Below are 57,671 nucleotides of genomic sequence, written 5' to 3' on the forward strand. Positions count from 1 at the left end.
CATGTATTAGGCACGCCGCCAGCGTTCATCCTGAGCCAGGATCAAACTCTCATATAATGAGTTATTTGAATAGCTCGTTTGTTGTTCTTCACTAAGGCCGAAACCTTAGATCCGAGATTTACTAGCGAATTGACTTCGCTCATGTTTAATTCTTTTCATTTAAGAAAAGCCCTATCACATTTACGAAACTTTGTTCAGTTTTCAAAGGACTACCTTGTCGATCGATACAATCAACTTATTTAGTATATCATATCTCTCTTATCGCTGTCAACAAGAAGTTTTTGTTATTTCATTTCTTGTGAACGTCCAAGACGTTCGCGACAACTTATATATCATACCAAGTCCGCTTGCTGATGTCAAACACTTTTTTTCAACATCCTTTGGCGATCCCGGTGTTATCTAAAAGACAACTTTGATATCATACCAAGTGAGCGTATCCCCGTCAACCTTTTTTAAAATATATATTTCAATCAATTCGGAGGCATCGATATGGACACACCAAAACAATGGGATGACTTCGCTGCCACTTATGCTGCCGTACAGCGTGAATCAACGCTGCCAATCGAAACAGACGTCGCCGCTGCCCTTGACCAACAGTTTCCATTGGCACAGCTTACGGTTGCAGATATCGCTGCCGGCAGCGGCCGCTACAGTCTGCCATTAGCCCAGCACGCAAAGCACGTCTTATTAGTTGACTGGTCAAAACAAATGCTAGCCGCTGCAAAAGCGTGGCTTGACCCTCACCAACTTGATAACGTTGCTTACCAACAGCAAGACTGGCTCCAGCTGCCGGCCAAACCGCTGGCTGATCTGGTTTTTGTGAGCCAATTGCCGACATTAAAAGCCTCAGAACTACTATTACTAGAACGATTGGCGACGCATGCGGTGGCGATCAATAGCCAAAGCCAACAACACGATCACCTGCAAGCAATCGCCGCTGCCAAAATGGGCTGGCCGCTGCCATTAAGCTACCAAGCTGATCCGAAGAGAACGGTCGCATACCAACGCTTGCTGACCGCTCACCACCGGCATTGGCAACGCCAAGTCTTCACCTACCACCGTCAGCAATTGACCACGACCACCGAACTCTTACAAAGCTTTGCGCGCCCTTTTGGCTTGAAACAAGCCACCCAGCTGGCGCAAGCACTTGGCGCTGAAACGGCGCAAGCGCCAATTCCCACCACGATCACCTATCGCTTCGAACTATTGACTTGGCCTGTTTTCCAAGCATAAAAACAACCTGCCGCCTCACCCACAAAATGTGGTTGAAACGGCAGGCTGTTTTTTGCAATTGATCAAGCTTGACGCAAATTTTCGATATTGATCCGCGTGTCGACCCAAGAATCATCATAAAACCCAGTTTCATGAGAAACTAACAAGACCGCGCCAGGATATGCGATCAATGCCGCGCGCAACGCATTTTTAGTATCGTCATCTAAATGGTTGGTCGGTTCATCCATCACTAGGATATTGGCTGGTTGCAACATCAAATCCGCCAGCTTGACCTTACTTTGCTCGCCCCCGGAAAGCAGCTGCAAGGGCTTGTCCGCTTCTTCGCGCGTCAAACCAGTACGTGCCAGCACTTGGCGCAAGGGCCGTTGGCTAAGGGCCGGGTATTCCCCTAGCAAAAATTGCAACGGGCTTTGTTTTGGGGTTTGCCAGCGCAACTCTTGCTCGAAATAACCAAACACGACATTTTCGGCGACTTGCACACCCCCGGATATTGCCGGAAGCCGGCCCAAAATCGTCTTTAACAGGGTCGATTTACCGATCCCGTTGAACCCTTCCAAAGCGATCACTTCATCTTGAGCAACCGAAAAATTGATTGGCGCCAGCAAAGGCTGTTCATAGCCCACCACCAGATCATTGACTGAAACCAAGATCTGCCGCTGCACGGGTTGGTAAGGAAACTCCAAATGCGCCTTTGCCCGGGTACCTGGCGGTGTCAGGCGCTCAACATGGGCCAATTGCTTTTCACGCGAACGCGCTGCAGTCGAGCGCGACCCCGCTTTAAACTTACGAATGAAGGCCTCGGTTTTTTGGATCTGTGCTTGCTGCTTGTGGTACGCCTTTAAATAAGTCTCATGATCTTTTTCTTTTTGACGCAAGGCTTGCTTGAGACTGCCGGTGTACTTAGTGATCTGGGCAAATTCGATATCCAACACCGCATTGGTCACGTCTTGGAGAAAATCAAAATCATGCGAGATCACGATAAACGCCCCGTCAAAATCTTTCAACCATTCTGTCAGCCACTGGATATGCCCGACATCAAGATAATTAGTTGGTTCATCTAATAGGAGCATATCCGGTTTTTCTAACAGCAGCTTGGCCAAAATGATCTTCGACCGCTGGCCGCCAGACAACGCATCGACCGGGTGGTCCAAGCCGATCGCATCCAGTCCCAAACCAGTTGCCACTGTTTCGATAGTCGTTTCCAGATCGTAAAAGTCAGCGGCTTCAAGCGCCTCTTGCAACTCACCCGCTTTGGCAAGCAGCTCATCATCCAGGGTCGTCGCATAGTCAGCATAGATCTGATTCATCTTGGCTTCTTTAGCATATAAAGGTGCAAATGCCGTCTTTAAAAAATCTAAGATCGTCTGACCGGGCAACAAATTGGCATATTGATCCAAGTAACCGACCCGGACATGTTTTTGCCAAATGATCGTCCCTTCATCAGGTTCTTGCGCGCCGGTCAAAATTTTGATCAGCGTACTCTTCCCCACACCATTTTGCCCAATGATCCCGAGATGATCTTCTTTGTTCACTTGAAAACTTGCATCTTGATAAAGCTGCTTATCGATAAAACGCTGCGACAGATGCGTGACAGTTAGAACACTCATAAGCCGCCTCCTCTCATATTTTCTGAAAATTCGCCTTATTAAGGCTAGCACAGTCGTGCAATTGGCGCAAATCACGCCAGACCCATACTTTCCATTCACTTACCCGCTATGTTATGCTATGGGCAAAATCGAATCGCAGAAGGTGTCCTTTTGAAGAAAGAAAAAAATAGCTTCATGAAGTCGACGATCGAACTGATCGTATTGTTCGTCGTTGTGATCTTAGGTACGCAACTCCTCATGAAGTATGTCTTGAGCAAAGACATTGTTCAAGGTACGTCGATGCAGCCGACGCTTGAAGACGGCGACCGCCTCTATTCCGTCAGAAACAAAGCCGTTCATCGTAACAACATCGTCGTGATCGACGCGCCTGACAAACCTGGTCAGCTTTATATCAAGCGTGTGATCGGCATGCCTGGTGATACCGTCGCCGTCAAAAGCGGCAAGTTATATATCAACGGCAAGGTCCAAGCCCAGCCTTATCTCAAAACCAAGTTCATGGACGACGAGCTCAAAGCCTTTGCGACCCAACAAGGCGTCGCCATTGGCTCTGTCCAATTTACCAAAGACTTCAATATTGCCACCCTGGCATCGACTCAGTCCAAAACTGTTCCCAAGGGTGAATACTTCGTGATGGGGGATAACCGCTTGGTCTCTCATGACGGCCGCGACTTCGGCTTCATTGCCAAAGGCAAGATCCAATCCGTGGTGGTTTGGCGCTACTGGCCACTATCAAAAATGAAAACATACTAAAAAACAATGGCCTGCACATCAACTCGTGCAGGCCATTGTTTTATCTCATATTGATGCCGCACCGCCGTAGCGATCTCAGCTCACGCTGCCAGCGAGCGTTGGTAATGCCGGCGGACATTATCATAAAAACCCGCATCAACTAACTGCAGATAAGGATCGATCATGAAATCAAACAGGTGCCAAGTGATGAGCTTTAAGAGGGTCCACCCTAATAACGACAGCTGCAAGACAAAATAATCCAACTTGAACCCGCGCATCAACCGCCAAGACGCGACTAACGCTTGAAAGGCACCATAATGCCCTGACGCTGCCGCCCGCTTGCCGTCATAGTAAGCATAAAAACACATCGCCATGCCAAAATAGACCAAGATCCCCGGGATCACAAACGCGGTAAAGCCGATCACTAATAAGAAACGCAAGCCGATCGCCACCAGTAAGATGCCGAAAAAATATGTGCCATTAAACAAGCGCAATACCGCCTTGCCTGGTTGGACTGTTTGGATCTCACCGCGATAAAGGTCTAACGCGGTAAAGGCGACCCCTTGCGTGAACCATAGCATGATCAAGCTTTCCAATAAGCTTGATGAGGTGTCAGCATGATTGGCATAATACGTCACAAAACCTTGAGGGTCACTACCCATCCGCGCAATACCAAAATTACTAGCCACTGTCACCACGCTCCATGCCGCGATCAGTGTAAACACGACTGTGATCGCCCATGGCAGCAAGTTGGCGATCATCATTTGTCCCCAAACCCCGCGTTGACGCAATTGCGCCTTCGCTTGGCGTTTGATCTGCGCTCGGGTCAATAATTCACTGTCCATGCCTACCTCCTTATTTAATGTGACGAACTCGTTTGATCAGATTCTGACACCGCCACGCCCACGGCCCGTTTTTCCTTCAGCATGATCTGCCAGATTCGCCAAAGCGCCCATAACTGTTGCGGTACGGCACCGATCACCCCAAGGGATTGCGTTGCCGAATCACTGCGCACAACATGGTGATACCCCGGCTGGCCATAATAATAAAAACGACTGGTCGCCATAATATAAGCGGTATTGAACAGCTCATCTTCCATGATCGTCACATCTTCATCAAACTGCAAATGAAGCGCCGTGATCACACTGCGCCGATAAAATTTATTCCATAAGTAACCGCGCACTTTACCCACCGGCTTGAGCATTCCTCGTAACAATTGCCCCCGGGACAACTCTCGATTGCGACACAAGGAACCGGCTACCGGTTGCGGCGTGGGTGAATCTGTATAAAACGGGCTGACTAACAGATCATATGGGCCAGCTTCTAAGGCGGCCACAAAATTGCTGATATAGTCTGGTGCGACCCAGTCATCCCCGTCCATAAACGCCACATACAACCCCTTAGCCTTGGCTAAGCCGGCGTTGCGGGCTGCTGAGACACCGCGATTTTGGGCGCAATAAATCGGCTGAATGCGTGGATCTTGCGCCGCAAATTCAGCGATCACTGCTGCAGAATGATCAGTCGACGCGTCGTCGATCAAAAGGATCTGCAGATTCGTATATACCTGATCGATCAGGCTTAAAACGCTCCGCTTGAGGTACCGTTCAACGTTGTAAACCGGTACGATCACGGACACTAATGGTGTCGTCAATTGCTCACCTACATCCTTATTGTCATTAAACTCAAGCCTGGGCTTTCACCGCACCTGAATATCTTCCAGTATAACTGGCCGCTTAAGCTTAGACAAACACCGAGCCACGCGACCGATGATTATCATTCCAAATTTAATTGAAGGTTAAGGTTTGGCCACGACCAACTCGGTACCAGGATCAAACCAGGCGCGCCGCGTGGCATCGATCGGCGCATCAGTGATCAACGTATCGATCGCTGCCAGTTCAAAGCCGCGATATGTCGCCGTTGTTTTAAATTTTTGGCCTTCAGACACGACCACGATGCGCTTGGCCGCGCCAGCCACCGCCGCTTTGATCTGCGCATCACTTTCATAAACAAAATACAACCCTTGCGGCGCGATCGCCGTTGCACCGATAAAAGCCGCGTCAAAGGCCACATTTGCCAAAGTCATCAAGGTGGCTGGGGTAAAGAAAAAACGGGCGTGGTGATTCAACTTCCCGCCTAATAAACGCAGATCGACATTGCTTTTGACCGCCAATGCAATGGCATTATCCAATGAATGGGTGTAAATCGTGACTGGGATCTCAATGCTTTGCGATAACTTCAACAGCGTCGTCGAATCATCGATAAAATAGACGCCGCCAGGTTGGAGCATGGCCAATGCTGTCGCAGCCATGGCCGTTTTTTCCGCAGAAAACAACTTCTGCCGTTCAGAATAACTAGGAATCGTATGGCCAAAGGTCAAACTAACGATCCCGCCGCGCGTGCGCCGTCCGGCACCGTTAGCGTCTAACGCCACAATATCTCTTCTAGCAGTGTCGCGCGAAACGCCAACAGCTTTCATGATATCTTCAATGCTCAACTCTTGTTTGGCATCGAGTAATTTCTTGATCTGTTCAAACCGCTTCTCACGATACATCGCCACGCTAGCCACCCCATTTACTTTGATACTGTCATTATACCCGAAACCAGCAACAGAAGCAGAATCAAATGATCTAGTTGTAAAAACGCGATTAACCGGTGCAACTAAAAAATGACGTTATTTTTATATTTGTGGTGACCAGAACCCTTTAACCACGCATTTTATACCGCCTATTCCCAAATCGATGACAAACATTTGTTCTTTTGTAACAAAATATTTCGCCTTGCTAATGTAACAAACAAGTGACAATATGACGAAAACGCCGGCTTTTGTCATTCATCTGGTATCGGCCTGACACACCCATCGCCTATACTGCAAATTGTTCTAGGGGAAATGTACGAAAACAATTTAGGAGTGAAGCTTATCTTAAGCCAACGTTTACATCTATTGACCGCAGCGGTCGTGACCGCCTGTGGGACCTTATTCGCCATCAACACCACCACCAAAACAGTTGATGCCATCGATACAACGACGCAAACGCAACACCTTGTTGCTGACAAAAACAACCAACAAGCGGCGGACAACGCCACAGCGCAAACGATCGTTAAGACGAATCAAATGATCCATCCGAAGACCAACATTAAATTTGTCGTTGGGGTCAACCCAATCGCAGAAGCTGAAGAACGTGCTGAAGCGGCTAAAGCGGCGGCTGAAAAAGCGGCGGCTGAAAAAGCCGCCGCCCAAAAGGCAGCCGCGCAACAAGCAGCGGCGCAACAAGCCGCACAAAAGGCTGCACAGCAAAAAGCGGCGCAACAACAAGCAGCGCAGCAACAAGCCAGCCAACCAGCGGCGCAACCCGCAACGGCTTCGCAAACCACCACTAATAAAGGCACCTTCAAGTTAAGTTTCTACGATCCTGCTGTTTTAGGCTCAAACATGGGCTATGGCGGTGTGGCTGCCAACTTATCTGTTTTTCCTAAGGGGACACAACTGAAGATCACCCTTTCAGACGGCACCGTTTGGTATCGGGTGGTCAATGATACTGGCGGCTTTGCTGCCGGCAACCCGAACCAATTGGATGTTGCGATGCCTAATAACCAGATCCCAGCTGCAGGTATCTTATACGCCACAGTTGAAGTCGTCGGTTAAGCGATCAACCATCTAAGCACTGTTCCGGTAAGCATTGAGGAAGCCCTCGCTGCTCACCGGAACTTTTTTTGCTCATGACCAACTAAGCAGCGTGACCGGCAAATCAGCCGTGACCACTTCCTCCGCCTATTGATCAATCTCATGGCAGGGGCTGGCTAGTTGAGACAAAAATGTGATTATCATGACAATTAGGGTTGACCAAACTGAGAAAATACCTTATTATTATCATAATCATTTTAGTACGTTGAAGGGATAAGTAATCTCACGCACGGATTAAGAGAGCCGACGGTTGGTGTGAGTCGGTGTCGCTGCCGAGGTGAAAATGGTCTCTGAGTGCTGTCTAGACGAGCTATTAGTAAGTTTAGACCGGGTACGCCCGTTATTGCGTCACCGTATCGCGTTGATTAAACGCTGTACGCAGTAAGTGTTCACCGGTGACGATGAACAAAACACGGGTGGTACCACGCACAAGCGTCCCGCGGTCCTTATGGATCGCGGGATTTTTTTGTCGGCATACACAGTCAAAGGAGGCGGCCGAACATGGCTCACGTTTCGATCATTAGCGGCTTGACCCGCACGGCGCAGCGACCTGCTGCCGCGGCATTAAAAATATTGATCCTGAATCTGATGCCTAATCGCGCTGTCACGGAACGCCAATTTGCAGAACTTTTTGCCCGCTTAGAGGTCCCTGTGGCTTTGACCTTTTGCTTGCCGGACAGCCACCGGCTGCACAATAACGAAGCCGATATCCGTGCCGCTTATACGAGCTTCAGTGATATTGCCGCGCAATCTTTTGACGGCTTGATCATCACTGGCGCGCCGCTGGACCGCTTGGCTTTCCACCAAATCGACTTTTGGCCAGAATTGCATAAGATCTTGGCGTGGCGGCATACGCATGTTGCAGGCAGTCTTTTCATTTGCTGGGCAGCTTATGCCGCTGGGGCGATCGATGGCGCCTTTACCGGCAGGCAGCTCACCCGCAAGGTCTCCGGCGTTTACACCACCTCAGGCTTGACCATGCCGCAATCGCGGTTCTTTACGATCCCCCAAAACGCCGTTCGTCGCGGCCAGATCATTGCCGGCGATGATCAACTCGGCGCCACTTTGATCGAAGACGCTTCCAGCAACAGCTGGTATCTCGCAGGCCACCTGGAATATCAAACCGGGACCTTGCGTGCTGAATATTATCGCGACTATCACAAAGATCAAACGACCCCGTTACCCGCACATTATTTTGATGAAGATTATCAACCACACAATACCTGGCAAGCAGATGCAACTTATGTCTACAGTGCCTGGCTTGACTCGTTACAACCCACATGGAGGCGCGCACATGGCTAAACTTGCAACACAACTGATCCAAGGGGCCAACGGTACCGAAGATGACCGTACTGGTACCGTTGTTCCCGCATTATATCTCTCGACTGCCTTTCGTCACCCGGGTTTAGGTGAATCCACCGGCTTTGATTACTCACGCTTGACGACACCAACGCGCGCTTTGCTCGAGACCCAACTGGCCACCATTGAAAAAGGCAGCGCGGCTTTTGCCGTCAGCTCTGGTATGGCCGCCATCGATTTGGTCTTTTCCGCCTTCACCAAAACTGGCGACCACTTCATTGCCTCAGATGATCTTTATGGCGGGTCGTTTCGCTACTTCGATGAGCGCCAAGCCAAATATCAGATCAACTACGATACTTGGGATGGCGTCGACGTAGATGGGCTGCTATTGAAGCTGCAGCCGACCACCCGGCTCATTTGGCTGGAAACCCCGTCTAACCCGACGATGAAAGTCATCGATATCGAAGCCGTCGCAACTGCGGTGCACGCGGTGCGCCCCGACATTTTAGTGGCGGTAGATAATACCTTTTTGACGCCGGTTTATCAGCAGCCATTGACGCTAGGCGCAGACGTTGTCGTCCACTCAGCGACCAAATACCTCGGCGGCCACAACGACATCCTTGCTGGGGCAGTGGTGGTCAACAATGCTGATTTAGCCGAAAGTTTGAGCCAGCAGCTGACCACTACCGGCCAAAACCTAGATCCTTTCGATGCTTGGCTGTTGATCCGCTCGTTGAAGACCCTCAACATTCGGATGCATGCGCACACGGCCAACGCCCGCTACGTTGCGCAACAGCTCAAACAAACAGCTGGCGTCGACCAAGTCTTATACGCCGGGATCGGCGGCATGATCAGCTTTTATCTGAACACACAGTATGCTGTTGATACCTTTTTAAAAAACCTGCAGATCTGTTCGTTTGCAGAAAGTCTAGGCTCTGTGGAAACACTGATCACCGTTCCTGATGTGCAAACCCACCATGACATGCCAGAAGCCCAACGCCGCGCGTTGGGGATCACCCCTAATCTGATCCGCGTTTCTGTCGGCTTAGAAGACCAAGCCGATATTGCCGAAGACATTATTCAAGCCATCACCCACTCAAAGGAGTAACCACCATGCACGATTGGACTAAGATCATCAAAGCGACTACTGTTGCCGACCCCGCTACCGGCGCCGTTAATACCCCAGTGCACCTCAGCTCGACTTTCAATCAAGCCAGCTTTGATCACTTTGGCAAATTCGATTATACCCGCAGCGGCAATCCGACGCGGCAAGCCGGTGAAAAAGCCGTGGCGGCCTTAGAAGACGGCGAGTTTGGTTTTTTATATAGCACGGGGATGGCGGCGATTTCCAGCGTCTTAGAAATTTTTAGCCAAGGGGATCATTTGGTCGTCACCAAATTCGTTTATGGCGGCACGTTTCGGATCCTAGAAGACGTTTTATCTCGCTTTGGGATCTCGCATACCTTTGTCGACCCAACCGACTTAGATGCACTTGAAGCCGCGATCCGCCCGAATACCAAGGCGATCTATATCGAAACGCCTTCCAATCCGGTTTTGGCTGTCACTGACATTGCAGCGGTTGTCGCCATCGCCAAGCGCCACCAGCTCTTAACGATCGCTGATAATACCTTCATGTCACCGGTTTTACAAAAACCCTTGCGCCTCGGGGTGGATATCGTCGTCCATTCCGCTACGAAATTTCTCTCGGGTCATTCTGATATTCTTGCCGGAGCAGCGATCACCAATGATCCTGGCTTAGCCAGTCGGATCTACTTCATCCAAAATGCTTTTGGCGCCACATTAGGCGTCACTGACACCTTCTTGCTGCTGCGCGGCATCAAAACCTTAGGCGTGCGGATGGCGCAATCCAGCAAAGCCGCGCTGCAGCTGGCGGCTTGGTTAGAGCAGCAGCCGCAAGTCACCCGGGTTTGTTATCCTGGCTTAGCCAGTGATCCCGGCTACACCGTGCAGCAAAAACAAGCGACCAGCGGCGGCGCCGTGTTCAGCTTCGATGTTGGCAGTGCCGCCAATGCGAAGATCTTAGCCGAAAACCTTTCGATCCCAGAATTTTCCGTGTCATTAGGCGGGGTCGAATCGATCCTTTCCTATCCGGCAAAAATGAGCCATGCGGAAATGAGCGCTGAAGAACAGCTCGCTTGTGGGATCACGCCTGGGCTGTTGCGCTTTTCAGTGGGGTTGGAAGATCCTGCTGATCTGCAAGCCGACCTTGCCCAGGGACTGGCACGCCTCAACCACTAAATCGCAAAATGAGAAAGGAGACCGCTTATGACAACGATCAATGTCGGTTTGTTAGGACTTGGCACGGTTGGTCGCGGCGTCGCCACGATCTTAGCTCGGCAAACACCCCAACTGGCTTCACTACACTTGAAGATCACCCGCGCTGCCGTGCGGACTTTAACGCCTAAACGCCAAGCACAATTTCCCGCCATCGCATTGACAACCGACGCTTTGGCCGTCGTCAATGATCCTGATATTCAGATCATTGTCGAAGTCATGGGCGGCATCGACTTGCCTTTTGCCCTGTTAAAACAAGCCTTGAAAAATGGCAAGCAGGTGATCACCGCCAATAAAGACCTGATCGCAACGCATGGGCAGGCCCTGACGGCCTTAGCCGCAAAACACCACGTCGGGTTGAATTATGAAGCGGCGGTAATGGGCGGCATCCCGATCTTGCGGACCTTGAATACCAACTTTGCCGGTGATGCGATCACCGGTTTGGCTGGGATCGCCAACGGCACGAGCAACTTCATCTTGACGCAAATGGCCGCTGGCTGCAGCTATGCTGAAGCCTTAGCGCAAGCACAAGCCAAGGGATTTGCCGAATCGGATCCGACCAATGACGTGGAAGGCTTAGACGCGGCATACAAGTTATTGATCTTGACGCGGTTGGCCTTTGATCTGAACGCGAAGCTGGCCAATATTCATCGTCAAGGGATCACCACGCTGCGCCGAGCTGATTTTGCCGCGGCTGATTTCTTCGGCTTCACGATCAAGCCGCTGGTCAGCGCCAGGCGGCTTGATAATCAACTCGATTTGACCGTTGCCCCGACGTTAGTGCCAAAGTCGCATCCTTTAAGCGGTGTCGTCAATGAATTTAATGCCATCGTGCTGGCCAGCACGAATACGCATGAGCTCATGTTGACCGGACCCGGCGCCGGCAGTTTGCCGACTGCCAATGCTGTGATCGCCGACTTGCAAGCCACCGCCTTAGCGCTTCAAGACGGCCATACGCCTGAATTAGCGGGATTAGCGCCACAACCGAGTACCGCTTTGGACCAACCCACCCGCCAGCTGATCGCTTTGAGCACGAATGGCTTGGTCACCGGCTTAGACGTGGCCACGCAACTTGGGATCCATGGACAGATCTATGCCAGTGGTGACCAGCTGCACCTCTTGACGCAAGCCGTCGATCGCCAAACCATCGCCCAATGGCGGGACGCGTTAAATCACTTTGTTGGCATCAGCCTCCAGCATATCTTGCCGATCTTTTCCCCAGATCTGCAAGGCACCGTGACAAAATTTCAAACAGATGAGAAAAAAATTAGTTTTACCGCTTGACTTTTTGTTTAATCTCATTTACATTAGTCACAACATCAATTGAGACAAGACATTGAGTAACAAGAGTAGCTGGTCGCACATGTCAGTGAGCCGCAGTCAGTGTGAAGCGGTCATGCAGCGCCAGTGAAAGTAGGTTACGAGTCGTCACTGCGACCGTTTGGGAGTGGTGACTGGGATTGCGCCCATTACAGCAATGGAGTATCGCCGCGAACCGGTCGCGGCCGTACTTTTAGAGGTCGTGATGGTGACATCGCGGCGAAGCAAGGTGGTAACGCGCAATAAGCGCCCTTGGCAGAAGCAATTCTGCTAAGGGCGCTTTTCTTGTGGGCTCGGCCAAACCCACAAGCACCACATCTCAATGAAATCCCGAAATTTTTGGAGGTCATCATGATGCAACATTTATCCGATCACAAACTCACACGTAAAGAATATATCATTTTAGGATCCATGTTATTCGGCTTATTCTTTGGCGCCGGCAACTTGATCTTCCCGATCCATCTCGGCCAGATCGCTGGCGGCAACTGGATCCCCGCTACTTTAGGCTTTCTTTTATCTGCCGTGTTGCTGCCGCTATTGGCGATCTTGGCTATTTCTATGACAGAAAGCGACAGCATGTATCATCTCGCTCGCCCGGTTGGGCACACGTTTGCGCTTTTCTTCTTGATTTGCACCCACGCCAGTTTAGGCCTGTTGATCGCAACGCCGCGGACGGCCACCGTTTCGTTTGAAATGGCGATCCAACCGTTCATTTCTAAAGGCCAAACCCAACTCGCCTTATTGCTCTTTTCAGCCGCTTATTTCTTGATCACCTATCTGCTTTCTCGTCATCCCCAAAAGATCACTGATTATGTCGGCAAACTGCTCAATCCAGCATTGCTACTATTGTTAGCGGCCGCTTTCTTTGCCGCCTTCTTGATCAAAGGTGACGGCGCAACGCTAGCCGCCAGCACACATGCCACAGCTGCTACGGCTAATTTATCCAATGGCTTTTTACAAGGCTATAACACGATGGACGCCTTGGCCGGTTTAGGTTTTGGGGTCACGATCGTTGCAGCTTTAGGATTTTTCGGGGTCAATAACGCCACGACCCGCTCCAAAGATGTGGCCAAAGTCGGCGCCATGTCGATGGGGCTAGAAGCGATCGTTTATATCTTTTTGATCGCTTTAGGGGTGATCTCCTTGCACTTCACGAAGATCACGGCTAACGGCGGTCCAGCCTTCAATGCGATCATGACCCACTATACCGGCATGATCGGCACCGCATTGCTCGGAGCAATGACCTTATTAGCTTGCTTGACCAGCTGCATCGGGTTAGTGAGTTCCTTATCTCAAGACCTCGGGACACGCTTCCCGAAGATCGGCTTCGGAAAATTCCTGCCGATCACTTGCTTTGGGTCATTTTTGATCTCAAATTTCGGTTTGAACCAGATCATTGCGCTTTCTTCACCGATCCTGATGCTGTTGTATCCGCTGGCGATCGCTTTGATCATCTTAGGGATCTTGCATCCATTCATTGGGAAGCAAAAAACGATTTACCGCACGACCATCGGCTTGACGATGATCCCGGCGATCTTGGATGCGATCCACGCCATGCCGCCATTTATCGCCAACATGAGCTTTTTCAAGGCGATCAATGACTTCGGGATGCACTATATTCCAATGTTTTCGATCTCAATGGACTTCTTACCATTTATGCTAGTTGGTTTGCTTGGCGGGATGTTGATCGCCAAGCTCACCGGCCAATCGTTCAAAGACGCCTCGGCGCCTGCCGCCGAACTCGACTAAAACGGCGATCCCAAAAGCCAAGCAGCTTGCTTGTCTCGCCATCATGTCACCTTGCGCCTAGCTTCAGCTGGTAGCTGAAGCTAGGCGCTTTTTATCGGCATAAACCGCCTGAAACTAAAAACCGCTTTGCCTCACGCGCCAAAAAAGGGATTGTGAGGCAAAGCGGTTTATTTGTTGGGCCAAGCCGTTTCACGATGATGTGCCAGTCAATAACCGCCTGGGCCGGCAGTCGTGACGGCGGTCCCATCATCAGAATACGTGGTGGTCCCAGTAGCGGTACCATTATCATCATAAAGGGAGTAAACCGGGTTGTTCCCGTTGCTCCAGTCAAAACCAGCCTTAGTGTTCAAGTCATTTTGCTTGGTATCATAGTTAGCTAAGGTTTTGGTTTTCAGGCCCATTTCGGTGCGGACCTTATCGGAAACTTTTTGCAGTTCGTCTGTCGTGGCCACTTGATACGACCCGCCGTTGATCATGACCCCCATCCCTTTAAGCGTCGTTTGATCGATATTTTTGATACAGTCCCGATAATTCTCTGCGATCGCGACCATATCGCCAAACTTCAAACTCGTGCGCATGCTGGACGACAGTGAATTCATCACGGCTTGATAATTGCTCAATGAACTAGCAGACAAGGCTTTTTTCACGATCTGGGTGATCACCTCACGTTGCCGCTTTTGTCGGCCGTAATCACCTTCTGGATCTTCGTAGCGCATCCGCGCATAAGCCAGCGCACGGGCGCCGTCTAAATGGGCTTTGCCTTTAGTGAAGGTTTCATTGCTGACATGCGGATCGCGCCAAGTAAACGCAATATTGACGTCAACGCCGCCAACGGCATCCACGATCTTCTTCAACCCCGCCATGTTGACGGTGACATAATAGTTGATCGGCACATTCAACAACTTGGACACCGTCTTCATCGCGGCTTCGTTGCCGCCAGCGTTATAGGCGGCATTGATTTTTTGCGGTCCGGCACCGTTGCCGTCAACGATTTCAGCAAGGGTATCGCGCGGGATCGAAACCATTGTGGTACGCTTATGTTTAGGGTTGATCGTCACCAAGATCATGGTGTCTGAATTGCCCTTGTACTCACGGCCAAAATCCCCGGTATCCGTACCTAACAGTAAAATACTGATCGGCTGATCACCAGAAATATCAGATGCGGCCGCAGCTTTTGCCGATACCGGATCATACGTCTTATCGACGGCAGTTTTCGTTTGGCTATATAAGCGGACGGCGTAGCCAGCGATCAGCACCAGCAGCGTCAACAGGATCATCACGAGATAATGACCCATGCTGCGCCGCGATTTTTTAGGTTTTCTTGATCGGCGGCTTTCTTGTTCTTCCATATATTCGCTCCTATATCTAGACGTTCTCTCGTTGTATTTTACTCGGAAAACCCGATAAGCGCACGAAAATCACTAAAAAAAGTCCGTGTTATGATATTGTTAATAAAAAGTTGAGAAATGGAGTATGCCGATGTCATCATTACCTTTAAGAGAATCTGTCCCTACAGAATTGACTTGGGATCTCACCACGATCTTCCCCACAGATGAAGCGTGGCAACAAGCTTACACCGCCGCTGCTGCCTTAGGCAAACAAGCGGCCGCTCACCAAGGACAACTGGCCCAAGACCCCCAGCACTTGCTTGCCGGGATCCAAGCAGTTTTGACCGCTTATCAAGCCACAGAAAAAGTCTATGTCTATGCCAGTCTTAAAAACGATGAAGACACTGCCAATGCCACTTACCAAGGCTTCAAAGCCCAAGCCAACAGTTTGATCACCACGATCTCAAGCCAAGTCGCATTTTTAGAACCAGAGATCTTAAGTATTCCGCAAGCGACTTTGACCAGCTGGATCACCCAGACCCCAGCGCTGGAAAAATTCCGCCACTACTTGGACGCGATCACCGCCAATGCTGATCATGTCCTGCCAGCTGAACAAGAGGCCCTGTTGTCAGCGGCAGGAGACGCCTTGAATGCCAGCAGCGAAACCTTCAGCGTGTTGAACAATGCCGAGATCCAATTTGGCGTGATCGAAGACGACAACGGCAACACCGTCCAGCTCAGCCATGGGTTATATGGCGAATTGATCAAAAGTGTGCACCGCCCCGTGCGGCAAGCCGCATTTGAGACGCTGTATGCCGCGTATGCCAGCTTGAAGAATACCTTTGCCCAAACCCTAGCCGGCGAAGTCAAACGGCATAACTTCTTAGCTGCCGCACATCATTATGACAGTGCCCGCGCCGCCGCCATGGCAGCCAACCACATCCCAGAAAACGTCTATGATACCTTGACCGCTACCGTCAATGCCCATTTGGATTCTTTGCACCGCTACTTGGACTTGCGCAAACAAGTGCTCAAAGTTGATGACTTGCACATGTACGATCTCTACACCCCTTTAAACGGCCAGCCGCCGTTGAGCTACACCATTGCGGCCGCCAAAAAAACTGCCTTGCAGGCGCTGGCGCCTTTGGGTCCGGATTATCGCCAGCGGGTGAGCGAGATCTTTGACAATCGTTATTTAGATGTGGTTGAAAACCAACACAAACGTTCTGGCGCCTATTCTGGCGGTGCGTATGATACCAACCCCTTTATCCTGCTGAACTGGCAAGATTCTGTCGACGCGTTATACACCCTTGTCCACGAAACCGGTCACTCCGTTCACTCTTGGTATACGCGCCACAATCAGCCTTATGTCTATGGCGATTACTCGATTTTTGTCGCCGAGATCGCTTCGACCACTAACGAGAACCTGCTGACTGATTACTTCTTAAAAACCCAAACCGATCCCAAAGTGCGGGCTTACATCTTGAATTACTACTTGGATGGGTTCAAAGGTACGGTTTTCCGCCAGACGCAATTTGCCGAATTTGAACATTGGCTCCATACTCAAGACGCTGCCGGCCAACCGTTGACCGCCGAACGCTTGAGTACTGAATATGCGGCGATCAATGCCCGCTATTATGGCCCCGCCGTGATCCAAGATCCGCAGATCGCATTGGAATGGACTCGGATCCCGCATTTTTACTATAATTATTATGTTTATCAATATGCCACCGGGTTTGCGGCCGCTTCTACCCTTGCGGCGAAGATCAGCGCTGATCAGCCTGGGGCGGTAGCAGCGTATTTGACCTATCTCAAGTCAGGCAGTTCGCGTTATCCCATCGACACCATGCAGCGAGCTGGCGTCGATATGCGGCAGCCGGACTACCTCGAAGCAGCCTTTAAAGTGTTTGATCAACGTTTAGCCGAACTGGAACAACTACTGAAAGGATGATAGCAATGAAGATCGGGTTTGTTGGTACTGGCGTGATGGGGACTGGGATCATCAACAATTTGCTCAAAGCCCACTATGAGGTCACGGTATTTAATCGCACCAAAGCCCACGCTGATCAGGTATTGGCCAACGGGGCCCATTGGGCTGACTCAGCGCAAGCGGTTGCAGCAGCAACTGATGTCACGTTTACCATGGTCGGGTTTCCCGCAGATGTTGAAGCGACATACTACGGAGATCACGGTATTTTTGCCGGTGCCAGCGCCGGTCAGATCGTGATCGATATGACCACCAGCACGCCCAGTTTGGCGCAAAAAATCGCCCAAACTGCCACTGCACATGATATCCAAGCCCTTGACGCGCCAGTGTCAGGCGGGGATGTCGGGGCAACAAATGGGACGCTCACGATGATGATCGGCGGCGATGAAGCCACGGTCACGCAATTAACCCCGATCTTCAAGACAATGGCCAATGCGATCAATTACTTTGGGGCTGCAGGCATGGGCCAACACGCAAAAATGGCCAATCAGATCATGATCGCAGGGACCATGACCGGGTTAACGGAGATGTTAGTCTATGCCAAAGCCGCCGGATTGGATCTTCAGCAAACCATCACCACGATCAGCGGCGGTGCCGGCGCTAACTGGAGTATGAGCAACTATGGTCCGCGGATCTTAGCAGGTGATTATACGCCAGGCTTTTTCATCAAACACTTCGTCAAAGATCTGCGCATTGCCTTAGCCGAAGCCGACAAGCTCAACATCGACTTGCCAGCCACTCAAGAAGCCAAGCGCCTTTATCAAGTCTTAGTCGATAATGGCCACGGCGATTTAGGCACGCAAGGGTTGATCACGAGTTACACCGGCTGGTAAAAGCTGCGCCAATAGGGCCAAGTGACTGAACGTCACTTGGCCCTATTGTGTGCTTGCAGGTTAATCCAGCCGCCACCGATGCAGCGCTAAAGCAATGAAATAAAAGCAAAATTCGATCGCTGCAATAAAAAAAGTCACCGGCCAATTCGTATAATAGCCTAATGCTAACCCCGCCCATACCCCGATCAATGCGGCAACGACGGAGATCACCAACATTTGCGGCAGGGTTTTACCTAAATACTTGGCCACTGCAGGCGGCAGGGTCAATAAGATAAACACTAACAATGACCCCACGATCTGGGCCCCGATCGACACGCTGATCGCCAAGATCAACAAGAAGTAAATCGAGATCAAATTCCGCCGCACGCCTTGTGCTTGTGCCCCGATCGCATCAAATGAATCAAAGGCCAAATGCCGATAGCCAAAACCCAGCGTCAATAAGACGGCTGCTGCTAGGCCTAATAACTGCCAAACATCGCTGCGCGAGATCCCAATAATACTCCCAAATAAGATCGTCGTGGCATAACTGGCACTCGCTGATGAAAGCGACAAAAACAAGATCCCTAAGCCGACAAACAAACTCGATACCGCACTGATCGATGCTTCCCGCCGAGATTGCTGCACCGATAAGCGGCCGACGGTGATCGAACTCGTGATCGTGAACAACAACATCCCATCCAGCGGCCGGATCCCTAAGAACACCGCAAACGCGGCACCAGCAAACCCCACTTCAGACAGCGTATGCGCCAAAAAGCTCATCCCGCGCGCCGTCACGAACACGCCAACGATCCCAGTGGTCAGTGCAATAAAGGTGCTGGCCAACCAGGCATTTTGCATAAAATCATAGCTGAACACTATTGCACCCCCGTCACTGGTCGCAGTTCTTTTGGCATCCGTGATTCATCCATCTCCGTGGTGCGCCGCAATTCATGGCCTTTTGGCGTCAACAAGAGATATTGCTGGGTGTAATCCTTGGCCAGCTGCAAGTCATGGGTGACAAACAATACCGTGAGCTTCAAGGTCGCGTTCAGCTCTTGGACCAGCGTCATCAGCTCGGTTTTAGTGTTCACATCCAAACTAGCGGTCGCTTCATCTAAAATCAAAAAATTCGGCGCCGTCAATAAAGCCTGGGCCAAGTATGCCTTTTGCTTTTCACCACCAGAAGCCCGGCCAAGCAGCTGATGCTGTCGCGCCGTCAAATGCGTCTGCGCCAACACTGCATCCAATTGCCGCTTTTCTTTAGGGGTATGCCAAGGAAAGCCATGTTGAAGCTGATTAAGCTGCACAAAACTGCGAATCGACAGCGGGTATTCCGGATCGATATTGCGAAATTGCGGGACGTACCCTAAGCGCATGTTGGGCATGAACTTGATTTGTCCTGACTGCGGCCGCAACTGGCCCATCAACAACCGGATCAATGTCGTTTTACCGACCCCGTTGGCCCCGATCAAGCTGGTCATCGACCCTTCTTTAAGTGCAAAAGAAAGATCGGAATAGAGTTGGCGATCATGAAAGCCAAAGCTTAGATGTTCAACCGACAGTAAGTCTGTCATATGTACCCCCAAAAGAAAATAGTAATGATTACGAATAAATAGTTTACACGTCACGGCGCTGCTTGGCTAGTATTAGCCATCAAAAAAACGGTATTTTCTAAGAAAATACCGTTTTAGGTTAATTCTTGCCTAATTCACTAAGATCGTTGGCCTTACTGAAATCGATATAGATCGTCTTCGGGTTGTCCTTCACGATCAAAATATACCCATGCCCTAAAAATGGCTTGTCCCCAGCGTAAGTCAGCGGAAATTCTTGTGCCGGCGCAAGGTCGCCTTGAATCAACAAGGCATAGAGTTCATCGTCATCATAATCATCAGAAAAGGCGATCGCCACCGGCGCGGTGACTAATTGATCAGCTTGGTTCATCAACTTGATCACGTCAAAGATCTGGTCCGTCACCGCTTTGGGGAAAACTGCACTGACCTTTTCGCTCACGTGCCGTCGCTTCGTCACTTCGTACATCACTGCCTCCTGTTGTTTCGCATTAAGTCTCTTAGTAGCCTACACCATTTTTGAGGCGCTGGCTATTAAGAGTTAATCTTGCGCGGCCACTGCCGCATTAGCGTTTGGATGGCGGCGCTGGAATCCGGCAATAGCTGCGTATGCTCCTGCCAACCGATCAGCACAATCCGTCCAAACTGGCATTAATTCGGCATAGACTGCAGCATCATCACTGGGTTGCTGCGTGTGCGTTTGCCCCACCATGTCCACGACCGCATCCAATGACGGACACAGCCCTAACGCCTGCATCCCCAACACTGCCGCGCCTAACGCAGAGCTTTCAAAGCTGTCTGGGATCGTCACTGGGGCAGCAAAAACATCGGCCAACAACTGCCGCCACAAACCGCTGCGGGCAAACCCACCAGTCGCTTGGATCGCTTTTGGCTGGCCGGCTAAGGCGGCGACTAATTGCATCACCGCAAATAAATTAAACGTGATCCCTTCTAATACCGCTTTTAACATGGTGGCGCGGTCGTGTTGCCGCGTCAACCCAATAAAGCTGCCGCGCGCATCCGCATCCCATAACGGCGCTCTTTCACCACCTAGATAAGGCAGGAACAATAAGCCGTCTGCTCCAGCTGGTACCTTGGCGGCCAAAGCCGTCAATTGATCATAATCACGGTCCGCAAAAAACGCATCCCGCGCCCAGCGCCAAACGACCCCGCCGTTATTGACCGGCCCGCCGATCACCCAGCGGCCTGGCGCCAAATAATACGTAAACAGCCGGCCATTAGGATCACACACGGGATGATCCACCACCGTGCGCACCGCACCAGAGGTCCCGATCGTCACCGCCACGGTTCCAGGTGTGATCGCTGCGACGCCAAGATTGCTCAAGACCCCATCAGAAGCCCCGATGACTACCGGGGTGTCTGCGGCGATGCCGATGAGCTGAGCAATTTCTGGGCGCATTTGCTTCAGTTGGTGATCCGTATCGACTAACTGCGGCAATTGTGCGGCGGTGACGCCAGCCAATGCCAATGCCGTCGGGTCCCAATCCATGGTAAAAATATTCATCAAGCCAGTCGCATTCGCCAATGAATAATCTTGGACGTAGCGGCCGAACATCCGGAATAAGACATAATCTTTGATTCCGATCACGTGAGCAGCTTGGGCCATCACGGCCGGTTGCGCTTGTTGCAGCCACATCAGCTTGACCAGCGGGCTCATCGGGTGCACCGGCACCCCAGTACGGGCAAACAAGGCGGCGCCGCGACCGTCCGCCCGCAATTGCTGGGCAAACGCCGCCCCGCGATTATCGGCCCATGTCAGCACTTGCGTTAATGGCTGGTCATCTGCATCCATCACGATCACACTGTGCATCGCCGCAGAGAAGCTGATGCCGGCAATCGAATGTCCCGCCACTTGTGCAACGACTTGCTTTAAGCCAGTGATCACTGCCGTAAAAATTTCCTCAGGTGATTCTTCAGCCATATCAGGCTCGGATTGGCACAGTGGATACGAGTTGTTGGCAGACGCTTGCGCGTGCCCGTGCAAATCAAAAGCAACCACTTTGGTACTGGTCGTGCCAATATCCACCCCGATCATGACTGTCATCGTTTATCCCTCCGAAACTAATTTTTTATCGACGGCGTGCCCGCCGAATTGATTGCGCAATGCCGCAACGACTTTGCCGGTCATCGTATCGTCTTCTTCTGAGCGATACCGCATCATCAAAGCGCTAGAGATCACCGGAGTCGGCACGTGCAAACGCAATGCTTCTTCAACCGTCCAAGCCCCTTCGCCGCTGGAATGCATCACGCCTTTAAGCTCATCCAATTTTGGATCATCACTAAATGCCGATTGGGCTAATGCCATCAGCCACCCGCGGATCACAGACCCATGATCCCACAACTTGGCTACTGCTTCATTATCGTAGTCAAAATCGCTCTTGGCAAGTACTTCAAAGCCTTCACCGATCGCTTGCATCATGCCATATTCGATCCCGTTGTGCACCATCTTCAAATAATGGCCGCTGCCTGCGGGACCGGTATATAAATAGCCATCCGTTTGGGCGATCGCTTGAAAAATCGGCTCGATCACTGCAAAGGTCTTCTGATCGCCACCGATCATGAAATTGCCATCATGGCGCGCGCCAGCCATGCCGCCAGAAGTCCCAGCATCAAAGAAATGGATGCCGTTGGCGGCTAATTGTTGGGCATGCGCCATCGAGTCGCGATAAAACGAATTGCCGCCATCGATCACGATGTCACCGGCACTTAACGATTCTGCCAAAGCATCGATACAGCTTTGCGTCGGGTAACCTGCAGGGACCATCAACCAAACGATCTTAGGCGTTGGCAAAGCGGCGATCATGTCATCCACTGTCGCATAGGCCACCGCCCCAGTTTGGGCCACGATCGCCCGCGCATCCGCATTGAGATCATATGCTGCCACCGCAATTTCATGGTCGCGCAGGTTGCGCACCAAGTTCATTCCCATTTTACCTAAGCCGATCATCCCGATATTCATCGTCAAAAAGCCTCCTTGTTTGCCCTAAGTATATGAAAATGTTTTACACATATCAAGTAAAACTGATGAAAATTGTTTTCTTTTGGTGTCACCAGTTTCACGCATTCGTTGGCAATCATGCTATACTGTAGGCCGGAGGATCTATCATGCACAACTTCGCCTTGCAATTTAAAGCTAATCAGCAACGGCTGAGCACCAAAGAGCGCGCTTTAGGCCAGTTTTTATTACAACATCAACAAGCCGCCAGCACTTGGTCGATCTCAACTTTGAGCGCCAAGACTGATATTTCCACGGCGACGATCTCACGCTTTGCTAAAAATCTGGGCTATCCAAATTTTCAAAGCCTGCGTTTAGCCCTGGCAATGCCTCAAGGCAAGCATCAGCTTTTTGAAGAGATCGGGGAACATGACTCGCTGTTGACCATGGCAGATAAGGTTTTTTCTGCAAACGTGGATGCGCTTCAAGCGACTGCCAGCAATCTCACCGAAACCCAGCTGCAAGAAGCCGTCACCTTATTGACCACTGCCAATCAAGTCGGCTTGTACGGCTTAGGGGCCAGCAATTTGGTCGCCTTAGACGGGTACCATAAGTTTTTACGGACCCCGATCAACGCCACTTATGCCAGTGATTTTCACATGCAGCTAATGGCGATCACCCGCTTGACCCCAGCAGATTGCGCCATCGTGATCTCCCATACCGGGACCGATCGCGACGCGCTAGCCTTAGCGCAGGTGGCCGCAGACCATCATGTCCCATTGATCGTGATTTCCGGGGCGGCAAAATCGCCGATCGCCAAGCTCGCGACGGTTTTGCTGGTGGCGGTCGCAGAAGAAACTCAATATCGCGTTGAAGCCTTGCACGCCTTAATTGCCCAATTATCGTTAATGGACACGTTATTTATTTTGTGCGCCGTGCATCTGGATCAAGGCGCCGCCGCGGTACTCGAACAGATCCGCAAGACGATCCATAAAACGCGCAAATAACCGGCATCGTTGCCAAACCAAACGCCGCGTCCGGATCCCTGTTGAATCAACAGGCGATCCGGACGCGGCGTTTATGGTACAGCTTTAGAAAGTGGCAGTGTCTGGATCGGTGTAAGTCCCAGCCGTCCCATGCAAGGCATCGATCACTTCCATATCATGGTGGCTCAGCTCAAAATCAAAGAGCTGTGCGTTTTCTTGGATCCGCTGTGCATGTACTGATTTTGGTAATGGCAAGAAGTCGTTTTGCAAAGACCAGCGCAAAACCAGCTGCGCGACTGACTTATGGTAGCGTGCCGCCATTTTTTTCAGTTCTGGCACGGCAAAGATCTTACCGGTGCCTAGCGGGCTATAAGCCTCATTCAACATGCCATGTGCTTTGTTGTAAGCAACCAGTTCAGGTTGCATTTCGGAAGGATTCAAGAAGATCTGGTTGACCATTGGCGCCACCGTTGCCGTTTTGGCTAATTCTTCCAAATGATGCTGGCGGAAATTCGACACGCCGATCGCCCGTGCTTTACCAGCCTTTAGGATCTCTTCCATTGCCCGCCAAGTCTCGGCATTGACGGCTTGCCAATTGTCACGGAACTTGATCGGGTTTGGCCAGTGGATCAAATAAAGATCCACATAATCCAGCCCCAGCTTCGTCAAACTGGTATCGATCGCCGCTTTGGCGGCATCATAACCATGATCTTCATTCCATAACTTCGTCGTGACAAACAGGTCTTCACGCCGCACGCCAGAAGCTTTGATCCCGGCGCCAACGCTTTCTTCGTTCCCATAAGCAGCCGCTGTGTCGATATGCCGATACCCCGCAGCGATCGCCGCTTCAACGCTTTGCTTGGCCACCTCGCCATCAGGGGTTTGCCAAGTGCCGAAACCAACGATCGGGATCTCAACACCATTCGTCAACGTGTAGGTATCCGTTAATTTTGTTAAATGTGCCAAATCATGATCCTCCTTCTGTCTGAAAACAAAGCTTTCACTTATGGTATCTAATTTATACGTTAACACACTGCAACGCAATAACGCACTTATAAGTGCCTAATCCGCAGCCGGCTTAAGCATCCAAAAACGCTGGCAGCGTCAAGCCGCCAGCGCTTTTCATGTGCCAAAATCGGCTATTCAGCCATGAGTGCTGCCAGTTGCGCTTGTCCTTGAGCGACACTGGCACGAAAAGCGCGCCCTAGCATCAAGGTCTTATCGACAATGATACTTTGCGCATCGATCACCTGATACGGGTGGTCTGGGGCTTTTTCTTGAGCTAAGGACAATTCGGTACATCCAAGCACGATCACGTTGACGTTAAAGCGCTCATGCATCTGTTTAAGGATCTCATGATATAACTCACCGTCGACTCGGTTGTTTTCCTTGATGTCTTGATAGATCAGCGTCATGACCATTTCTTGGATCTGGGCATCGCCTAAGACGACTTGGCACCCATGCGATTCAATTTCCCGCGCGTAGATCCCATCTGCCAAGGTGCCTTTGGTCGCGATCAAGCCGATCCGCGATTCATGCGGATATTGTTGGGCCATTTCTTTGATCGCCACGCGCGGCATATGCAGCAACGGTACCGATGTGGCCGCTTGCAGCTGATCATAGAAATAATGCGCCGTGTTGCACACCATCACCATAAAATCAGGCTTTAACAGGCTTTGTTGGCGAATATCATCCAATAGATCCGGGTAAAAATTCTGCTGGGTATGATCGAGAATATAACTGGTTCGATCAGGGACCGAAGCATGGTTCACGAGCACATAATCCAGATAGTCTTGATCTTTTTTGGCCTGGGAGCGCTCATTGAGCAACCGCACATAACTTTCTGTTGCAGCGGTACCCATCCCCCCGATGACCGTAAAAAAGCGTTGCATGCTTAACCTTCTTCCAATTCATTAGCGATCTCTTGTACAACATGCGTATCTTGAGGCCATGGGGTATCCACACCGCGCACCTTTTGGTATGGATCAGCCCCTTTGCCGGCAACGATCACGACATCCCCTGGGCGACTGGCCGTCATCGCTTGGCGAATCGCTTCTTTGCGGTCAAGGATCGTGTGCACGGTGACCTTGTCATGATCGATCCCGTGGTCGATTTCGGCTGCGATTTCGGCTGGATCTTCAAACCCAGGATCATCCGTGGTGAGATAAGCGACACTGGCGTATTCCGTGAGCACTTTGGCAAAGCCTGGGCGTCGCGAAACGCCTTTATCACCAGGGCTGCCGACTACGACCAAGAGTTTGGGATCATTGTATTCTGCCTTCAAAAAATGCATCAAGGCTTTCATGCTGCCATAATTATGGGCATAATCAACATACACCACCCCATGGCCCTTAACGGCAAATTGCTCCATCCGTCCAGGGATCTGCACATTAGCGATGCCGGGATTGGCTTTAGCCGCATCGACCCCAGCCAACCCGCCGCCGATCACCGCCGCCGTGGCATTACTTTCGTTGAAATCCCCGATCAAACTTAAATTATACGGGCCGCCAACATTTAACGCGGCGGCTTTTTCAGTCACCGGCACTAATGTGAAGCGACTGCGCGTCGTATCTAATGTCTGGCTTTCAAACCGGAAGTCAATGGCAATATCTGACCGTTGCGGCTTGAAATCGGCACTGGCAAACAAGTAGATCGAATCAGGATACGTCGTCGTCGTCGCTGCCGCATAAACTTCATCGAAGTGTTCAGTTTCCGCATTGATCACGACTTTACGGGAGTTGACCAACAGTTGCATCTTGTTATGCAAGTAATTGGCAAAATTGGGATGCTCATTCGGCCCGATATGATCTGGTGTGATATTCAAGAAGAAGCCCACATCATAAGTCAATCCGAAGACGCGGTTGCGCAAATAGGCTTGACTGGAGACTTCCATGACTAAATGCGTCATCCCATTATCAACGGCGACGCGCATATCATGAAAAAGGTCTAAGCTTTCCGGCGTCGTCAGATCTGACTTGAAGCGTTGATCCGGGTTAGGCCCGACGATACGATCCAAGGTCGAAAATAATGCTACCCGCTCAGGATGCGCTTGTTCTAAGATCCCACGGGTGAAATAAGCACTGGTCGTCTTCCCTTTGGTGCCAGTAAATGCGATCACGAAGAGATCATCTTGCGGGAAATCGTAAAATGCGGCACTTAAGATCGCCATGGCCTTCGTGACATTGACCACGATCAGCGCATTCATCCCGTTACCTTCAACATAGGGTTTTTCTGCGACGTAAGTCACCGCCCCGTTGTCTTTGGCCATGGATAAATAGATCGGACGAAAATGACTGCCCTTACAGAAAAACAGGCTGGGGCCAGAGACTTTACGGGAATCATAGGCGATACCAGTCATGTCAGTGTCGATCGAATTTTGAACCGCACTGCTTTTAAGCAAATGATGTTCTTTGAGTAGTAAAATACATGCATTTAGTGATAATGCCATGAAGATTCTCCTTACATGAGCGATTGTGATCAGTCGCATAGGTAATCCGATTATACCATAATCCTTGATTACACGGTGATCGCCACAATAGTGACAGTATAGCGGCCGGCCGGGGCAGGTACGGTCACTGACGCCCCGACTGACTGGCCGATTAAAGCCGCCCCTAACGGTGAATCCGCGGCTAGGTTATCTGGCGCTAAGCCGGCTTCTTTGGGTCCGACTAAACGATAAACCGCTTGGTCCGCCTCAGCGGCAAAAGCGACCGTCACCTGCGTGCCAATGGCCACTTGATCGCCGGTTGGCAAAGGCACCACTTGCGCATAGCGGATCAATTTATCCAAGTAGCGCAGGCGGCTTTCCAGGTGGCGCAAGTCACGTTTGGCTGCACTATAATCTGCACTTTCTGAGCGGTCGCCTAAGGCAGCTGCCGCTTTTAACTGGGCGATCTTGGCTGGACGGTCATGTTGCAAAGTCACCACTTGCGCCTTTAATGCCGCCAAGCCGCTTGCTGTGATCTGATGATATTGCATCCTTTTACCTCCTACGGTTAACTGTAGCGCGTTTTAGCCGCAAATTAAAACCCAAGACCAAAGCCTCGGGTTTTTAGATCATGTCCATTGCGCTAACAAGTCCCCAAAATATTCCCCCACACCGCGCATGATCAAGACAAAGACATTCGCTTTTTTCACCGTCTGGGCGGTTTTGATCGTTACCGTTTGGGCGGTTTGACCATTGAGGTAGCCTAAGGGATCATCTTTAGCCGCAACGGTCAAAGTCCCCACCGCATGCGCTTTGGCGATCGGCGCCAAGACGCGTTTGGTTTGGCCTTGATAGGAATATTGCAGTTGGGCTGCAGTGGTCGCTTTAGGCACATAAAGCGCCAGCGTCTTATCAGCGACCAAAGGGACCGTTCCTTGTTGGCCGTACTTCACCGCCAATTGGGTATGTCCAGGTACCGCTTTGCCTGCAGTGGCCACTGTCATCAGCTTCCAATTGGCAAACGTGGTGCGCATCAATTTTGCCGTTTGGACAAACCGCTTATCATCCCCACTGCCATTAGCGTGCATCACCACAGTAATGATCCGCATACCATGTTGCGTTGCCGTTCCGGCAAAACAATCCCCGGCACGATCCGTCGTTCCGGTTTTCAAGCCGTCAACGGTGAAGTCTGACTGCGCCGTGGCCAAGCCAGGTAACATGGTGTTGTAATTCGCCATTTTGGTGGCATCACTATTACCGGAATCAAACAACATTTCTTTGATACTCGTGGTTGCCAATGTATCTGGGTAATCTGCAATCAAGTGCTGTGCAACAATGGCCACATCTTTAGCAGATAATAAATTCTGATCGGTATCCGTGGTTTGCGGATAGCGATCGACCGCTGCCAGTTCATTGTTATCTAACCCGCTGGCATTGATGATGGTGGCATCGCTGATCCCCCACGCTTTGAGCTGTGCGCGCATTTGATCGATAAATTTGGCTTGATTGCCAGCGACCGCATTGCCTAACAGCATCATGGCCGCATTAGCGGAATAAATCAGACTGGCTTGATATAAGGCCTTGATCGTATACTGGCCATCTTGGCGTAAAGGCACATTGGACAACTGCTTGTCTTGACTCAACGCATAGATATTCGCATCTGGCGTTACCGTTGTCGTCCATTGCAATTTGCCTTGAGCGATCGCCTGACGCACCAAATAAATGCCGATCAGCTTAGTCATTGAAGCGATCGGCAGCGCTTGATCGGCATTTTTGGCATAAAGGATCTTCCCGGTCTTCGCTTCGATCGCCAATGCGGCACTGGCGTCGATATCATCAGTCGTCGCCGCATGGGCCATCACGCTAGGCGCGCCGCCTAGCCAAATACTGACACTGGCGATGGCCACGATCAAGCTGCGCCATAAGTTAGCCATGGATCGTCTCCTCCTCTTTCGTCTGCAGCCCTGGATCAGGGCGCTTCAGTGTGGTCCCAAGCTTCAGCGGCAAATGAATCACGAAACTCGTTAATTCAGGGGTCGAGTCGGCATAAATATAGCCGCCATGTAAGCTCACAAATGACTGCGCGATCGCCAACCCCAAACCAGACCCGCCGGTTTCTTGTGAACGCGACCCTTCCACCCGATAAAAGCGGTCAAACAATTGACTCAACGAATGGTTAGGGATCTGTTCACCGTCATTTGAGACTTTGATCACCGCTTCAGAACCGACTTTTTGCGCGTCTAAGTAGATGTGTTGCGCATTTTGCCCATACTTCAAGGCATTGGTGAGCAGATTATTGAACACCCGCCCAAGTTTTTCGGTGTCTGCTTCCATCATCAAAGGATTCGGCTCCCCAGTGACTTGGATCGTGATCCCTTTTTTCTCGGCTTCCAACTCAAAACTGGCGGCCAACTGCTCGAGCATCGCAATCATGTTGAAGCTAACGGTATTCAGCGGGGTCGTCGTTTGCCGCGCCTTCGTATATTCAAACAAGTCCTCCACCAAGACCTTCATTTGTTTGGCCTTGAGATAAGCCGTATGCGTATACTTGACCAGTTCGTCTTCACTGCGGTATTGCTTATCTTCGATCAACCCGAGATACCCAATGATCGAGGTCAATGGCGTCCGGATATCATGCGAGACATTTGTGATCAATTCGTCTTTACTCTTTTCGATCCGCCGCTCTTCTTCCATCGAGTTGACCGTCGATGCAACCAAAGCATTGATACTGGCCACGACTTTTTGCAGATCAGAATTGACTTCAAAGCGAATACGATGATCCAAATGGCCATCGGCGATATAATGTAATTCCGCGATCACATGCCGCATTTGCATCTGTCGGTAGCGCCTGATCAACCGCCAATAAACGACAATCGCATCCACGATCGCCATCCCGCTAACGACCAAATTACGCCAACTCCAGAGATGCACGTTATCTTGGCCAAACGTCATCACCTGCTTGATCCCCCAAATCGAGTTTTCCAAATGCGGGTCAGCTGCAATGATCTGTTTGCCCAACACGACCACCGCCAAATTGAGCATTAACAGCAAGATCACGGTGATCAAGCCTTCGCCCCACAATTCAGATTTTTCTTTGCGGGTCAGATGGACCTTTTCCATGGTTTATCCCTCAACTTTGTACCCAACACCCCACACAGTTTCGATCACTTTTTCACCATCAGTCGCTTCTTCGATCTTGTCACGCAAATGCGAGACATGCACCATCACGGTCTTGGCCGAAACGATCGATTCTTGCTGCCAGACGCGTTCAAAGATCTCATCCGCTGAAAAAACGCGGTTGGGATGGCTTGCAAGTAAGTATAAGATGCCAAACTCTAAGGCGGTCAATTGGATCTGCTTACCAGTCAAAGTCGTCACTTCATGACTATCCTTTTTGATCGTCAAGGGGCCCACTTCTAAGACATCTGGTTCTGGATTGGTGACCTTGTTTTGGCTGCGGCGCAACAAACTTTTGACTCGCGCCATCACCTCTAGCGGGTTGAATGGTTTGGTCACATAATCATCCGCGCCGGTGATCAGCCCTTGGATCTTATCCATATCGCCAGTTTTGGCCGAAACGATAATGATCGGGATCTGTGAGTCTTTGCGTACTTCTTTGACCACTTCGATCCCCGACATATTCGGCATCATGATATCCAAGATCATCAGCGAAATATCTGGTGTCGTTACCAGCTTGGTGATCGCTTCTTTGCCAGAATAAGCCGTAATGGCTTCATAGCCTTCATTTTTAACGTAAATACTGAGTAATTCAACGATTTCTTTATCATCGTCTACAATTAAGATTTTCATCGCGATTCTCCCATTGTACAGTTATGCATCATCGTTCATTGTATCAAAAGCGTCTGGGCTGTGCTGACCAGAAGGCAAAACATGTAAAAAATTAAAGGTCCCCGTCCTTCAAGGTGCAAAAAAGCCGGGCCCTGATCGGCCCGGCCATGCGGTGCTTAAACTGTGACTTTATTCGACAGAGTAGTTCGGTGCTTCTTTAGTGATCTGCACATCATGTGGGTGGCTTTCTTTTAAGCCGGCCCCAGAGATCTGAATGAACTGAGCGTTATCTGATAACGCTTGGATCGTCGCGGCACCAACATAACCCATACCAGAACGCAACCCGCCGTCCATTTGATAGATCACATCGGCCAAGCTGCCTTTATAGGCTACGCGTCCTTCGATTCCTTCTGGTACCAGCTTCTTGGATTCATTGACCCCGCTTTGGAAGTAACGATCACTGGAGCCATGGCCTTGTGCCATCGCGCCGATCGATCCCATCCCGCGGTAAGTCTTAAAGCGCCGGCCTTGATAGATCTCAAAGCTGCCTGGGGCTTCGTCAGTCCCCGCTAACATGGAACCTAACATCACAGCAGAACCGCCGGCGGCCAAGGCCTTAACGATATCACCGGAGAACTTGATCCCCCCATCGGCGATAATCGTCTTGCCACGCTTACGCGCTTCTGTCGCGGCGTCATAAACCGCCGTTAATTGCGGGACGCCAACACCGGCAACGATCCGCGTCGTGCAGATCGAGCCTGGTCCGATCCCCACTTTGACAACGTCGACACCAGCATCATATAAGGCCGCAGCCCCTTCTGCCGTCGCGACATTACCCGCGATCAAGGTGACCTTCGGGAAGTGTTCGCGGATCTCTTTGATCTTGCGCAAAACGCCAGCAGAGTGGCCGTGCGCCGTATCGATCACCAAGGCATCCACGCCAGCGTCTAACAGCGCTTGGGCCCGTTCAAAGGTATCTGAAGTGACCCCAACCGCCGCTGCAACCAACAACCGGCCATGATCATCTTTAGCCGCATTCGGGAATTCAACAACTTTTTCGATGTCTTTGATCGTGATCAAGCCAGATAAGCGGCCTTGTGCATCGACTAATGGCAGCTTTTCGATCTTGTGCTTTTGCAAGATCGCTTCGGCTTCTTCTAGGCTGGTCCCGCTTGGCGCGGTGATCAGATGATCTTTGGTCATGACAGTACCGATCGCCACCGCATGGTCAGACACATAACGCAGATCACGATTTGTAATGATCCCGGTCAACTTCCGCGAGTCTTTAGAGTCAACGATCGGCACACCGGAGATCCGGTATTTATGCATCAAGTCATTAGCTTCTGAAACCGGATCGTTGGCCGTCAGGAAAAACGGATTGATGATCACTCCGTTTTCAGAACGCTTAACGGTCAAGACTTCATCAGCTTGTGCGGCAATACTCATGTTCTTGTGGATGACCCCTAATCCACCTTGGCGGGCCATGGCGATAGCCATGTTGCTTTCGGTGACGGTATCCATCCCAGCAGAGAGAATTGGAATATTGAGCTTCAAATTATCCGCGAGTTGAACGGAAAGATCGACATCTTGTGGCAGGACGTGACTTTCAGCAGGTATCAATAACACATCATCAAATGTAAAACCGCGGCGCGCAAACTTTGTCTCCCAATTACTCAAGTGGACAGCCCTCTTTCGTTTTTTGTTGTTGACCAGAATAGCATTCGCACGGAAAATCGTCAATTACTTCTTGTTGAGCAAAGAAAAAAGCCCGTCATAGCGGGCTTTTTAAATGAGAATCAACTCATTTTATCCAGCTTTCATGCCGAACATTACGCTAATATTCGTGCATAGAGACGCTTAAAATTCATTTCACGTCGAATGAAAATCTAATAAAAATAATATTTGTTCGGGAATTATCCCATGGCCATGATCCCATCGAGCTGATAGCGCCGCTTGAGATACCAATGGCCCCCATAAGCAATGACGGCTAGGCCTAAGTAAACGGGCCATGGCGACGGGTTGGTCAATGGCGACTTCACCAGCGCCAAACTGCTAGAAGCGATAGACGCCAACATGACCAGTGCCACCCCTGCTAGCATCAAGATCCACGTCTTAGGCCGCTCTTTTTTCGGCTTATGGGTCCATTGGTTGTAATAGGTAAAGATGAACCCTGCCGCGATGGCCATGATCAGCAATGACGCGATCCCACTAGCCCCAGTCATTTGTTTCGGCTGGATATACGCCATGATCCCGTAGATCAACGCAAAAATACTGATGAAAAAGAGGCTCAAATCGATCCCGCTCAGCCAAAATGGCACTTTCTTCTTCGGCTTGGGAGCATTGATCAAGCTTTCCGCTTTGACCGTCACCGGCCCGTACAATTGTGTCGCTGGCTTGCCTTGGCGCTGTGCGGCGATCATTTCCGGCAACAATTCAGCTAGGAGCTTTTGCTCTTGTGCTTGGGTATATTGATGTTCAGTTAAGATCCGCCGCAACTTAAACACATATTCGTCGTTTTTCTTGGTCAACTGTTGTAATAATGCATCAACATCGACGGCTGGTGCTGTTTCTTCCGGTGTGTTCTTTTTATCCGCCACTCCGTTATCCCCCTTGAATGATCTATGCTATAGCGACTGGTATCAAACGTTGAACCGGAACTCGATGATATCCCCATCTTGTACCTGATACTCTTTGCCTTCAGAGCGCAAGCGTCCCGCTTCACGCACCGCTGCCACACTGCCGTATTGATCAAGATCGGCAAAGCTCATGGTTTCTGCACGAATGAAGCCGCGTTCAAAATCAGAGTGGATCACGCCGGCAACTTGAGGGGCCTTCATGCCGCGCTTGAACGTCCAGGCGCGCGTTTCTTTGCCGCCAGCCGTAAAGAACGTTGCCAACCCTAAGAGCTGATAAGACGCCTTGATCAACTTATCCAAGCCTGATTCGCTGACGCCTTCTGCTTCCAAAAAGTCCGCCTTATCCGCGTCATCTAACTCCGCGATTTCTTCTTCAGTCCGGGCAGAAACCGCGATCACTTCGGCATCTTCTTTAGCCGCATAATCTTCGATCACCCGCACGTATTGGCAGCTTTCAGGATCGGCCATATCATCTTCGGCAATATTAGCCACATACAACACTGGTTTGGTAGTCAAGAGGAACAAGCCTTTAACGATTTTTTGTTCGTCTTCTGTAAAGTCAAGCGTCCGCACCGGCTGCCCTTCTTCAAGCGCTGGGCGGATCTTTTTTAGCACGGCAAATTCGGCAAGGGCCTCTTTGTCTTTGGTGCGCGCAATTTTTTCGACTTTAGCATAGCGCTTATTGACACTGTCCAAATCTGCCAGGGCCAATTCTAAGTTGATCGTTTCAATATCATCCAGTGGATCAACTACCCCAGTGACACTGGTGATCTCGTCATCGTCAAAAGCCCGGACCACATGCACGATCGCGTCGACTTGGCGAATGTTTTCGAGGAACTTATTCCCCAGCCCTTCGCCTTTGGATGCGCCTTTGACGATCCCGGCAATGTCGGTGAACTCAAAAGTCGTGTGAATGATCTTCTTGGCGGGGATCAATTCATCGATGCGTGCCAAGCGTGCATCTGGCACTTCGACCATCCCGACGTTTGGATCGATCGTCGCAAATGGGTAGTTCGCCATTTCGGCCCCTGCTTTGGTGATCGCGTTAAAAAGTGTCGATTTGCCGACGTTTGGCAATCCGACGATACCTGCTGTTAAAGCCATTAAATTCACTCTTTTCTATTGATCTTGGTGTTTGGTCAGAACTTTTTTCATTTTCCGATCGAAGTCATGTCGCGGCATCATCACGATATGGCCGCATCCGGTACAGCGGATCTTAATATCCATCCCCACCCGAATGATCTCCCAATCGTTGACGCCGCAAGCATGAGGCTTTTTCATCAAAACATGATCGTGTAAAGCGTACATGAATCGGCCTCCTTAGTCCAGATTGACATCTAACAATGCTAAGATCCGGTTCAAGTCATTGGGATCGGTAAAATCGATCTCGATTTTGCCTTTGCCCTTAGTGGACTGCGCGATGTTGACTTTAGTCCCGAAGCGATCGCCTAGTTGGTTTTCACTGGCCTGCAGATAAGGTGACTTTTGCACCGATTTGGCTTTGGGTTTGGTCCCGCCGGCATTGAGCTGATTGATCAAATGTTCAAGCTGCCGCACCGTCAGATTTTCCGCTACGACCCGCTTGGCGACGGCCGGGATCTTCTTTTTATCCTTCAAGCTCAGCAGCGTGCGCGCTTGGCCCATCGACAGTTGTTTTTCGTTGAGCAGCTGCTTGACAGACGCAGGCAGCGTCAGCAGCCGCAAGTAATTAGCGATATACGGCCGGCTCTTGCCTAAGCGTTGTGACACTTCCGCTTGCGTCAAGTCCAGCTTTTTGATCAACGTATCGTATGCTTGCGCCTCGTCTAGCGGCGTCAGATCTTCGCGCTGCAAATTTTCCAGCACGGCGATTTCCATCATTGCCGGGTCATCGAAACTGCGCACGATTGCTGGGATCGTTTCTTTGCCTGCCAGCTTTGAGGCCCGAAAACGCCGCTCACCGGTGATGATCTCATAGCCATTCACCGATTTGCGCACAATGATCGGCTGAAATACCCCCGTATTGCGAATCGACGCGGCCAAATCAGCCAACCCAGCTTCGTCAAAACTTTTCCGCGGCTGGTAAGGATTTGGGCGGATATCCGCCAAAGGCAAGTCTTCAACGTTGCTCAACGTGGTATCGGGACTTTCAAACTCTTGAAAAATCGCATCGATGCCGCGTCCCAGACCTTTGCTATTCTTATTCACCATGGGCAGCTAACACCTCCTGGGCTAATTGCGTATAGACTTCAGTACCCTTAGATTTAGGATCGTAATCCACGATCGGCAACCCATAACTCGGCGCTTCCGCTAAGCGGGTGATTCGCGGAATAATTGTTTCATAAACCTTGTCGCCAAAATATTTGCGCACTTCGTCGATCACTTGCGCGCCTAAATTGGTCCGGCGATCATACATCGTCAACAACACCCCTTCGATGCTCAACGACGGATTGAAGTGTTTTTGGACTAGGCGCACCGTGTTCAAGAGTTGGCTCAGTCCTTCAAGGGCATAATACTCACTTTGGACCGGGATCAAGATCGAATGTGCCGCGGTAAACGCATTGATCGACAACTGGCCAAGTGACGGGGGACAGTCGATCAAGATATAATCATAGTCTTTCTCGACAGCGGCTAAGCCAAGTTTCAAGCGCATTTCCCGCGCCATTTGACTCGTCAATTCGATTTCTGCACCGGCTAATTGGATCGTTGCCGGCACGATCCAGAGATTTTCGTGTTGGGTTTTCAACAACGCCTCAGCAATCGGATCTTCATTGACCAAAACGTCATAGATATCTTTGGTGACCGCCGGCTTTTGGATCCCCACGCCACTCGTCGCATTTCCTTGCGCATCAGCATCAATGATCAATACCCGCTTCCCGGCATTAGCCAGACACGCGCCTAAATTGATCGTCGTCGTGGTTTTGCCTACGCCGCCTTTTTGGTTTGCAACCGCAATGATGTGTGCCATAGTGCCTCCTATTTTTTCGGTAACTCGATCACGATACGATAAGCATCTGCCGCGTCTTCTTCCGTCATCTTCACCTGCATGCCGGCATCTTTGATCAAATGCACCGACTTCTTCAAGGTATTGATCGCCATGCGCGTGTCATGGCTATGCGGCGTCCGTCTTTTTTTAGCCGGTTTACTCGGCGACGCTTGGGCCTTAGGCGGCTCAGCAGCGGCTTGGGCCAGCTCGGGATGCAAGATCGCTTCGGCGGCTTGTTGCGTCTCTTTGACGGTTAGCCCTGAAGCAAGGATCTCATGGAGCAATAACTGCTGGTGATAATCGTCCACGCGCAATAGTTCGCGGCCGTGGCGCTCACTGATCTCGCCATTCATGATCGCTTGTTGCACCGGTTCTGACAACTTCAACAACCGCAATTTATTCGCGACAAAAGACTGGCTTTTCCCCAATTGCGCTGCCAGCTGTGCTTGCGTCAAATGATTCAGCTCCATCAACGCGGTATACGCTTGCGCCTCTTCAATCGCGGATAAGCCTTCTCGTTGTAAATTCTCGATCAACGCCATGGCGGCAGATTCTTCGTCGCTCATCTTTTGCACGATCGCCGGCGCCTTTGCCATTTGCAGATACTGCATGGCCCGAAAACGCCGTTCACCAGCTACGATCTCATATTGTTGCGGGGCATACTCGCGCAAAATGATCGGTTGCAACAACCCGTGTGCTTTGATCGTTTCGGCAAGTTCTGTGATCGCCGCTTCGGTGAAGACCTTCCGCGGCTGGAACCGATTAGGTACGATGGCAGTCAGCGGGATCTCTTGCACGCTAAGGCCTGGTGTAAGCTCCTTTTTACGGCCAAAAAATGGTAACGCCATTTTACTTCCCCCCTAACGGCAACTTGCTTGGTGTTCCTGGTTTGCGTGGGTATGCCTTAGGTGTCGCCTGACGCTTGGTGATCACGATCAAGCTGCGAGAGTCGCCGGATTCAGGCAGGGTCAGCGTCTTAGCAGCCGTTATTTCACCGCCTAACGTGCGGATCGCCGTTTGGGCCAATTCCAGCTCGGCATCTGCATGTGCCGCTTTCATCGCCACGAAGACGCCGCCGATTTTGACTAACGGCAAGCACAACTCGGCTAAGACGTTCAATGGCGCCACTGCCCGCGCCGTGACGACGTCATAGGCTTGACGATGCGGCGATTTCTTCCCGCCAAAGGTTTCCGCACGATCATGATAAAGTTGGACCCCTTGCAGGCCTAGTTTCGCGGTCAACCGTTGTAAAAAGCCGATCCGCTTATTTAATGAGTCAACGATGCTGACGGTCAACTGCGGTAAGGCGATCTTCACCGGCAGCGACGGGAACCCTGCGCCTGCACCAACATCACAAAGACTCAAGGCTTGTGTCTTCAGTTGCGGTACCGCAGTCACCAGCGTCAGAGAATCATAAAAATGTTTGAGGTACACCCCGGGTTCATCGGTAATCCCAGTGAGGTTCATCTTCTGATTTTCTGCGACTAAATAGTCATAATATTGTGCATATTGGTGCAGTTGTTCCGCGTGCTGCGGCAAGCCCAACTCAGCCAAAGCCGGCCCAAAAGTTTCGCGATCCATATCGACACCATTCCTTTATTTTCCCGGATCACGCGCCTATTTTCGTGGAACAAGGCGCGTTTCACGTCATGCTCTAGTTTAACGTAATTTAATCTCTCCCACAACCCACCAGGCGCGCCCGTTTCACATGAAACACTCACCCGCTGAAGCGTTTGTTTTCACGCCAAAATGTGCTATTATGCGGATACGAAAGGACAGGTGACCACTGTGGCAAATACCATTACCATCGCATATCTCTATGAGGACCTGATGAACACTTATGGCGACTCTGGCGATGTCAAGATTTTGCGTTATTGGCTCAACCAAGCGGGCTATCAGGTGCAAGTCGACAATATCAGTTTAGAGGCCCCTTTCAATGCCTCAGATTACGACTTCATTTTCTTCGGTGGCGGCCAAGATTACGAACAGACGGTCGTCGCACGCGATCTCAAGCGCCACAAAGCCACCTTGCGCGATTACATTGAAGCAGGTCGGCCAATGCTGGCGATTTGCGGTGGTTACCAGCTCCTTGGTGCCTACTACGAAACCAGCGCAGGCGACACGATCCCTGGTCTGGGGATCTTACCTTTGCACACCGTATTCAAAGCCGACAGCCGCATGATCGGCGATACCGAATTCGAAACCAGTTTTGGTACCGTGCGGGCATTTGAAAATCATAGCGGCCGCACCTACTTCGACGATCCTCAAAAGTTGCAACCGTTAGGCAAGATGATCCAAGGTTACGGAAACAACCCGGAAGACGGCGTCGAAGGCATGCGCTATAAAAACACCTTCGGCAGTTATGCGCATGGCCCCATTTTGCGCAACACCAACATCGCCAAAGTCATCACCCAATTGATCATTGCCAACCACAAACAGCGCACGCAAACCGCTGTTTAAAGCCAACAAAATACGGCTCTGGCGTTCAACCTTGAAAGGTTGGGCCAGAGCCGTATTTTTATTTGCTTGGCTTATTCAGGATCTGCTTCGATCAAATCACCCGCCACCGCACCAACGTCGAGGCGATAGATGCGGTGCACATTGATCACAACGGCTGCGATCGCTGCTGGCAGCTTACGCGCTTGCGCAAATGCCTGCGCATCACGGTAGATGTCATCATCCGTGTGAAATTCTGCGGTGCCTTCAAAGCGAAAGCCTTTCAATGCCGGCCGGTCAACGACAGCGACTGCCGCTTTATGGTTGTCATTAAGGTTATGCCAGGCTTGTTTGCCAGTTTCTTCGTTATAGATCAAGCGGTGATCGTCCAAGACGCGCATCGTTCCTTTAGGCCCGACTTGCGGGTTGCCATGTTCATCTGCAGTGGCCAAAAAGTTCAGTTGCTCGGCGATCATTGTTTGCATTGCCGGAGTCAAAGTTGCCATATTCACATCACGCTCCTAAAAATAACTTCTGTTTCACTTAACGCTTCCTAGCTGCGCCTACGCTTTAGAGATGCGCTAAGATGGTGTAGCGGCCTTTATTTGGTTCATCGTCAGCCGGTTGGCCGGCAGCTTCGTAAAACACCGCAAAGCCGCCATCAGCATCCTTAGCCACCACTAAGCCTTCGTCTGCTACATGTTCTGCTTTATAGATCTCTGCACTCCGCCGGGCGGCTTGAAAGTCAAAGTCATTGGCGATCGCATCGCCTGGATTGAAAAATACGGTCTCGTCCATGGTAAGCCTCCTTTGACAGTTGCCTGTCACTTGATCCGGCCAAAACTAATCTTGTTGGACCGCTTTGACCTTCGCCACAATTGCCTTGGTGAACGCGGCAAAAGCAGGCATATCCGCTTGAGTAGCGCCTTGTTCGATCTTGATACTATCGGCTCCTTTGATCGCACCAGCGGAGGTTAATACCGCTTCAAAATGGTCTGGCGCCGTATTATAGCGATCTTGCCCATAAAACTTATCGCCAGTGCCGGCGATCCCAAAGACCAACGGTTTCTGGCTAAAATCCAGTTGCTGCAGATCCGCGTAAAAATCCTGCGTTTCTTCTGGGATCACCCCGCCAGACCAAGTATAAGTGGACAAAATCACCGCATCATAACCAGCAAGCTTGGCAGCATCTGTTTGCTGCATCTCGCCAATGCTGACGCTTGCGCCGGCATGTTCAAAAAATTGCGTCAAGATCCGCGCCATCCCCTTGGCATTCCCTGTGATCGATGCGTATAAAATCAATACCTTCATTGCGCTCACCTCTAGCTTCAGTATACCATGTTCGACGCTAGGGCTGAATGCGCATCCATCAGCAGCTTAATCTTGGTAATTAAAATGCGTCAGCGGTGCTTGCTTGACGTCAGCGATCGTCTTGGTGCCGGCCAGCTGCATCACGATCTCAAATTCATGATCGATTTGTTCAAACACGCTTTGGACGCCTTGTGCCCCGCCTAAAGCCAAACCATACAAGACTGGCCGGGCGAAGGCGACGAGATCTGCCCCAGCCGCTAATGCCTTGAAAACATGACTGCCGCGCCGGACGCCGGAATCAAAGATGATCGGAACTTGATGATTGACCGCCTTGGCGATGCTTGGCAACACATCAAATGCTGCCGGGCCGCCATTCAATTCCCGGCCGCCGTGGTTAGACACATAGATCCCACTAGCACCGGCACCAATCGCGCGCAGCGCATCTTCAGGGGATTCGATTCCTTTAACGATCACCGGCAGTTTGGTATATTCTGCGATCCGGCGGACATCGTCTTCACCGATCTTTTGGGCAGCAGAAGCGTAGATCTCACCGATCCCTTTGCCTTTACCATCACCAGCCGAGAACTTCTCCAGGTTAGCCATTGGGATCGGGAATTGGAAATTATTGATGATATCTTGTTCACGATACCCATCAACCGTTGCATCAACGGTTAAAATGATCCCTTTGACGCCGGCTTTGACGGCTTCATCCAACAAGCTGTAGTTGAAGTCCCAATCTTTGGACATATACAGTTGGAAAAACTGTGGGGCCCCTGGTGCAGCCGCTGCGGTATCAGCGATGGAAGTTGAGCTATAAGTGCTTTGGCTCATCAACCCGCCAACTGCCGCAACGCCTTTGGCAGTCGCCTTTTCGCCTTGGCTATGCGCCAACCCCTGGGCAGCAGCAGGTGCCATCATGACAGGCGTCTTCAAATCGATGCCAAAGATCTGCGTCGACAGATCTGGAGATTCGATGTTCGACAATGCCTTAGGAACGATTTGAGCATGTTGAAAAGCCAGCGTATTTTGCCGCAAAGTCCAATCATCTTCTGCACCGCCGACGATATAGCCGAAGCCGCCAGTCGGAATGATCTTTTTTGCCTCTGCTTCAAGTGCTGGCAAATTCAAAATCGTCAATTTCTTTTCGTTGTCGCTTTGCTGATAACCGTTTACTTCTGTCATGATTAACATCCTCCTATGAGTTGATTACAAGGATCACTATATCACTTACTTTTAGTTAGTCAAACCTTTATGCTTACTTTTGCCAAGTTTTTTTCAAATTTAACCGCAACTGCGAGGCACCAAAAACGCCCTTGCCCCACGATTCGATCAAATCGTAGGCCAAGGGCGTTTCTCAGCACGGCGTCAATTTAGCGTCAATTGTCGATCAACATGCAATAAGAAGTGCACCGCTTCGGCAAGTTGGTTCTCAGCAAAAAAGCGAATGTCTGGCTGTTTGCCAAATACATCGATTTCGATCAAAGGCTCAAATCCACCAAACAGCCGCAATACTTGTCGTAACCATGCATCCCAAACCTGTGTGACCAAGCCATTGTGGCGGTCTAAATTACGCCGAATGATCACATTCTTGTTCTCCCATGTCCGCACCCGGATCGGCGTCGTTTGCCTAGTCGCGAGCTCTTGTAAATAAGCGTATGGTGACATTTCATCAGCCCCTTTGCACAAGTGCGACAGAAACTATGCTCTATTATCATTATACAAACAAACGTTTGCTTTTGCAACTTATTAACGCATTTACGGTGAAGTTAGGTATACTAGGGATAAGTGAAATCGAGGAGGAACCAATGCAATGAGCGAAAAAGAGCAATTAAACGCATTTTCTCGGGAGATCATCGACTTCCAGCGTAAGAACAACCTCACCGACACCGAGATGGCGCTCAACAGCCATGTATCTGTGGAACACATCCACAACATTAAAGCAATGCGGGAGAACCCGGATCCAACGGTCGTGGCCAGCCTCCGCGATTATATGGAGCACAAACCCAAAGGCAAATAGCCAGCGATCGCCGTGCCGATAAAGCGGTCACCATTAAAACAAGCACTTAAAGACAGCGAGCTGATCGCTATTTTTAAGTGCTTGTTTTAGTTTAGGTTCAATCATGTGCCGAAACGACTTTTTGGAAAGTATCATTAGGGATCCGAATCAAGGAAAAGCGTTGCGCCGTCCGTCCGACCCTTAGCCCTAAACCATTGAGAAACGTCGGCTTATACGTGCCAATATACGTCGCCACATAAGCTTTTTCTTGCGTTTTTTCTAACTTAGCGAGTTGCTTGGTTGACCATGGATAAGCAGATGCCCGCACGGTTAAAGCATCGGTGGCATCAGAAACGTCAGCATTGCGACTCGAGATCTGATATTTTGCCCCGTGAGTCCAGTAAGTATAATAATGCACCGGATGCTTGCCATTACCCGAGGTCACACTGACATAATAAGAGCGATCTGAGTCGGTTTGCAACACGAGATTTGCATAATTATAAGTCACCTTAAGGGCACTGCGATCAGAATAATCCGGTTGACGCAACCACGTGACCCAAGCCATCCCGTAAAAAACCACGGCTAAAAGCAACACTTCTAAGCAGTCGATCAAAACGGTCTTCACCGAATGCTGCTGGCGCAAAACGACCAGCATTTTTAAATGGCGTTGGCGAATATTCCAGACCACAAAACCGAGATAAGCTAGGACTAACAGCCATGCCACTAGCCCTAGTAAGTTCCAAGAATTCATGCATTTCTCCTTACAAAAACGTTTCCGCTGATCGTTAAGCGTTCAGATGATCCGCCTGCTCAACTGCCATTTGGCCCAACAAATTCAAGTAGTTCCAAGGCTTATCATACCAAGGGTTAAACAGCATATCGACATACGCCAAGTCGTCGATCGTGTTGCGGTTTTGGATCATGACCGAAACCAAATTGGCCGATTGCGTCACATCATGTTGACTCAATAATTGCGCACCGAGGATCCGCCGGTTATCTTGATCATAAACTAACACCATCGTCACCGGATAGGCATCTGCCATGAACTCTGGGCGATAGGCATCCGTCAACGTCACGCTAGCCGCGTTGAAGCCTTCTGTTTTGGCCCGCTTCAAGGTCATCCCGGTACAAGCCAGCGTCTTATCATATAACCGCATCGCACTCGTCGATTGGGTCCCCATGTAACGCACCACATTGCCAAACACATTGCGCCCGGCTAATTTCCCTTGGCGCACGGCATTTGTTGCCAATGGCGCATATGAGTCGCGGCCGGTGGGATTGAAGTGCACCGCCACGGCATCCCCGCCGGCATAAATATCAGGGTCGCTGGTTTGCATATAATCATTGACGTGGATCGACCCATCAGGGTTGGTCACCACTTGGCCTTCCAGCAATTCTGTCATTGCCCGAAAGCCGACGCATACCACCGCCAAATCAGCCACGTGTTCTGCTTTATCCGTACGAATGAACGCATGTTGCTTATCGCTATCAAATTGTAACGCGACTTCGTTCAAAAACGTCGTGACCCCATGAGCACGCAATTCATCGCTGACCAGCTCTGCCAACTCGTGATCGACATAATGGCTCAAGACCCCGTGCACCCCATTGATGAAGATCACCTTGCGACCGATGCGGCTATACGCTTCGGCGATCTCAACGCCAATATAGCCGCCGCCGATGATCGCGATCGTTTGGGCATCTTTGGCACTTTCTTTGATTTTGACGGCATCGTCATAATTTTTACACATCAAGACCCGCGGCAGACTGATCCCTTGTAATGGCGGCACAACCGGATAGCTGCCTGTGGTCATGATCAGCTTGTCATAACCTTGCATGAACCGCTGACCGCTCACCATGTTTTGCACTTCCAGCTGGTGGTCTTTGGCAGCGATCGTCACCACGTCATGTTGCAGGTGCACGTGCACATTGGGGCCAAGTTTTTCCAACTCAGCCGCGCTGTCGTAAAACATGTCCTCCAAGCGTGCAACTGTACCTTCAAGATACAACGCGATCCCGCAAGATAAAAAGGAAATATCTGCCCGGCGTTCAAAGACATCGACCGTCGTTTCCGGGTGCCGCGCAATGATTTCATGGACCGCTGCTGTGCCAGCGTGGGTACACCCGACTACTGCGATTCTCATATTAGGGCCTCTCTTTGATGTGTCATTAAATGGGATACTGCTATCTGTTATTATCGCACGAAAACTACTAAAGCTAAAGGCTAGTTCCTTTAAGAAATCGACTGCACTAAGTTATACTTAAGAAAAGGCTTGCAAGAAGGGAATGGCGCTGATGAAAGTTGCATTGATCGGTGCAGGACCACGTGGTTTGCTGCTGCTTGAGCGGCTGCTTGCGTGGTACCCGCACACTGCTTTAAAGCACCTTGAGATCACCTTGTATGACCCCTTTGCCATCGGCGGGCGGATTTGGACCCCCGCGCAATCACCTTACCTGTTGATGAATACCGCCGCTAGCCAGATCACGTTATTTTACGACCAAACGGTAGCTTCGATCGGTCCTTATGTGACTGGACCTACCTTAGCGCAATGGGCAAGGCATGACGCCCGCGCATTTTTGGAAGCGGCTGGTGCGGCGTCGATATTGATCGCAGAAGCACAAGCCCTCACTGCCAACGATTATGCGTCACGGGCGTTATATGGCTATTACCAGCGCTGGGTCTATGCGCGGCTGCTGGCCCAAGCGCCTCCAACCGTCTCGATCACGCATCAGCAAACGACCGTGCAGGCACTGACACGCCACGCTGGCGGCTTTGAACTGGTCACCACGGCGGCTGTCGAGGTTGCCGATACCGTGGTTTTAGCATTGGGCAACACCACCAACGCCTTATCCGCTGAACAAAAACGCCTGGTGGATTTTGCCTATGAACATCAGCTGCTTTACTGGCCGCCAGCCTTACCTGCAGAAGGCGACTTGAGTACCTTGACCGCTTCAGATACCGTGATCTTACGCGGCTTGGGGCTTAGCTTCCATGATCTCATCGCCCGCTTGACCAATGATCGCGGCGGCCGTTTTAGCCGTGACGCACAAGGGACCCTTCACTACCATCCCAGCGGCAACGAACCTAAGATCATTGCCGGCTCCCGGCGCGGCTTGCCGCCACATGCCAAAGGGCGCAACCAAAAAGCCCCTGGTGAGCAAGTCCAACCCGTGTTTTTGACGCCGGCGCAACTAGATACTTGGCAAGCCCAAGGCCCGCTATCAAAAGACGCCTTCATGACGGCTTTAAAAAATGATGCGGCCTATGTTTACTATAGCTTATTATTGGCACAACGTTATCCTAAAATTGAACTGGCTGCTTTTCAACAAGCCTTCTCGCAAGATCCTCAAAGCGCGATTAAGCCGCTGCCGCTAAAACCATCCGAATACTTCGACTGGTCGGCGCTATTCACCGCGCCGCAAGCGGCGACTTGGGCGCAAGCCGTCAATGCTTATCTCCAAGCTGACGTTGAAGCCGCTGGTTTGGGGACAAAAACTGGACCTTTGACCAGCGCCTTAGAAGTATTGCGCGATCTGCGTGATGCCATCCGGCAAATCGTCTTACGCCAACTATTGGCGCCGCAAACCGACCGCGAATGGTTCTTGCGGACTTTCAACCGTGATAATACCTTCTTATCGATTGGGCCGCCTTTACGCCGGCACGAAGAATTGCTAGCGCTGATCGCCGCGCAAGTCGTGACGATTCTGCCGCCAGAGATGCAAGTACAAGCCAAACATGGTGCGTTTATCGCCACCAGTAAAACCCCAGGCAGTCCCACCTATCACGGGACTGCCTTGATCGAAGCACGCGTGGCGGCCGTTTCTGCCCGGACTGCCCAAAATCCCTTGATCAAACAACTGCTGCGCACCGGGTTGGCCAATGTGCATACCTTGCCAAATGGCACGCTTTCTGGCGCCTTAGCGGTTGACCCTGATACCTTGCAGCTGCTTGACGCACAAGCCCAGGTACAACCGCACCTTTTTTGCTGGGGCCCGCCGATAGAAGGCATCCAGTGGCTGACCAATGCCAGCCCGCGGCCGTTAGTCAACGACACCAATTTACGCCAAGCCAACCAGATCGCCGCGTTGATCTTATTTGACCGCTTGCCCGAGCAAGTGGCGGTTAACTTTTAGGGGTGTGATCAACGGCAGCATCAGCAGGATCTTTGCGTTGTCCCCACGCAGCTTGCTATGCTTAAACTAGACCAGAAAGGGGACGACGCAAGATGCAAAGCACAAAAGCCTGGGAACAACTATTGACGACTACCGCTGCTGGCCCATATGTTTCGCTTTATTTGCCCCTGAGTGAAAACCGCGACATGGCTGCACACCAATTGGAACTACGGCACTTGATCCATCATGCTCAAGCCGTCATGGCAGAAGTTTACCCTGAATGTGACTGGCTGCCGTATGCCGAACAACTGGCCCGACTGGCTGATACCCCCCAAAGAACATTAGGCCAAACCGCCACCGGCTTAGGCGTGATCTGCACGCCTGCGACTTTAACGACTTTCGAGTTGCAAATACCGGTAACCACTACGGCGATGGTCGCTGCTCGACCACAGATCCTCCCATTGATCGCAGACGCGAAAAGCCGGCAAGAGCTTGATGTCTTGGTATTACAAAGCGACAAGATCACACTCTTGCACACGGATCACCACACCTTGACGCCGATCGACTTGCCTGCAGACGCGCCCCAAACGCTGACCGGTACCTTAGGCACGCAGGTGCGCGGCGGTGGGATCAATTCGGTCAGCCGCGGTCCTGGACAAGTCGGGTATCACGGCCACGGCGACAAGGCCAATGCCGATGCAGCTGATATGCGCCGTTTCTTTCAAGCTGTCGATGACTACATCATGACTCATTACTCACAACCACACCAACAAGCCCTTGCGCTATGGGGAGCCCCGCAAACATTGAGTGCTTTTCGCGCGATCAGCCACAATCCCTGGCTGATCGACGTCCAATTGGAGCTTAACCCAGAGCCTTTGGACAGCGCAGCTTGCGCACGTGCGGCCGTGGCGCTGCACCAAGATTTGGCGACCATCCACCAACATCAATTACTGGCAATGATCGATCAAGCCCGCAGCGCCAAGCGCTTATCTCGCGATTTAGGCACGATCATCCATGCCAGCCAAGCGCATGCGATCGAGCATTTATTGATCGCAGATACCCAACGTATTCATGGCACCATCGTCGCCGGCGCACTCGAAACCGCCACCGCCGAGGCCAAACACAACAATGTGTTGAACGATCTGGCGATCATCACGCTGCAACAAGGCGGGCAAGTCACCATTTTGCCAACTGCCCAATTATCTGCACCCGTCGTGGCGATCACCCGCTATCAACTATGACCGCTTGCTAATTTAGCCAAATCAAAAGGGACAAACCGCCAAATACTGGTTTGTCCCTTTTTGAATGTCTGCTTTTACTGAGGCGTGATCACTTGATCGCTTGCCAAGTCCAAGCTTGCACTTCTGGAATATCTTCGCCGGTTTGGCGAATATAATCGTGGTGGAATTGCAGCGTATCATCCATTTTTTGGATGAAGGCCGCCGCTTTTTGTTCATAACCTGGCACATGGGCGATAATATCTTTAGCCAGATGGAAGCGGTCAAGTTCATTGACCACCCGCATATCAAACGGTGTGGTAATGGCCCCTTCTTCACGATACCCGTGCACGCGTAAATTATGGTTATGCCGATCAAAGAAGATGTCCCGAATCAAATCTTCAAAACCGTGGAAGCCAAAGAAGATCGGCTTATCCGTGGTAAAGTAGCGATCAAATTCTTCGTCAGACAAGCCCCGCGGATCGCGGTCTGGACTCTTCAACTTCAAGAGATCGACCACGTTGATAAAGCGAATCTTCAGCTCTGGGAAGTTGTCATGCAGCAAATTGATGGCCGCTAAGCTTTCCATGTTCGGTTCCGTCCCAGCTGCTGCGATCACGACATCGGGTGCGACACCATCGTCGTTAGAAGCCCAATCGATACGCTTTAAGCCATTTTCAGCCAACACTTCGGCTTCTTCAATGGAATAAAATTGTGGCCGCGGCTGCTTAGAGGTGATCAGCAAGTTGATGGTGTTTTGACTGCTGAAGACTTTCGGCGAGATCGCTAACAACGAGTTGGCATCTGCTGGCAGATACTCGCGAATGAACTCACCTTTCTTTTCAGCCAAGTGCGTTAAAATACCAGGATCTTGGTGCGTGTAGCCGTTGTGGTCTTGTTGGAATGATGTTGACGTCGACACCACGTTCAAAGAAGGATATGGTTTGTGCCACTGCTCCTTAGCCGCTTCACGCATCCACTTGAAGTGCTGCGTCAGCATCGAATCAACGACCCGCAAGAAGGCTTCATATGACGTGAACAGGCTGTGCCGACCAGTCAAAGTGTAGCCTTCAGAGAAGCCTTCAGCCTGATGTTCTGACAGCTGTGAGTCAATGATCCGCCCAGCTGGCGCCATTTTTTCATCGCAACCATGCTGGTTGATCGGCTCCAACCACTGCCGGTCAGTCGCTTCAAACAAACCATACAAGCGATTGGACATGGTTTCATCGGGACCGAATACCCGGAAGTTTTGCGGGTTGAGCTTGATCAGATCCCGCAGGTAATCAGACCAGATGATCATGTCTTGCTTGACGTTTTGGCCGCGTTTGGAGTTGTCTAAGGCATAATCTTTGAAATCAGGGAGCACTAATGGCTTTGCATGATAGCCGACATTGGTGATCGGGTTAGCCGCCATCCGCTTATCGCCTTTAGGCGTCAACGCTTGCAGTTCTGGGATCAGCGTGCCGTTTTCATCAAACAGCTCTTCTGGATGATAAGACTTCAGCCAATCTTCCAAAGATTCCTTGTGGGTCATGTCGTCGCGCTTGACTGGGATCGGGATCTGGTGCGCACGGAAGGAGCCTTCGATCGGCTCGCCATTCCATGTCTTAGGACCAGTCCAGCCTTTCGGCGTGCGTACGATCAACACTGGCCAGTGTGGCATAGTGGCATCGCCGGTTTCACGGGCATGCTTTTGGATCGCTTGGATCTTTTCGATCGCAGTATCCATCGTCTTGGCCATGATCGGATTCAGCTTATTCGGATCATCACCTTCAACGAAGTATGGGTCCCATCCCATCCCTTCGAAGTACTTGCGTAAGTCATCATCCGATTTACGCGACAAGATCGTTGGGTTGGAGATCTTGAAGCCGTTCATATGCACGATCGGCAATACCGCCCCATCGTTGATCGGGTTGATGAAGGTATTTGAGAACCACGAAGCTGCCAATGGTCCGGTTTCAGTTTCACCATCCCCAGTGACCGCAGCGGCGATCACGTCAGGATTATCTAAAACTGCCCCAGTGGCATGACTCAGCGTGTACCCCAACTCGCCGCCTTCATGAATAGACCCTGGGATCTGCGCATTGGCGTGACTGGCTGCCCCGCCTGGGAAGGAGAAGCGCTTGAATAGGATCTGCATCCCTTTTTCATCTTGAGAAATGTTCGGATATTTCTCAGAATACGTGCCATCAAGGTAGGCATTCGACAGCATAACTTGGCCGCCATGACCTGGACCTTCCAAATAAAACATGTTCAAGTCATATTTATTGATGACCCGGTTCAAATGCGTATAAATGAAGTTTTGTCCTGAGATCGTGCCCCAGTGCCCGATCGGATAGTATTTCACATCATCCGATTCCAAAGGCCGGCGCAGCAATGGGTTCGCCACCAGATATAGTTGTCCAACAGAAATATAATTTGCCGCGCGCCAATACGCGGTCATCTTGTCAAAGTATGCTTGAGATGAATAATCTGTAGCCATGACAATACCTACCTTTTTTAATTTGATGACTTTAGTATAACACGTTTTTGCCAAAAAACACTTATTAACGCTTAAAACTCCTTAAAATATTGCAACCGTCTACCTACTTTAATTATACTAACGAAGGCCTGAAGCACCTAAAATTTTGACGCGTCAATGATCGTCAAATTGTGTTACAATATTCACAAGAGGACTGCCCTCGTTTATCTCGTAAGGATCAGGTCAATCTCTGAGGAGTTGAGAAAAATGCGTTTTTCTTTATTTGACTGGTTGCTTCTTGGGTTTGCATTAATCGGCTGCATTGCTTTGGCAGTTATTCAAGCTTACTTGCCTGCAGTCGTATTAGCGGCGCTGATGGTCGTCGCGCTTTTGATCCATCGCTCTAGCGGCCGTCCCAGCCAGCTGCTTTAGCTGCAACGATCATGACATCAAAAAGGAGCGCGACGAAAGTCGCGCTCCTTTTTGATGTCTGTTGATTTGGCTAACGACCACCCGGCTTGCGCATGTCGTTATTGTGGTAAACGTTCGAAAACGTCACGCACGATCATCAACTCTTCGTTAGTTGGAATCAACAAGGTCTTGATCTTGGCGTCTGCAGCACTTAAGTCTTTTTCGACACCGTGTGACGCCACATTGACATCATGATCAAGCTTAGCGCCTAAAAAGCCCAAGCGGTCGATGATCATGCCGCGCATTTCGTCAGAGTTTTCACCGACACCGCCAGTGAATGCTAATACATCGATCCCATCCATGACAGAAGCATAACCGGCAACATACTTAGCCGCCCGGTTAGCATAAATATCTAGGGCCAACTTAGCCTGAGGGTTTTCAAATTCAACTTCCTTCAAGTCCCGCTGATCTTGCGATAACTCAGAGATCCCTAAGACCCCAGAATCGTGATTCAAGATATGGAGCATTTCATCAGTGTCCACATCCAGCTTCTTCATTAAGTAAGCGACTAGCGAAAAGTCAATATCACCGCTGCGCGTGCTCATCGTGATCCCTGCCAACGGGGTAAAGCCCATAGACGTGTCTACTGACTTGCCATCTTGAACCGCAGTGATGCTGGAACCAGACCCTAAATGCAAGACCACTGTCTTGAGGTGCTTAGGGTCGCGGCCGAGAAATTCAGCAGCGCGCTTAGACACATACCGTACCGACGTCCCATGGGCCCCGTACTTACGCGCCCCATATTCTTTATAGTATTTGTAAGGGATACTGTAGAGGTAATTCTCCGGCGACATCGTTTGGTGAAACGCCGTATCAAAAACCGCCACTTCTGTCGCCCAAGGCATTGCTTTGGTAAACACATCAATATATTGCGCTTCAACTGGATTATGCAAAGGAGCATAATCTCTAAGGTTTTCAATTTGCAATAACACTTCTGGGGTGACCACTGTAGATTGTGTAAACTCTTCACCACCGGCAACGACCCGGTGGCCAACACCGGCGATTTCATGAAGTTCCTTGACTAAGCCAAGATTCTTTAAGTTGTCCATCACGCTGGTGACGGCTTCGCCAAAATTGGCCACCGGATGATCATCTTTATAGACTTGATGATCACCATACTTCACCTTGATGTTTGCTTTTGGTTGGCCGAGGCGATCGACTAACCCTTCTGCCAATTCCTTTTCAGCTGGCATCTCAAATAACTTCCACTTCAACGTAGAACTACCGGCATTGACTGCTAAAATTTTGACCATTTCTCTCACTCCTCAACACGCGTTCACTCTTCGACGCGGTTTACTTTTTTGGATCATGTTGCTGATGCCACGACGCGATTTGCTCGAGTCGGGCCTTGACTTTGGCTTCAGAGCCAGAGTCGGTGGGGTGGTAATAAGTGTGACCGCGTAAGTTGTCCGGCATTGTTTGCATCGTCGTTAACTTGTCGGCACTGTCATGGGCATATTGATACGCTTTGCCATAACCTAAGTCTTTCATCAAATGCGTGACCCCATTGCGAATCGCTAGTGGGACGGGATCGGCACGGGTCGTTTCGGCATCTTTTTTGGCTGCTTCATAGGCGGTATACACCGCGTTGGACTTAGGCGCCAAGCTGAGATACACCACGGCATGGGCCAAATGCACGGCACATTCAGGCATCCCAATGAATTGGCATGCTTGAAAAACACTAGTGGTGATCTCAAGCGCGCGACTATCTGCCATCCCGATATCTTCTGAGGCAAAGCGGACCAGCCGCCGAGCAATGTACAACGGATCTTCACCGCCGGCAAGCATTCTTGCCAGCCAATAAAGTGCCGCATCGACATCGGAATTGCGCATCGACTTATGTAATGCTGAAATCAGGTTATAATGCTCTTCACCATTTTTGTCGTACAGGAGTTGTTTTTTTGACAACAATTGCAACACCGCGTCGGCAGGCACTTGCAAAACATCACTCGCGTCGTCGACTGGCGTATTGATCACCGCCATCTCCAAGGTGTTCAAGGCGATCCGCGCATCCCCATTAGCAAAATCGGCGATCTGCGTTAACAGCGTATCTGCCACTGCTACTTTTTGGGACCCGTAGCCGCGCGGATCATGCAAGGCGCGCTTCAATAATTGGACTAACTGTGCCGTTGTCAGCGGCTTGAGCACAAACACCCGCAAGCGTGACAATAACGCGGCATTTACCTCGAATGACGGATTCTCCGTCGTGGCACCGATCAAGGTAATACTGCCGCGTTCGACATAAGGTAAGAATGCATCCTGTTGCGCCTTGTTGAACCGGTGGATCTCGTCAACAAAGACGATCGTTTTCACCGCTTGCTCGCGGTTCACTTCTGCCGCTTGCATGACTGCTTTGATTTCCTTGATACCGCTAGTAACTGCGGAAAATGTCACAAATTCTGCTTTCGTCCGTTTAGCAATGATCCGCGCCAGCGTCGTCTTGCCGACCCCAGGCGGCCCCCAAAAAATCATGGAAGTCACCGCGTCGTGCTCGATGAGCTGCCGTAGTGCGCGGCCTTTGCCTAACAGATGTGTTTGCCCAGCAACTTCGTCTAACGTTTGCGGACGCATCCGGCTCGCAAGCGGCTGAAAAGCTTGCCCTGGATCAAACAGCGTTCCCACTAATTGCCACCTCTATTCAAACTCAATTTGAATATATGTCTACTATAACATGAAACCGTTATCTTGGAAGCAACATGGTATACTTATCCGTGACGAAAAGCACAAAGATTTCACCTGAAAGGTGGTAATAAGATGTCCGACCGCACATTAGCTGATTTTCCTCAAGGCGCCTTCACCGCCTTCTCGATCGCTCAAATGACCTATTTTCTCCCAGTCCATCCCGGATTAGACGATCATTCACTGACATCTTTTTTCCGTGAAGATACGCCTAATATTCGCCGCACCAAAAATGGCCTGTCATTGCGCTTGCCCAACGCGCCTGCCGTCCAAGCCCATAACGGCCAGATCATTGCCAGGTTCACGAATGGCAAGTACAAGGTGATCGACACAGACTATTATCATAAGAATTTTAACGACCCATTACTCGAACTGGATTAACGGAGGTTATCGTGGCGCTTTTTGAAAAATATCACCCGCTGCTGTCAGCACACTATACTTTAGACTGGTTGACGGCCGCTAAATTAAAAGCGGTCTTTGCCTTGCGCCAAGACCCGACGCAAGCCGCCTTGTCTAGGCGCAAACGCGATGACACGATCACCGCCACTGCGCAATACGTCAACCACGCGATGCACTTAGTCATGAGCAATCAAGCCTTGATTTATGGGATCATTGCGCGTCATTCCCAGCAGTTTGTTGGCAGTGTCGAGCTGCGGCAATTCGACTCCGCATTCACTCAAGCGCAACTGCGCCTTGAAGTGGCGCCGCAACAAGACCCGATCCCGTTATACGCTGAGATCATCCCGCGCATCGTCGGCTTTGCTTTTTTTGAGCTGGGCTTAGAAACGATCACCATGCCGGTACCAACAACCGCAACGGTCTTGTTAAGCTGGCTGCGGACCAATCACTTTCAAGCAGCGCCTGAGCTTAATCCTCGCACGCAAAGCGCTGAGCAACAGGGGCCGCTTTTACAAATGACTTTAGCTAAAGCCGCGGTTAGCGATGACCCGCACTATCGGTTCTAACAATCAAAAAGCGTTCAAGACCACGATCAAACAATCGTGCGCCTTGAGCGCTTTTTATTTTGGTGATTTAGGTGATGCCATGCCATTTTGACGATCCATCCGCCAATGGCTGCGATACCAAATCAGCCTTACATCAAGGCCATAAAGACGAAATCTAAGATGAACCCTAATGTCACGACCCATAACACCGGGTGGACGTCTTTGGCCTTACCGGTGACCAGTTTGATCAAGCAATAGAAGATAAAGCCCGCCGCAATGCCATAGGAAATATTGTAAACCAACCCCATGACGATCGACGCCATGAACGCCGGCACTGCTTCTGCCAGGTCATTCCAATCGATTTCTTTAAAGCTGGACATCATCATCACCCCAACCATGATCAAAGCTGGCGCGACCGCTTCACTAGGTACGATCGCAATGATCGGCGAAAGCAGCGATGACACTAAAAAGCAAATCGCCACCACGACCGCCGTCAGCCCGGTACGCCCACCAGAACCGATCCCTGCGGCACTTTCAACGAAAACGGTAATGTTACTGGTACCAAAAATCGAACCGACCCCTGTCGCGATCGCATCGGAAAAAAGTGCTTTGTCCATTTTCGAAGAGAAGCCATGGCCTTTTTCCATCGCTTGCATATCTGCACTCGTAAAGATCCCGGTCCGACGGCCAGTTCCGATGAACGTCCCTAAAGTATCGAAAATATCGGAAAAGCTAAACGCGAAAATCGTCATGATCGACAACAAAATGTGATGCGAATCGGTAAACAAGCTGCCGAAGCCTTTGGCTGAAAATGCCGCCCCAAACGTCGTCCCAAGTTGACTGACCGCGTGCCCAAACGAATCCGCTGCCGAAATATGTAAGTTGGTCACTCCAAATGGGATCCCGATCAAAGTGGTGACAACGATCCCGATCAAGACGGCTCCAGGGACTTTTTTGACCACTAAGATTGCCATCAATAACAAGCCTAACAGCGCGACCAAAGCACCTGGCTGAGTAAAGTTCACTAACGCCGGCGTCACCCCATTACCATTGGCCACCACCGATTGGACGCCGGCTTTAAAAGTATGCGCCGCCGCATTGCCGCCATTGATGCTCAAGATCCCTGAAGCAGCCGTAGAGAATTGGAGAAAACCGGCATTTTTCAACCCAATATAGGCAACAAAAACGCCGATCCCGCCACCGATCGCATGTTGCATCACTTCTGGGATCGCCACGATGATCAACTTACGGATCTTCGTCACGGTGATCAAAATATTGATCACACCGCACAAGAAAACTAACGCCAAAGCCTCTTGCCAAGAAAATCCCAGCGCTGCCACCACTGTGTAGGTGAAAAAGGCGTTGAGCCCTAATCCTGGTGCTAAAGCATAAGGGACGTTGGCAAACAGCCCCATGATCAACGTCCCGGTGGCACTGGCGATGATCGTCGCCAGAAACACCGCTTGTGACGGCATCCCGGTTAAGGCAAGCGTCTGCGGGGCAACGAACAAAATGTATGACATTGCAAAAAACGTGGTCAGTCCTGCGATTACTTCTCTGCGCGTCGTGGTGTGATTAGCTTTCAGCTGAAAATACTCGTCCATGATCTACTCCTTTGATTTTGAAATCATTAAAAATCAGCCTACGCGTATTGACTGGAAGTTTCAAGTTAAAATACGGCTATTTTCAATAAAAAGTTTTCTAATGTTCGCCTTTAATTCCTTTTCATCACAAAAAGCGGCTCATCTTTACGATGAGCCGCTTCGTCACGAGGCAATATTCGGCTATAAAACGGCTAAGACAATGAAGTTCAAAATGAAGCCGACGGTCACGATCGCCAAGATCGGATGGATCTGCTTAGCTTTGCCAGTGATCAACTTGATCAAGCAGTAGAAGATGAACCCCGCGGCGATCCCGTAAGAAATGTTGTAGATCAAGCCCATGACCACCGAAGCCATGAACGCAGGCACTGCTTCTTCCAAGTTAGCCCAGTCGATTTCTTTGAGGCTGGCCGTCATCATCACCCCTACTAAGATCAATGCTGGCGCGACCGCTTGTGTCGGCACGATCGAAATGATCGGCGCAAACACCGCAGAGATCAAAAAGCATCCTGCCACGGTAACTGCCGTTAATCCTGTGCGGCCGCCGGCACCGATCCCAGCTGCACTTTCAACATACGTCGTCGTGTTAGAAGTCCCGAAGATCGAGCCGATCGAAGTCGCGATCGAATCTGCAAATAACGCTTTATCCATTTTCGACGAGAACCCGTGGCCTTCTTCCATCGCCTTTTCATCAGCTGCAGAGAAGATCCCGGTACGCCGGCCAGTCCCGATGAAGGTGCCTAACGTATCAAAGGTATCCGAAAAACTAAAGGCAAAGATCGTCATGATCGACATCACCGTTTGGCTAGGTGAGGTGAAGAGACTCGTCATCCCATTGGCACCAAATGCAGCGCCAAACGTCGTCTGCAACTGGGCAAAAGAATTCCCGAGTGAATTCGCATTGGATAAGGAAACGTCTGTCACCCCCATCGGGATCCCGATCAAAGTGGTGACAACGATCCCGATCAAAACCGCCCCAGGGACCTTTTTGATGACTAAGATCGCCATGAGAAACAACCCGATCAACGCCAAGAGTGCCCCTGATTGCGTGAAGTTCACCAATGCAGGTACGATGCCGCCGCCGGTGACCACACCGCTGACCCCGCCTTTATAAGTGGCCGTAGTCGCGTGATAAGCGGCATTATTGATACTCAAGATGTTGCTGGAATCAGACGTAAACTGTAAGAATCCCGCATTCTTCAGCCCAATATAGCCAACAAACACCCCGATCCCGCCGCCAATCGCATGTTGTAAGACTTCCGGGATCGCCATGATGATCATTTTGCGCACCTTCGTCACGGTGATCAAGATGTTGATTAACCCACAGATGAAGACCAAAGCCAGTGCTTGCTGCCACTTAAATCCTAATGCAAAAACGACCGTATACGTGAAAAACGCGTTCAAGCCCATCCCTGGTGCTAAAGCATAAGGGACATTGGCAAACAGCCCCATGACTAGCGTCCCTACCGCACTGGCGATGATCGTCGCCAAGAAAACCGCCTGTGACGGCATCCCCGCCAGCGATAATACTTGCGGGTTAACGAATAAGATGTACGACATTGCAAAGAAAGTCGTCAAACCCGCCATGATCTCGGTGCTTACCTTAGTATTATTCGCACGTAGTTGAAAGAAATTATCCATAATTGCTCCCTCGTTCGCATTTGATGAGTTTAGCTTACCCCATCAAAACCGTGAATTCAAGAGAAAATACGGCCGATATCATCAATAATTAAAATATCATTCGTGTTTATCAGCAAAACTCACCTTAGTGAGCGCTAACTTCCGTATCGGTATGCCCATTTGTCAAAAAATCGACTAAATACTGCAACGAATAAAACACCATGTTATGCACGGCAGTTTGGGTGTAATACGCGATATGCGGTGCTAAAAGGACATTGTCTAAAGCCGCCAAGTCATCCCACAGCGGATCGTGGAAATACCCGTCACGCTCTAATGCCAGCAATGCCGCAGATTCATTTTCAAACGTGTCGATCCCGGCGCCGCCCAAATGCCCGGTCTTAAGCGCCGTCAACAATGCCTGCGTGTCGATCAAATTACCGCGCGCGGTATTGATCAC

Annotated in this window: 56 protein-coding genes and 1 other annotated feature (1 of these 57 running past the window's edge); of the genes, 18 read left to right on the forward strand and 38 right to left on the reverse strand. The window is 50.6% G+C overall.

Annotated elements, in window-relative coordinates:
- The first annotated feature begins 489 nt into the window (after nucleotides 1-489).
- A complete protein-coding gene (locus EKM91_RS00780; protein WP_125748231.1) occupies nucleotides 490-1,233 on the forward strand; it encodes a class I SAM-dependent methyltransferase in 744 nt (247 codons plus the stop codon).
- 62 nt (nucleotides 1,234-1,295) lie between these two features.
- On the opposite strand, the gene EKM91_RS00785 is transcribed toward EKM91_RS00780, so the two are convergent.
- On the reverse strand, nucleotides 1,296-2,840 hold the full coding sequence (locus EKM91_RS00785) for an ABC-F family ATP-binding cassette domain-containing protein (protein ID WP_125748234.1): 1,545 nt from the start codon (nucleotides 2,838-2,840) through the stop codon (nucleotides 1,296-1,298).
- A gap of 150 nt (nucleotides 2,841-2,990) precedes the next feature.
- Here EKM91_RS00785 and lepB point away from each other — a divergent pair, with 150 nt between their 5' ends.
- Nucleotides 2,991-3,590, forward strand: a complete 600-nt coding sequence (gene lepB / locus EKM91_RS00790; RefSeq protein ID WP_164508404.1) for a signal peptidase I — start codon at nucleotides 2,991-2,993, stop codon at nucleotides 3,588-3,590.
- A gap of 80 nt (nucleotides 3,591-3,670) precedes the next feature.
- Here the strand turns inward: lepB and EKM91_RS00795 are convergent, their stop codons facing one another.
- The 3 genes from EKM91_RS00795 to EKM91_RS00805 all read right to left on the reverse strand — a co-directional run bounded on the left by EKM91_RS00795 (nucleotide 3,671) and on the right by EKM91_RS00805 (nucleotide 6,126).
- Complete coding sequence (locus EKM91_RS00795; protein WP_125748240.1) at nucleotides 3,671-4,414, reverse strand: DUF975 family protein; 744 nt, start codon at nucleotides 4,412-4,414, stop codon at nucleotides 3,671-3,673.
- 14 nt (nucleotides 4,415-4,428) lie between these two features.
- On the reverse strand, nucleotides 4,429-5,220 hold the full coding sequence (locus tag EKM91_RS00800; RefSeq protein WP_125748243.1) for a glycosyltransferase family 2 protein: 792 nt from the start codon (nucleotides 5,218-5,220) through the stop codon (nucleotides 4,429-4,431).
- 144 nt (nucleotides 5,221-5,364) lie between these two features.
- Complete coding sequence (locus EKM91_RS00805; protein WP_125748246.1) at nucleotides 5,365-6,126, reverse strand: DeoR/GlpR family DNA-binding transcription regulator; 762 nt, start codon at nucleotides 6,124-6,126, stop codon at nucleotides 5,365-5,367.
- Between the two features lie 330 nt (nucleotides 6,127-6,456).
- Between EKM91_RS00805 and EKM91_RS00810 the strand changes: the two genes are divergently transcribed.
- From EKM91_RS00810 to brnQ, 6 genes are all read left to right on the forward strand, one after another.
- Entirely contained in the window at nucleotides 6,457-7,212 is a 756-nt protein-coding gene (locus EKM91_RS00810; RefSeq protein ID WP_125748249.1) for a hydrolase, read from the forward strand.
- Between the two features lie 235 nt (nucleotides 7,213-7,447).
- Nucleotides 7,448-7,694 (forward strand) — a binding site (T-box leader).
- A 58-nt stretch (nucleotides 7,695-7,752) separates the two neighbouring features.
- Nucleotides 7,753-8,553 (forward strand): homoserine O-acetyltransferase/O-succinyltransferase family protein, encoded by an 801-nt coding sequence (locus EKM91_RS00815; protein ID WP_125748252.1) that lies wholly within the window; start codon nucleotides 7,753-7,755, stop codon nucleotides 8,551-8,553.
- The gene (locus EKM91_RS00820; RefSeq protein ID WP_125748255.1) at nucleotides 8,546-9,658 is read left to right on the forward strand and encodes a trans-sulfuration enzyme family protein; all 1,113 of its coding nucleotides are present in this window, start codon (nucleotides 8,546-8,548) and stop codon (nucleotides 9,656-9,658) included. Before EKM91_RS00815 ends, EKM91_RS00820 begins: the two co-directional genes overlap by 8 nt.
- A 5-nt stretch (nucleotides 9,659-9,663) precedes the next feature.
- A complete protein-coding gene (locus EKM91_RS00825; protein ID WP_125748258.1) occupies nucleotides 9,664-10,809 on the forward strand; it encodes a trans-sulfuration enzyme family protein in 1,146 nt (381 codons plus the stop codon).
- Nucleotides 10,810-10,836: 27 nt separating this feature from the next.
- The gene (locus tag EKM91_RS00830; RefSeq protein ID WP_125748260.1) at nucleotides 10,837-12,129 is read left to right on the forward strand and encodes a homoserine dehydrogenase; all 1,293 of its coding nucleotides are present in this window, start codon (nucleotides 10,837-10,839) and stop codon (nucleotides 12,127-12,129) included.
- 390 nt (nucleotides 12,130-12,519) lie between these two features.
- Nucleotides 12,520-13,914 carry a branched-chain amino acid transport system II carrier protein gene (brnQ, locus tag EKM91_RS00835; protein WP_379896408.1) on the forward strand — a complete coding sequence of 465 codons (1,395 nt, stop codon included), beginning with the start codon at nucleotides 12,520-12,522 and terminating at the stop codon, nucleotides 13,912-13,914.
- Nucleotides 13,915-14,120: 206 nt separating this feature from the next.
- On the opposite strand, the gene EKM91_RS00840 is transcribed toward brnQ, so the two are convergent.
- On the reverse strand, nucleotides 14,121-15,263 hold the full coding sequence (locus EKM91_RS00840) for an LCP family protein (protein WP_125748266.1): 1,143 nt from the start codon (nucleotides 15,261-15,263) through the stop codon (nucleotides 14,121-14,123).
- Between the two features lie 130 nt (nucleotides 15,264-15,393).
- On the opposite strand from EKM91_RS00840, the gene pepF reads away from it, so the two are divergent.
- Complete coding sequence (gene pepF / locus EKM91_RS00845; protein ID WP_125748269.1) at nucleotides 15,394-17,193, forward strand: oligoendopeptidase F; 1,800 nt, start codon at nucleotides 15,394-15,396, stop codon at nucleotides 17,191-17,193.
- Nucleotides 17,190-18,062: an NAD(P)-dependent oxidoreductase gene (locus tag EKM91_RS00850; RefSeq protein WP_125748271.1), complete on the forward strand. Its 873-nt coding sequence runs from the start codon at nucleotides 17,190-17,192 to the stop codon at nucleotides 18,060-18,062. Before pepF ends, EKM91_RS00850 begins: the two co-directional genes overlap by 4 nt.
- Nucleotides 18,063-18,122: 60 nt before the next feature.
- On the opposite strand, the gene EKM91_RS00855 is transcribed toward EKM91_RS00850, so the two are convergent.
- The 5 genes from EKM91_RS00855 to gnd all read right to left on the reverse strand — a co-directional run bounded on the left by EKM91_RS00855 (nucleotide 18,123) and on the right by gnd (nucleotide 22,589).
- Nucleotides 18,123-18,899, reverse strand: coding sequence for a metal ABC transporter permease (locus EKM91_RS00855; protein ID WP_125748597.1), 777 nt, complete (start codon nucleotides 18,897-18,899; stop codon nucleotides 18,123-18,125).
- Nucleotides 18,900-18,916: 17 nt separating this feature from the next.
- Complete coding sequence (locus EKM91_RS00860) at nucleotides 18,917-19,615, reverse strand: metal ABC transporter ATP-binding protein (protein ID WP_125748274.1); 699 nt, start codon at nucleotides 19,613-19,615, stop codon at nucleotides 18,917-18,919.
- 118 nt (nucleotides 19,616-19,733) lie between these two features.
- The gene (locus EKM91_RS00865; protein ID WP_125748277.1) at nucleotides 19,734-20,078 is read right to left on the reverse strand and encodes a hypothetical protein; all 345 of its coding nucleotides are present in this window, start codon (nucleotides 20,076-20,078) and stop codon (nucleotides 19,734-19,736) included.
- Between the two features lie 72 nt (nucleotides 20,079-20,150).
- On the reverse strand, nucleotides 20,151-21,674 hold the full coding sequence (locus tag EKM91_RS00870; RefSeq protein WP_125748280.1) for a gluconokinase: 1,524 nt from the start codon (nucleotides 21,672-21,674) through the stop codon (nucleotides 20,151-20,153).
- A gap of 3 nt (nucleotides 21,675-21,677) precedes the next feature.
- On the reverse strand, nucleotides 21,678-22,589 hold the full coding sequence (gene gnd, locus EKM91_RS00875; protein ID WP_125748608.1) for a phosphogluconate dehydrogenase (NAD(+)-dependent, decarboxylating): 912 nt from the start codon (nucleotides 22,587-22,589) through the stop codon (nucleotides 21,678-21,680).
- A 146-nt stretch (nucleotides 22,590-22,735) separates the two neighbouring features.
- Between gnd and EKM91_RS00880 the strand changes: the two genes are divergently transcribed.
- Nucleotides 22,736-23,572 (forward strand): MurR/RpiR family transcriptional regulator, encoded by an 837-nt coding sequence (locus EKM91_RS00880; RefSeq protein ID WP_125748283.1) that lies wholly within the window; start codon nucleotides 22,736-22,738, stop codon nucleotides 23,570-23,572.
- Nucleotides 23,573-23,656: 84 nt separating this feature from the next.
- Here EKM91_RS00880 and EKM91_RS00885 read toward each other — a convergent pair whose 3' ends face one another.
- The 15 genes from EKM91_RS00885 to rsmG form a co-directional block, all read right to left on the reverse strand.
- On the reverse strand, nucleotides 23,657-24,517 hold the full coding sequence (locus EKM91_RS00885; protein ID WP_125748286.1) for an aldo/keto reductase: 861 nt from the start codon (nucleotides 24,515-24,517) through the stop codon (nucleotides 23,657-23,659).
- Nucleotides 24,518-24,690: 173 nt separating this feature from the next.
- Nucleotides 24,691-25,443: an amino acid racemase gene (locus EKM91_RS00890; protein ID WP_125748289.1), complete on the reverse strand. Its 753-nt coding sequence runs from the start codon at nucleotides 25,441-25,443 to the stop codon at nucleotides 24,691-24,693.
- 2 nt (nucleotides 25,444-25,445) lie between these two features.
- Complete coding sequence (locus EKM91_RS00895; RefSeq protein ID WP_125748292.1) at nucleotides 25,446-26,999, reverse strand: UDP-N-acetylmuramoyl-L-alanyl-D-glutamate--2,6-diaminopimelate ligase; 1,554 nt, start codon at nucleotides 26,997-26,999, stop codon at nucleotides 25,446-25,448.
- 68 nt (nucleotides 27,000-27,067) lie between these two features.
- A complete protein-coding gene (locus tag EKM91_RS00900; RefSeq protein ID WP_125748295.1) occupies nucleotides 27,068-27,529 on the reverse strand; it encodes a GreA/GreB family elongation factor in 462 nt (153 codons plus the stop codon).
- A gap of 78 nt (nucleotides 27,530-27,607) precedes the next feature.
- Nucleotides 27,608-28,912, reverse strand: coding sequence for a serine hydrolase (locus tag EKM91_RS00905; protein WP_125748298.1), 1,305 nt, complete (start codon nucleotides 28,910-28,912; stop codon nucleotides 27,608-27,610).
- Nucleotides 28,905-30,098, reverse strand: coding sequence for a sensor histidine kinase (locus EKM91_RS00910; protein ID WP_125748301.1), 1,194 nt, complete (start codon nucleotides 30,096-30,098; stop codon nucleotides 28,905-28,907). Before EKM91_RS00910 ends, EKM91_RS00905 begins: the two co-directional genes overlap by 8 nt.
- Before the next feature lie 3 nt (nucleotides 30,099-30,101).
- Nucleotides 30,102-30,788, reverse strand: a complete 687-nt coding sequence (gene croR / locus EKM91_RS00915) for a response regulator transcription factor CroR (RefSeq protein ID WP_125748304.1) — start codon at nucleotides 30,786-30,788, stop codon at nucleotides 30,102-30,104.
- A 168-nt stretch (nucleotides 30,789-30,956) separates the two neighbouring features.
- Complete coding sequence (guaB, locus tag EKM91_RS00920) at nucleotides 30,957-32,444, reverse strand: IMP dehydrogenase (protein ID WP_125748306.1); 1,488 nt, start codon at nucleotides 32,442-32,444, stop codon at nucleotides 30,957-30,959.
- Nucleotides 32,445-32,680: 236 nt separating this feature from the next.
- A complete protein-coding gene (locus EKM91_RS00925; protein WP_125748309.1) occupies nucleotides 32,681-33,364 on the reverse strand; it encodes a DUF1129 domain-containing protein in 684 nt (227 codons plus the stop codon).
- A 42-nt stretch (nucleotides 33,365-33,406) separates the two neighbouring features.
- Nucleotides 33,407-34,507, reverse strand: a complete 1,101-nt coding sequence (gene ychF, locus EKM91_RS00930; protein WP_125748312.1) for a redox-regulated ATPase YchF — start codon at nucleotides 34,505-34,507, stop codon at nucleotides 33,407-33,409.
- 15 nt (nucleotides 34,508-34,522) lie between these two features.
- Nucleotides 34,523-34,711, reverse strand: coding sequence for a DUF951 domain-containing protein (locus EKM91_RS00935; protein ID WP_125748315.1), 189 nt, complete (start codon nucleotides 34,709-34,711; stop codon nucleotides 34,523-34,525).
- Nucleotides 34,712-34,723: 12 nt separating this feature from the next.
- Nucleotides 34,724-35,593 carry a ParB/RepB/Spo0J family partition protein gene (locus EKM91_RS00940; RefSeq protein ID WP_125748318.1) on the reverse strand — a complete coding sequence of 290 codons (870 nt, stop codon included), beginning with the start codon at nucleotides 35,591-35,593 and terminating at the stop codon, nucleotides 34,724-34,726.
- Nucleotides 35,583-36,350: a ParA family protein gene (locus EKM91_RS00945; protein ID WP_125748321.1), complete on the reverse strand. Its 768-nt coding sequence runs from the start codon at nucleotides 36,348-36,350 to the stop codon at nucleotides 35,583-35,585. Before EKM91_RS00945 ends, EKM91_RS00940 begins: the two co-directional genes overlap by 11 nt.
- 8 nt (nucleotides 36,351-36,358) lie before the next feature.
- The gene (gene noc / locus EKM91_RS00950; protein WP_125748324.1) at nucleotides 36,359-37,216 is read right to left on the reverse strand and encodes a nucleoid occlusion protein; all 858 of its coding nucleotides are present in this window, start codon (nucleotides 37,214-37,216) and stop codon (nucleotides 36,359-36,361) included.
- Nucleotide 37,217: 1 nt separating this feature from the next.
- The gene (gene rsmG / locus EKM91_RS00955) at nucleotides 37,218-37,949 is read right to left on the reverse strand and encodes a 16S rRNA (guanine(527)-N(7))-methyltransferase RsmG (RefSeq protein ID WP_125748327.1); all 732 of its coding nucleotides are present in this window, start codon (nucleotides 37,947-37,949) and stop codon (nucleotides 37,218-37,220) included.
- Nucleotides 37,950-38,156: 207 nt separating this feature from the next.
- Between rsmG and EKM91_RS00960 the strand changes: the two genes are divergently transcribed.
- On the forward strand, nucleotides 38,157-38,828 hold the full coding sequence (locus EKM91_RS00960; RefSeq protein ID WP_125748329.1) for a type 1 glutamine amidotransferase: 672 nt from the start codon (nucleotides 38,157-38,159) through the stop codon (nucleotides 38,826-38,828).
- 71 nt (nucleotides 38,829-38,899) lie between these two features.
- Here EKM91_RS00960 and EKM91_RS00965 read toward each other — a convergent pair whose 3' ends face one another.
- The 5 genes from EKM91_RS00965 to EKM91_RS00985 form a co-directional block, all read right to left on the reverse strand.
- On the reverse strand, nucleotides 38,900-39,310 hold the full coding sequence (locus EKM91_RS00965; RefSeq protein ID WP_125748332.1) for a pyridoxamine 5'-phosphate oxidase family protein: 411 nt from the start codon (nucleotides 39,308-39,310) through the stop codon (nucleotides 38,900-38,902).
- A 64-nt stretch (nucleotides 39,311-39,374) separates the two neighbouring features.
- Entirely contained in the window at nucleotides 39,375-39,602 is a 228-nt protein-coding gene (locus EKM91_RS00970; RefSeq protein ID WP_125748335.1) for a hypothetical protein, read from the reverse strand.
- Between the two features lie 45 nt (nucleotides 39,603-39,647).
- On the reverse strand, nucleotides 39,648-40,115 hold the full coding sequence (locus EKM91_RS00975; RefSeq protein WP_125748337.1) for a flavodoxin domain-containing protein: 468 nt from the start codon (nucleotides 40,113-40,115) through the stop codon (nucleotides 39,648-39,650).
- Nucleotides 40,116-40,181: 66 nt separating this feature from the next.
- On the reverse strand, nucleotides 40,182-41,297 hold the full coding sequence (locus EKM91_RS00980) for a lactate oxidase (protein ID WP_125748340.1): 1,116 nt from the start codon (nucleotides 41,295-41,297) through the stop codon (nucleotides 40,182-40,184).
- A gap of 183 nt (nucleotides 41,298-41,480) precedes the next feature.
- The gene (locus EKM91_RS00985; protein ID WP_125748343.1) at nucleotides 41,481-41,780 is read right to left on the reverse strand and encodes a hypothetical protein; all 300 of its coding nucleotides are present in this window, start codon (nucleotides 41,778-41,780) and stop codon (nucleotides 41,481-41,483) included.
- Nucleotides 41,781-41,925: 145 nt separating this feature from the next.
- Between EKM91_RS00985 and EKM91_RS00990 the strand changes: the two genes are divergently transcribed.
- Entirely contained in the window at nucleotides 41,926-42,132 is a 207-nt protein-coding gene (locus EKM91_RS00990; protein ID WP_125748346.1) for an LBP_cg2779 family protein, read from the forward strand.
- Nucleotides 42,133-42,229: 97 nt separating this feature from the next.
- Here the strand turns inward: EKM91_RS00990 and EKM91_RS00995 are convergent, their stop codons facing one another.
- The gene (locus EKM91_RS00995; protein WP_125748350.1) at nucleotides 42,230-42,862 is read right to left on the reverse strand and encodes an LVIS_2131 family protein; all 633 of its coding nucleotides are present in this window, start codon (nucleotides 42,860-42,862) and stop codon (nucleotides 42,230-42,232) included.
- Between the two features lie 34 nt (nucleotides 42,863-42,896).
- Nucleotides 42,897-44,252 carry an FAD-dependent oxidoreductase gene (locus tag EKM91_RS01000; RefSeq protein WP_125748353.1) on the reverse strand — a complete coding sequence of 452 codons (1,356 nt, stop codon included), beginning with the start codon at nucleotides 44,250-44,252 and terminating at the stop codon, nucleotides 42,897-42,899.
- Between the two features lie 151 nt (nucleotides 44,253-44,403).
- On the opposite strand from EKM91_RS01000, the gene EKM91_RS01005 reads away from it, so the two are divergent.
- Nucleotides 44,404-46,242 carry an FAD/NAD(P)-binding protein gene (locus EKM91_RS01005; RefSeq protein WP_125748356.1) on the forward strand — a complete coding sequence of 613 codons (1,839 nt, stop codon included), beginning with the start codon at nucleotides 44,404-44,406 and terminating at the stop codon, nucleotides 46,240-46,242.
- Between the two features lie 92 nt (nucleotides 46,243-46,334).
- Complete coding sequence (locus EKM91_RS01010; RefSeq protein WP_125748359.1) at nucleotides 46,335-47,462, forward strand: baeRF6 domain-containing protein; 1,128 nt, start codon at nucleotides 46,335-46,337, stop codon at nucleotides 47,460-47,462.
- 88 nt (nucleotides 47,463-47,550) lie between these two features.
- Here the strand turns inward: EKM91_RS01010 and EKM91_RS01015 are convergent, their stop codons facing one another.
- Complete coding sequence (locus EKM91_RS01015) at nucleotides 47,551-49,920, reverse strand: phosphoketolase family protein (protein ID WP_125748362.1); 2,370 nt, start codon at nucleotides 49,918-49,920, stop codon at nucleotides 47,551-47,553.
- Between the two features lie 246 nt (nucleotides 49,921-50,166).
- Between EKM91_RS01015 and EKM91_RS13750 the strand changes: the two genes are divergently transcribed.
- Nucleotides 50,167-50,331: a hypothetical protein gene (locus EKM91_RS13750; protein WP_164508406.1), complete on the forward strand. Its 165-nt coding sequence runs from the start codon at nucleotides 50,167-50,169 to the stop codon at nucleotides 50,329-50,331.
- Between the two features lie 98 nt (nucleotides 50,332-50,429).
- On the opposite strand, the gene EKM91_RS01020 is transcribed toward EKM91_RS13750, so the two are convergent.
- Nucleotides 50,430-51,623, reverse strand: a complete 1,194-nt coding sequence (locus EKM91_RS01020; protein WP_125748365.1) for an acetate/propionate family kinase — start codon at nucleotides 51,621-51,623, stop codon at nucleotides 50,430-50,432.
- A gap of 40 nt (nucleotides 51,624-51,663) precedes the next feature.
- Nucleotides 51,664-52,941 (reverse strand): replication-associated recombination protein A, encoded by a 1,278-nt coding sequence (locus EKM91_RS01025; RefSeq protein WP_125748611.1) that lies wholly within the window; start codon nucleotides 52,939-52,941, stop codon nucleotides 51,664-51,666.
- A 183-nt stretch (nucleotides 52,942-53,124) separates the two neighbouring features.
- On the opposite strand from EKM91_RS01025, the gene EKM91_RS01030 reads away from it, so the two are divergent.
- Both EKM91_RS01030 and EKM91_RS01035 read left to right on the forward strand, forming a co-directional pair.
- Nucleotides 53,125-53,430, forward strand: a complete 306-nt coding sequence (locus tag EKM91_RS01030; protein WP_125748370.1) for a hypothetical protein — start codon at nucleotides 53,125-53,127, stop codon at nucleotides 53,428-53,430.
- 11 nt (nucleotides 53,431-53,441) lie between these two features.
- On the forward strand, nucleotides 53,442-54,014 hold the full coding sequence (locus EKM91_RS01035) for a GNAT family N-acetyltransferase (protein ID WP_125748372.1): 573 nt from the start codon (nucleotides 53,442-53,444) through the stop codon (nucleotides 54,012-54,014).
- A 128-nt stretch (nucleotides 54,015-54,142) separates the two neighbouring features.
- Here the strand turns inward: EKM91_RS01035 and EKM91_RS01040 are convergent, their stop codons facing one another.
- The 3 genes from EKM91_RS01040 to EKM91_RS01050 all read right to left on the reverse strand — a co-directional run.
- Nucleotides 54,143-55,597: an NCS2 family permease gene (locus EKM91_RS01040; protein ID WP_125748375.1), complete on the reverse strand. Its 1,455-nt coding sequence runs from the start codon at nucleotides 55,595-55,597 to the stop codon at nucleotides 54,143-54,145.
- 180 nt (nucleotides 55,598-55,777) lie between these two features.
- Entirely contained in the window at nucleotides 55,778-57,235 is a 1,458-nt protein-coding gene (locus EKM91_RS01045; RefSeq protein WP_125748378.1) for an NCS2 family permease, read from the reverse strand.
- Between the two features lie 124 nt (nucleotides 57,236-57,359).
- Nucleotides 57,360-57,671, reverse strand: partial view of a D-2-hydroxyacid dehydrogenase gene (locus tag EKM91_RS01050; protein WP_125748381.1) — the final stretch only. 684 nt of this gene lie beyond the right edge of the window; 312 of the gene's 996 nt are visible here — the last part of the coding sequence; the start codon falls outside the window, past its right edge; the stop codon is at nucleotides 57,360-57,362.

Origin of the sequence: Lacticaseibacillus baoqingensis, from assembly GCF_003946165.1 — a bacterium.
GTDB classification, from domain to species: domain Bacteria; phylum Bacillota; class Bacilli; order Lactobacillales; family Lactobacillaceae; genus Lacticaseibacillus; species Lacticaseibacillus baoqingensis.

Excerpts from the sequence above, each read along its gene's own strand:
- EKM91_RS00840 (WP_125748266.1), bottom strand. The coding sequence starts at position 15,263 with ATGGAAGAACAAGAAAGCCGCCGATCAAGAAAACCTAAAAAATCGCGG.
- EKM91_RS00910 (WP_125748301.1), bottom strand. The coding sequence starts at position 30,098 with ATGGAAAAGGTCCATCTGACCCGCAAAGAAAAATCTGAATTGTGGGGC.
- pepF (WP_125748269.1), top strand. The coding sequence starts at position 15,394 with ATGTCATCATTACCTTTAAGAGAATCTGTCCCTACAGAATTGACTTGG.
- EKM91_RS01000 (WP_125748353.1), bottom strand. The coding sequence starts at position 44,252 with ATGAGAATCGCAGTAGTCGGGTGTACCCACGCTGGCACAGCAGCGGTC.
- EKM91_RS00820 (WP_125748255.1), top strand. The coding sequence starts at position 8,546 with ATGGCTAAACTTGCAACACAACTGATCCAAGGGGCCAACGGTACCGAA.
- croR (WP_125748304.1), bottom strand. The coding sequence starts at position 30,788 with ATGAAAATCTTAATTGTAGACGATGATAAAGAAATCGTTGAATTACTC.
- EKM91_RS13750 (WP_164508406.1), top strand. The coding sequence starts at position 50,167 with ATGCGTTTTTCTTTATTTGACTGGTTGCTTCTTGGGTTTGCATTAATC.
- EKM91_RS00895 (WP_125748292.1), bottom strand. The coding sequence starts at position 26,999 with ATGGCATTATCACTAAATGCATGTATTTTACTACTCAAAGAACATCAT.
- EKM91_RS00980 (WP_125748340.1), bottom strand. The coding sequence starts at position 41,297 with ATGACAGAAGTAAACGGTTATCAGCAAAGCGACAACGAAAAGAAATTG.
- EKM91_RS00995 (WP_125748350.1), bottom strand. The coding sequence starts at position 42,862 with ATGAATTCTTGGAACTTACTAGGGCTAGTGGCATGGCTGTTAGTCCTA.
- EKM91_RS00985 (WP_125748343.1), bottom strand. The coding sequence starts at position 41,780 with ATGTCACCATACGCTTATTTACAAGAGCTCGCGACTAGGCAAACGACG.
- EKM91_RS01040 (WP_125748375.1), bottom strand. The coding sequence starts at position 55,597 with ATGGACGAGTATTTTCAGCTGAAAGCTAATCACACCACGACGCGCAGA.
- EKM91_RS01045 (WP_125748378.1), bottom strand. The coding sequence starts at position 57,235 with ATGGATAATTTCTTTCAACTACGTGCGAATAATACTAAGGTAAGCACC.
- EKM91_RS00880 (WP_125748283.1), top strand. The coding sequence starts at position 22,736 with ATGCACAACTTCGCCTTGCAATTTAAAGCTAATCAGCAACGGCTGAGC.
- EKM91_RS00940 (WP_125748318.1), bottom strand. The coding sequence starts at position 35,593 with ATGGTGAATAAGAATAGCAAAGGTCTGGGACGCGGCATCGATGCGATT.
- EKM91_RS00810 (WP_125748249.1), top strand. The coding sequence starts at position 6,457 with ATGTACGAAAACAATTTAGGAGTGAAGCTTATCTTAAGCCAACGTTTA.
- gnd (WP_125748608.1), bottom strand. The coding sequence starts at position 22,589 with ATGAATATCGGGATGATCGGCTTAGGTAAAATGGGAATGAACTTGGTG.
- brnQ (WP_379896408.1), top strand. The coding sequence starts at position 12,520 with ATGCAACATTTATCCGATCACAAACTCACACGTAAAGAATATATCATT.
- noc (WP_125748324.1), bottom strand. The coding sequence starts at position 37,216 with ATGGCGTTACCATTTTTTGGCCGTAAAAAGGAGCTTACACCAGGCCTT.
- EKM91_RS01010 (WP_125748359.1), top strand. The coding sequence starts at position 46,335 with ATGCAAAGCACAAAAGCCTGGGAACAACTATTGACGACTACCGCTGCT.
- EKM91_RS00870 (WP_125748280.1), bottom strand. The coding sequence starts at position 21,674 with ATGACAGTCATGATCGGGGTGGATATTGGCACGACCAGTACCAAAGTG.
- EKM91_RS00900 (WP_125748295.1), bottom strand. The coding sequence starts at position 27,529 with ATGCAATATCATCAGATCACAGCAAGCGGCTTGGCGGCATTAAAGGCG.
- EKM91_RS01030 (WP_125748370.1), top strand. The coding sequence starts at position 53,125 with ATGTCCGACCGCACATTAGCTGATTTTCCTCAAGGCGCCTTCACCGCC.
- EKM91_RS01015 (WP_125748362.1), bottom strand. The coding sequence starts at position 49,920 with ATGGCTACAGATTATTCATCTCAAGCATACTTTGACAAGATGACCGCG.
- rsmG (WP_125748327.1), bottom strand. The coding sequence starts at position 37,949 with ATGGATCGCGAAACTTTTGGGCCGGCTTTGGCTGAGTTGGGCTTGCCG.
- EKM91_RS00890 (WP_125748289.1), bottom strand. The coding sequence starts at position 25,443 with ATGCAACGCTTTTTTACGGTCATCGGGGGGATGGGTACCGCTGCAACA.
- EKM91_RS00850 (WP_125748271.1), top strand. The coding sequence starts at position 17,190 with ATGATAGCAATGAAGATCGGGTTTGTTGGTACTGGCGTGATGGGGACT.
- EKM91_RS00855 (WP_125748597.1), bottom strand. The coding sequence starts at position 18,899 with ATGCAAAATGCCTGGTTGGCCAGCACCTTTATTGCACTGACCACTGGG.
- EKM91_RS00970 (WP_125748335.1), bottom strand. The coding sequence starts at position 39,602 with ATGGACGAGACCGTATTTTTCAATCCAGGCGATGCGATCGCCAATGAC.
- EKM91_RS00795 (WP_125748240.1), bottom strand. The coding sequence starts at position 4,414 with ATGGACAGTGAATTATTGACCCGAGCGCAGATCAAACGCCAAGCGAAG.
- EKM91_RS00785 (WP_125748234.1), bottom strand. The coding sequence starts at position 2,840 with ATGAGTGTTCTAACTGTCACGCATCTGTCGCAGCGTTTTATCGATAAG.
- ychF (WP_125748312.1), bottom strand. The coding sequence starts at position 34,507 with ATGGCTTTAACAGCAGGTATCGTCGGATTGCCAAACGTCGGCAAATCG.
- EKM91_RS01005 (WP_125748356.1), top strand. The coding sequence starts at position 44,404 with ATGAAAGTTGCATTGATCGGTGCAGGACCACGTGGTTTGCTGCTGCTT.
- EKM91_RS00905 (WP_125748298.1), bottom strand. The coding sequence starts at position 28,912 with ATGGCTAACTTATGGCGCAGCTTGATCGTGGCCATCGCCAGTGTCAGT.
- EKM91_RS00990 (WP_125748346.1), top strand. The coding sequence starts at position 41,926 with ATGAGCGAAAAAGAGCAATTAAACGCATTTTCTCGGGAGATCATCGAC.
- EKM91_RS00860 (WP_125748274.1), bottom strand. The coding sequence starts at position 19,615 with ATGACAGACTTACTGTCGGTTGAACATCTAAGCTTTGGCTTTCATGAT.
- EKM91_RS00780 (WP_125748231.1), top strand. The coding sequence starts at position 490 with ATGGACACACCAAAACAATGGGATGACTTCGCTGCCACTTATGCTGCC.
- EKM91_RS00945 (WP_125748321.1), bottom strand. The coding sequence starts at position 36,350 with ATGGCACACATCATTGCGGTTGCAAACCAAAAAGGCGGCGTAGGCAAA.
- EKM91_RS01025 (WP_125748611.1), bottom strand. The coding sequence starts at position 52,941 with ATGCGTCCGCAAACGTTAGACGAAGTTGCTGGGCAAACACATCTGTTA.
- EKM91_RS01020 (WP_125748365.1), bottom strand. The coding sequence starts at position 51,623 with ATGGTCAAAATTTTAGCAGTCAATGCCGGTAGTTCTACGTTGAAGTGG.
- EKM91_RS00815 (WP_125748252.1), top strand. The coding sequence starts at position 7,753 with ATGGCTCACGTTTCGATCATTAGCGGCTTGACCCGCACGGCGCAGCGA.
- EKM91_RS00935 (WP_125748315.1), bottom strand. The coding sequence starts at position 34,711 with ATGTACGCTTTACACGATCATGTTTTGATGAAAAAGCCTCATGCTTGC.
- EKM91_RS00965 (WP_125748332.1), bottom strand. The coding sequence starts at position 39,310 with ATGGCAACTTTGACTCCGGCAATGCAAACAATGATCGCCGAGCAACTG.
- EKM91_RS00975 (WP_125748337.1), bottom strand. The coding sequence starts at position 40,115 with ATGAAGGTATTGATTTTATACGCATCGATCACAGGGAATGCCAAGGGG.
- EKM91_RS00865 (WP_125748277.1), bottom strand. The coding sequence starts at position 20,078 with ATGTACGAAGTGACGAAGCGACGGCACGTGAGCGAAAAGGTCAGTGCA.
- EKM91_RS00825 (WP_125748258.1), top strand. The coding sequence starts at position 9,664 with ATGCACGATTGGACTAAGATCATCAAAGCGACTACTGTTGCCGACCCC.
- EKM91_RS00830 (WP_125748260.1), top strand. The coding sequence starts at position 10,837 with ATGACAACGATCAATGTCGGTTTGTTAGGACTTGGCACGGTTGGTCGC.